This window comes from Bacillus paramycoides, assembly GCF_001884235.1.
Classification (GTDB): Bacteria; Bacillota; Bacilli; order Bacillales; family Bacillaceae_G; genus Bacillus_A; species Bacillus_A paramycoides.
Map to the genome: position 1 here is coordinate 57,672 of NZ_MAOI01000065.1, position 57,671 is coordinate 115,342.

The window sequence follows — 57,671 nt, forward strand, 5'->3', positions numbered from 1 at the left end:
CCAATTATGACAGCTGGTATGAACGCGTTACCGATGAAATTAATTTCTCACGGTACAGCAACACAAAATACGTCAAGACAAGTAGCTGGTTCAATTGGAACAGCGATATTAATCACGCTTATGACGCAACAAACTACTGCTCACGTAGCGGATTACGGCAATATGTTAACAACGTCAAACCCAATTTTAGTTGATAAAGTACACGGTATGGGCCAAAGCTTAGCGGCATTAGCCGGATCAGCTCAAGCAGGAGATGCGATGAGCACGCAACTATTATTCGGACAAATTTCAAAGCTATCTGCAATTAACGGTATTAACGATGCCTTCTTAATTGCAACGATATTAGCAGGCGTTGCTTGGGTATTATCGTTCTTCTTACCATCAGGCAATAAACCAAATAGAAAAGCAGGGAATTAAATTCCCTGCTTTTTTGTCTTTTTAAAGAGTTAGATATAAAAAATGATAACCAATCACGGAGCATAATCCTGTTATAAACAAAATCGTCCCCATAGAAAGAATACTTGATATTTGTCTTCCGCTTATAATAGCTAATAGTCCAGCTAAAGAGAAGAAACACCAATATAAAGTTCCTGAAATTGGGAGACTCCCCTCTAAATCTATTCCGTTACCTATACAAATGATAGGAACAACGATAAATAATACGCTAATCAATCCAGCTATAATGGTAAGTAATTTACGATATTTAATTCCGGCAGCAATTAAGAAAATACCAACGATGATTTCACATAACAATAAAATAGGGGCTAAGATAAGCCAAATAAATAATCCGGTAGATTCCATGTATAATAACTCCTTAACGAATGAAAAATGAATCAGGCATAGACATGAGTTGATAACAAATAGCTGCGAACAGTCCTATTGAGAAAATAATGAATCCCATGTTGCGTATACTATTAATTTTTGAACGTGCTCCATTCATTCCTGCTAATAGACCAGCTAAAGAGAAAAGCATCCAATATAGAACAGTTGGAATGTGAAGAATGTCCTCTTCATTGATACCTTTGCTCAAAAAAATAAAAGGCATTATAACGAATGAGAAACAAATAATCCCCATTAAGATAACAAGTAATTTTTGATGAATAATTCCTGTTACTACTAAAAAAATACCACCAGCAATTCCACATAATAAGAGAAGCGGCATAAAAAATATCCAAATAATACTGAACATATGTAAACTCCTTTATATTAATTAAGTTATATTTTACTACATGAGGTTTATTTTGGATATTATTAATAAATATGTATAATTTGATAGAAATGAGTAGTAACGATACGAATTAATAGATGTAGAGAACGTTAGAGAGGTATCGTGATGATACCTCTCTTTATCCTAAAAATGCTACCATATTATTTATAATATGAAATAGTATGGTTGGAATGATGGAATTTGTTTTCTTGTATAAAATGGCCATCATTAGTCCTGCGAAGAAAGCACTCACCATTATCCCGAGTGAGTATGTATGGGCGACTCCGAAGAATAAACTTGTCAAAATTGCAGCAATCCAGAATGGGAACCGCTCTGAGAAGAAGCGAAGCATAAAACCTCTGAAAATAAGTTCTTCAAAAATGGGTGTAAGTATTGCGGACCCAATAAGTAATAATATTTGATATTGCTCTAAAATATGTAAGTTTAATGCAGTCGTTTGTTCTTCTAATGCATCTGGAAATACGTTTTCTAATACGAATAAATTGAAAAGGATATTTAATGAGAAGAAAATGAGTAAATATGCGTATGTACGCCATCCTTTTAATACTCTAAAGTTAAATGATGATAATAATAACCTTTTGGCAGGCTCGTATTTAAATATGAAGAACAATAGAATAGTCAGTTGTAGTGCAATGCTAGTCGTATCTATAATAGATTCGCATAAGGCGATTTGTGATTTATCTGCAAAAAAACTTTTATAAATTATTAGTGGGAGTATAAGGAATCCAGTTATAAAACCAGTGCCCCAAAATGCAAATAGAGCAGAGGGAATAAACTGTCCCCATGACATGGATTGTTTTTGAGTATCTGAAAACTGTGCATTTGATTGCATATGAAAAACCCTTTCTTTTTTATTTATATATTGATTTTATTTCTTGATAGTAAAAAGGTGGGATGGGGGTGTCTTCAATAAATTTGATTTTTAAGTGAGAAATAATCAGTGGAGGATAAAGAATCCACCACTGATGGAAGTTTTATAATAATGCTAGGGTATTATTCAGCATGTGCAATAAAATAGCTGGAATAATTGAATTTGTCTTTTTGCATAAAATAGCCATAAATAGACCCATGATGAACATACTAAACATAACACCAGTTGAATATGTATGACCTATTCCGAAGAGGAAGCTAGACCCAAGTGCTGCAATCCAAAAAGGGAAGCGCTGTTGTAGGAAGTGAAGAATAATACCGCGGACTATAAGTTCTTCAAAAATAGGTACAAAGATAGCGCTGCCTAGTAGCAATAATAGTTTGTATTGTTTTAACATTTCTAGGTTTAAAGCGGATGACTGTTCTTTTGCCGCATCAGGAAAAAGATTAGTAATTATAAATATATCACTAACAATATATAGTCCATAGAAAAGGATTATATATATATATGTGCTTACTTTTTTTAATGGTGTAAAGTTTAGCGTTGGGACAATTAAATTTCTTAATGGTTTGTATGAATAAATTAAAATTAATAAAATGCACAATACAAATAAATTTCTTCCAGAAGTAGTAAGGGATTTGGTTAAAGCAATTTGTTTTGGATCGGTTAGGCCTTCTGTATAAATAACAGTAGGAAGGCCTATGAAAAGGTCGGCCAGGAATCCTGTTCCCCAAATCGCAAAAACGATTGAAAATAGAAATTGTGAGAGTGACATAGGATGTTTTTGTGAGTAAGTTAGTTGTGTGGCTTGTTGTATAATAGTGAATCACCTATCCTTATATATCGAAATTATATATAAAGATTATAGAATATATGTAAGAAAAAGTCATTACTATAGTAAAAGGTATATTTTTGACTCCACTATTTACAGACAGTAATAATCTTATATTGATGTTCTGTGAAGGGAAATTATCGTAAAATTCTGTGTATTTTTTAAGGTAAAATAATAAAAGAGGTATCACTCTGTAGTGATGCCTCTTTTTCATTGGTAAATGTGTTCTGTTGTTTTATTCAATTTCTTTTGCTCTATTTGTAATTCACGCTCTACCAATCGATCTAATTGCTGAATTGCCTTTAGGGCTTTTTCATAAGAAATAGTTCGGTAATGGTGAGCTCCGCCTGGTTCTTCGTCTGCTTCATCCGCCCACTTAATAATGTTTTGTAGAGGTGTTCTTTCAAGTGTTTGTTCTACTAAGAAAGAATCAGTGTGCAATAGAATTGCAACAGAAATTTCTTTTGCTTGCTTCGGATGTTCTCCTAATCGGATTAATAATTTATGAGCTCTTTCCGCCCCTTTAATTGCATGTATATCATTCTTTTTATACAATTCATAGTCCCATTCTCCGCCTGTATACCATGTATGATGTCCGATATCATGAAGGAAACCAGCTTTTGTTGCAGCGTCGACTGAGGCGTGATGCTTTTTGGCTAAGTGAAACGCATGGTAAGCGACAGCAATCGCGTGGACCATCCCAGAACGATTTACGTATTTTTGTGTAATATGGTGTTTAAAAATTTGTTCAAGCGTAATACGGTGCATAAAACATTCACTCCTTTTATCTAATGGTGTATATGAAGAAAAATCGATCGGTTTAAATGTATTTTGAACATTGTACTCCATCGATCAGCGTTAGTAAAGTAGAAATGTTTAGGAGAAGAAAAATTTTATAGACATAAAAGGTCACCTTAGTTTTTTCTAAGGTGACCTTTTAGTGTTTATTTTTTTAATCCTTGCTCCAGCGTTTCTAACATTTCGTGTTTTTCATTTTCATCAGCATTTTTCCAAATGACTTCGAATAAAACGCCAAGACCTGGAAGCATTTTTTCTTCACCGCTTTGAATTGCATCGACAATCGTTTCTTGTAATTGGTCTTGTGAATTTCCAGATATATTCGCTAATACAGCGCCGCGTAAATTAAAATTCATTATTTTCACCTCTTCTTCAGAATTGAAACTGACGTTAGTTTTTGTTCTTTTTTATGTAAATATGTATGAAAAATAGGCTATAATGATAAGACAAGAAGAGAGGGAAATACATATTATGAAAAACATTGATTCAGTACAAAACCCGTGTGTGAAGCAGTGGAAAAAGCTGCAGACGAAAAAAGAGCGCGATAAAAAAGGTTTATTTTTTGTAGAAGGATTCCATTTAGTAGAGGAAGCTTTAAAGGCAGGAGTTGTAACAGAACTTATCGTTTCAGATCAGACAGACCTTCCGAAAGATTGGACAGTTAATGATGTTGAAATGTATATCGTGCCTGAAGCAATTGTAAAAGTACTTCGTGAAACAGAAACAACGCAAGGTGTATTTGCTGTTTGTGAAAAACAGGAGAAAGAAGTAGCTCTTACTGATGGGAAATTCCTTTTATTAGACGGTCTTCAAGACCCAGGTAATCTAGGGACGATTATTCGTACAGCTGATGCAGCTGGTATTCATGCCGTTGTGCTTGGAGAAGGTTGCGTTGATGTTTATAATAGTAAAGTACTCCGCTCTACACAAGGTTCTATTTTTCACTTACCGATTGTAAAAGGGAACTTAGAAGAATGGGTAGACAAATTAAAAGAACATAATGTTCCTGTATATGGAACAGCTCTTGAAAATGGAGTTCCATATGGTGAAGTAACACCGGCTGGAAGTTTTGCATTAATTGTAGGAAATGAAGGAAGTGGCGTACGCCAAGAAATTCTTGCGAAAACTGATCAAAACTTGTATATTCCGATTTACGGCGGGGCAGAATCATTAAATGTTGCGGTTGCAGCAGGGATTTTAACGTATTATTTACAAAGCCCAGTTGCGAACAAATAAAAAACTTCTTATAATAAGTTGAAGTACATGTTCGTAATGAACATATAATAAAAGTTAAATAATGAAAAACGTTGATAGAGAAGAGTAGCTTACAAAATCGCCATATAGGGAGAGAGTGCCGTAGACTGAAAGCATTCTTATGGTAGACGAAAGTGAATTCACCTCTGGAGTTGACGCCAGGACCATTTATATGTAAAGGCGTTCCGGCCAAAGCTGGCCGTTATAACTAATGAAGTGGGCAGACTTGTTCTGTCAATTTAGGGTGGTACCGCGAATTTACCTCGTCCCTTTTTGGGAGCGAGGTTTTTTTATTTTTAAAATTAGGAGGGTTCCAAATGGAAGCACGTTTAAAAGAGCTAAAGCAAAAAGCGTTAGAGCTTATTGAAGAAGCGAAAGAGCTAAAGGGCTTAAACGACGTACGCGTAGCGTATTTAGGGAAAAAAGGTCCAATTACAGAAGTATTACGCGGCATGGGAAAATTATCAGCAGAAGAGCGTCCACGTATGGGAGCATTAGTAAATGAAGTACGTGAAGCGATTCAAACGCGTCTAGAAGACAAAATTAGCAACTTAGAAAAAGCAGTAATCGAAGCAAAATTAGCTACTGAAACAATTGATGTTACACTGCCAGGTCGTCCTGTTGAAACAGGTTGTCATCATCCGTTAACAGCTGTTGTTGAGCAAATTGAAGATGTATTCATCGGTATGGGTTATGAAGTAGCTGAAGGGACAGAAGTAGAAAAAGACTACTACAACTTTGAAGCATTAAACTTACCGAAAGATCACCCAGCGCGTGATATGCAAGATACATTCTACATTACAGAAGAAACGTTACTACGTACACATACATCTTCTGTGCAAGCACGTACGATGGAAAATAATAAAGAAAAAGGCCCAATCAAAATTATTTGTCCTGGTAAAGTGTATCGCCGCGATGATGATGATGCGACGCATTCACACCAGTTCATGCAAATTGAAGGTCTTGTAATTGATAAAAACATTCGTATGAGTGACTTAAAAGGTACACTACAAGTATTCGTGAAAAAGATGTTCGGTGAAGATCGCGAAATCCGTCTTCGTCCAAGTTTCTTCCCATTCACAGAGCCATCTGTAGAGATGGATATTTCTTGTATGATGTGTCACGGCAAAGGTTGCGGCACTTGTAAAGGAACTGGCTGGATCGAAATTTTAGGCGCAGGTATGGTTCACCCGAACGTACTTGAAATGGCTGGTTATGATTCAAAAGAATATCAAGGCTTCGCATTCGGTATGGGCGCAGAGCGTATCGCAATGCTGAAATACGGCGTAGATGACATTCGTCATTTCTATACAAATGATGTACGTTTCTTACAACAATTCAAACGAGCGTAAGGGAAGGAGAGGATAAATATGTTCGTATCATATCGTTGGTTACAAGAGTATGTAGATATTAAAGATGTAACAGCACAAGAACTAGCAGACAAAATCACGAAAAGTGGTATTGAAGTAGAAGGCGTTGAAGTATTAAATAAAGGTGTAAAAGGTGTTGTGGTTGGTCACGTATTAGAATGTGAAAAACACCCAGAAGCTGATAAATTAAGCAAATGCTTAATCGATATCGGTGAAGAAGAACCAGTACAAATTATTTGTGGTGCTGCTAACATTGCAAAAGGTTTAAAAGTACCAGTTGCAAAAGTTGGTGCTGTACTTCCAGGTAACTTCAAAATTAAAAAAGCGAAATTACGCGGGGAAGCTTCTCACGGTATGGTTTGTGCTCTTCAAGAGCTTGGCATTGATGGGAAACTAGTTGCGAAAGAATACGCAGATGGTATCTTCATCTTCCCAAGTGACGCTGAGGTTGGTGCAGATGCACTTGAGATTTTAAACTTACATGATGAAGTACTTGAGCTTGGTTTAACACCAAACCGTGCAGATTGCTTAAACATGCTAGGTGTTGCATATGAAGTAGCTGCTATTTACGGCCGTGAAGTAAAACTTCCAGCTATCAACTTACAAGAATCAGCTGAAAAAACATCTGATTATATTTCTGTAAGTGTAGAAGCGAAAGAAGAGAATCCATTATACATTGCGAAAATGGTTAAGAACGTAAAGATTGGTCCATCACCAATGTGGATGCAAACTCGCCTTATGGCAGCTGGCATTCGCCCGATTAGTAATGTAGTTGATATTACAAACTACATTTTAATGGAATATGGTCAACCGTTACATGCATTCGATTACGATAAATTAGGTTCAAAAGAAATCGTTGTTCGTCTAGCTAAAGAAAGCGAAAAGATTCAAACGTTAGATGATCAAGAGCGTACATTACAAAGCCACCACCTTGTTATTACAAACGGTGAAAAAGCTTTAGCTGTTGCTGGTGTAATGGGCGGAGCGGATTCTGAAGTTGATAGCGATACAGTGAACGTTTTAATTGAGTCTGCATACTTTGCAGGTCAAACAGTGCGCCGTACATCAAAAGACTTAGGTCTTCGTAGCGAATCAAGTGCACGTTTTGAAAAAGGAATCGACCCAACACGTACATTTGAAGCAATTCAACACGCCGCTGCTTTAATGGCAAAATATGCTGGCGGAGAAGCGCTTGAAGGTGTAGTAGAAGTTGATAACTTACAAGTAGAAGAGCGTACAGTATCTGTTACAGCTGAGAAAGTAAATCGTGTATTAGGTACAGACATTTCTACAAGTGAAATGGGTACAATGTTCACAAACTTGAAATTCCCATTCACAGAAGTAGAAGGAACATTCCATGTGAATGTACCAGCGCGCCGTCCTGACATTACAATTTCAGAAGACTTAGTAGAAGAAGTAGGTCGTTTGTACGGTTATGATCACATTCCAGTTACATTACCAGCTGGAACAATGACACGTGGTAAATTAACAGCAGCTCAAACGAAACGTCGTAAAGTACGCCGCTTCCTAGAAGGCGCTGGTTTATATGAAGCAATCACATATTCATTAACAAGTGCTGAAAAAGCGAAACAATATATGGTTGAGCCGAACGAAAAAGCACCTGTAAATCTTGCGCTTCCAATGAGTGAAGAGCGTAGCCAACTTCGTTTAAGCTTAGTGCCACAATTGTTAGAAGCAGTTTCATACAATGTTGCACGTAAAAACGACAGCGTTGCTTTATACGAGGTAGGTTCTATCTTCTTACCAACAGTAGCAGGAGAACTTCCGAAAGAAGAACAACATCTTGCAGGTGTTATGACAGGCCTTGCTCTTCACCATGCATGGCAAGGTGAGAAGAAAGTTGTAGACTTCTTCGTTGTTAAAGGTGTGTTAGAAGGATTATTCGACGTACTTGGCGTTGCAAACCAAATCACTTATGCACCAGCAAAACGTGAAGGTATGCATCCAGGCCGTACAGCTGACATCTTATTAGATGGCGAAGTAATTGGATTCATCGGTCAATTGCACCCAGAAACAGAAAAACAACTAGATGTGAAAAATACATTTGTATTCGAACTATCTCTTGTAAAAGTATTCGGTGCAGACGTTGAAGAAACTTACTACTCAGCAATTCCACGTTTCCCATCTATGACACGTGATATGGCTGTTGTGGTAACAACGGAAACAAAAGCTGGTGAAATGAAGCAAGTAATTGCTGAAGCTGGCGGAGAACTTCTGAAAGAAGTAACACTATTCGACTTATACGAAGGTGAGAAAATGGAAGAAGGCAAGAAATCACTTGCATTCTCTATGAACTACTTCGATGCAGAACGTACATTAACAGACGAAGAAGTAACAGAAGCACATAGCCGTGTATTAACAGCGGTAGAAGAAAAATTTGGTGCGGAGTTACGTAAGTAATAAAAAATTGCCGGATTAATTCCGGCAATTTTTTTAGTAGAGCGGTTGTCGATTACTGTCGGTAAGTCGATATTCTATGTTGAATCGCTGATATATTTCGAGTTACGGTCGATATATGATAAAAATCGCTGATATATTTTCCGACATCTTGCATCTTTCCCTCGAATGTAGTACATTAATTTTAGTTTAACAAAATGAAAGACGATGATAAGGAAAAGTAGTATATACTATAATCCAAAGCGAGTCAGGGGCGGTGAGAGCCTGATGAGGCGGTATATGTGAAGAACACCTTGGAGTTGCTAACCGAAATTGAAGCTTGTATTCAAGAGTAGACTTAGACGGGAATCCGGCCTGTTACAAACCGGGAAGTATGTATTACATACGAGTTAAAGTTGGTCTTTATGACAAATTGGGTGGTACCGCGAAGTTTAACCTTTCGTCCCTTTATGGATGAAAGGTTTTTTTGTATTTAAATATATCAGCAAAGGAGAATTTCACTATGGAAAACACATTAGTAAAAAGTCTGTATAGAGATACAGAGAAATACGCAGATCAAACAGTACAAGTATCAGGTTGGATTCGTAACTTACGTGATTCAAAAGCATTTGGTTTCATCGAATTAAACGATGGTAGCTTCTTCAAAAGTGTTCAAATCGTTTTCGATACAGAATTAGATAACTTCAAAGAAATTGCGAAGCTTCCACTAAGCTCTTCAGTTAAAGTAGAGGGGAAAGTAATTGCAACACCTGGAGCAAAGCAACCATTTGAAATTAAAGCAGAAAAAATTGAGGTTGAGGGCTTATCAGATTCTGATTACCCACTTCAAAAGAAGCGTCACACGTTTGAATACTTACGTACAATCGCTCACTTACGTCCAAGAACAAATGCATTCTCTGCAACATTCCGCGTGCGTTCTATCGCAGCGTTTGCGATTCACCAATTCTTCCAAGAGCGTGGATTCGTACATGTTCACACACCAATTATCACTGGTAGTGATACAGAAGGCGCAGGCGAAATGTTCCGCGTAACAACGCAAGATTTAAACAACGTACCAAAAGGTGAAGACGGACAAGTTGATGAATCAAAAGACTTCTTCGGTAAAGAAACAAACTTAACGGTAAGTGGACAGCTGAATGCTGAAGCTTATGCATTAGCGTTCCGTGATGTGTACACATTCGGACCTACATTCCGTGCAGAAAACTCTAACACAACTCGTCACGCAGCTGAGTTCTGGATGGTTGAGCCTGAGATTGCATTCGCTGAATTAGGTGATGTAATGAACCTTACAGAAGATATGCTGAAATATGCAATGAAATACGTACTAGAGCATGCACCAGAAGAAATGGACTTCTTCAATAGCTTCGTTGATAAAACAGTTCTAGAGCGCATGAACAACGTAATCAACTCTGACTTCGGTCGCATCACATATACAGAAGCAATTAAAGTACTTCAAGAGTCAGGCGCTGACTTCAAATACCCAGTAGAATGGGGTATCGACTTACAAACAGAGCACGAAAGATACTTATCAGAAGAAATCTTCAAACGTCCTGTATTCGTAACTGACTATCCGAAAGACATTAAAGCGTTCTACATGCGCCTTAACGAAGATGGAAAAACAGTAGCTGCTACTGACCTTCTAGTTCCTGGCATCGGCGAATTAATCGGCGGTAGCCAACGTGAAGAAAGAATGGACGTTTTAGTAGACAGAATTAAAGAATTAGGTATGAACGAAGAGGACTACTGGTGGTACTTAGAACTTAGAAAATACGGCGGTACAAAACACGCTGGATTCGGTCTAGGTTTCGAACGCTTCCTAATGTACATTACTGGTATGGCTAACATCCGTGACGTAATTCCGTTCCCAAGAACTCCAGGTTCTTCTGAATTCTAAAATATAAAAAAGCGAGAGGGAATCCTCTCGCTTTTTTATTTTGAATAGTTTATTACCTCGCAGCAAATAGTAACGCGAAGGGGTGAATGTAAATGGGTAAAAAAGTGAAAAAAGATCATTCTAGATCAAGCCTAGGTTCTCCAGAAGTGGAAGGACAAGGAACAACGACACATGAAACTGGTTCTCATAAAGTATCTTCATCAAATAAGAAGCAAAAACGAAGCTAATATAAAAGGGAGAGTCGTGGTGACTCTCCCTTTTATATAGGGAAATTAGTAAAAATGAGGTGGTTGAGCGATATGTTAGAGAGGAAAATAGTAAATGCAACTATATTGAATCGAGGCAATATGAAACAAAAAACAGGAGTTTGTAGGCTCCTGTTTTTGTCGATACTATTTTAATAAGCGAAACGCCTTTTCTGTATTAGCAAAATGCAGTTTCACAAACTCAGGTAGTCTTTCTTTTCCAAGCTTCTGAATGAGTTTAGCAGCGACAATATCTACTTGTTTGCCAGCACCTTTCGGAAGTGGCATACCAGCTTTTTTGCTTAGTTCGTCAAATTGTTTTACAAATGAGTAACGGGCCAAAATGGAAGCAGCGGCTACCGCTAAGTGAACGCTCTCACCTTTCGTAGCGAAATAAACATTTTCACGCTGTACCTGTTTTTGTTTCGCTAAATATTTATAGTATGTATCAGGTTGCGTAAATTGGTCGATTAAGATGCCTTCTGGTGTTGTAGGTGCAATTTTTGCTAATAAATTTGTGATGGCTTTATTGTGTAGTAAAGCTTTCAGTTTACCTTGGTTGTTTCCTTTATCAAATAGCTCATTATACTTTTCATTGTGAAGAACGAGAGAGCTATAAGGAACAACGTGAAGGAGTTGTTTTGCAATCTCAGCAATTTGGGCATCGTTTAAGTTTTTAGAGTCTTTTACACCAAGTTCTTTTAAAAGTGGAATCTGTTTTGCGTCCACATATACAGCAACGACCGTCATCGGGCCGAAGTAATCGCCAGTACCTACTTCATCGGATCCTACAATAGACATTGTACCGATGGAAGAGGGCGGGGCATAACGATGTGAGTTAGCCGATTTTTTTACAGCTGATTTTGGTGCTTGAGAGACAGTTTGCCAACGAGTAGCTTCTGCTTCAGCACGGCCACCTTGGAACATCACTTTGCCTGATTTATATGCTGTAATCGTGCAAGATGGAACTTTTGCCATAAAGATACCGCCTTGCGGAATTTTCGGGCTAAGCGCCTGTTTATATTGTTGTTTCATGTCTTCAATTACTGTAGAACTTGTTTGTAATACGATAGAATTTGACAAGATGGTCGCTCCTTTTTTATATTGTTATTTTTATCATATCGGATTGTTCTTTCTGTTTCCATATTATGATGGTTCATGGTATTATAAACTTTAGGATTCTGTACGTGATTGGAGGCCGGTGAGTTGTCACAACAAAAGGGAAAGAAAAGTCGAATTAATGTAGAAATCTATGGTCAGCAATATTCAGTTGTTGGCGATGAAAGTACAAGTCATATCCGCATGGTAGCAGCGATTGTGGATGATAAAATGCGCGAACTCAATGCCAAGAATCCTTCGCTTGATACGAGTAGACTAGCGGTATTGACGGCGGTAAACGTCATACACGATTACATAAAATTAAAAGAAGAACATGAGAAGCTGAAAGAAAGTATGACAAAAAAAGGAATGGAATAACATGATTGATATTATTATCATTTTACTGCTTGTTATGGGATTTTTCCTTGGCTTACGCAGAGGGTTCATTTTGCAACTTATAAAGTTAACAAGCTTTATTATCGCATACCTTGTTGCATACTGGTACTGTAAAGATTTAGCGCCAACACTTGCGAAATTTATTCCGTATCCATTTGATAAAAACGTATCTGTTCCAGAATGGATTGATGCAAATAATATTGAAACAGTATTTTATCAAGCAATTGCGTTTATCGTATTATTTATTATTACAAAAATCGCACTTTCATTACTTGGTAATTTGTTAAATATGTTTGCAGAAATACCGGTTTTAAAGCAAGTGAATGCACTTGCGGGGGCAATCCTCGGATTTTTAGAAGTGTATATTATTTTGTTTGTCTTAATTATTGTTGGAACAATTCTTCCAATTGAACAATTGCAAACACCATTACAAAAATCATCAATTAGCAAAATAATTATAGACGATACACCGATTCTTTCTGAAAAGGTGAAGGAACTATGGCAGACAGGTAGCAGAGTATAACTTCTCTTTTTTCGGAAAGAGGAGTTTTTTTCTATGAAAGAAAGGCGGGGGCAATGATGAAAGTAAATAAAAAACAAGTTATTAAATTATTGGAGACAATCGGCCTATTTATGGAATTGAAGGGCGCAAATCCATTTAAAATATCTGCATTTCGTAAAGCGGCGGCAGCGCTAGAAAGTGATGATCGTAGTCTTTCTGAAATTGAAGATTTCACAAAGATTCCAGGCATCGGAAAAGGAACGGCAGCAGTTATTCAAGAATATATAGAATCGGGAACATCTGAAGTACTACAAGAACTTGAAAAAGAAGTACCGAGCAGTTTATTACCGCTATTAAAACTACCAGGCCTTGGGGGTAAGAAGGTAGCTAAGTTATACAAAGAGCTTGGTGTTGTCGATATGGAAACGTTAAAAGCTGCTTGTGAGGAAAATAAAGTACAAGCTTTAGCAGGTTTTGGTAAAAAAACAGAAGAGAAAATATTGGAAGCAATTGATCAAGTAGGATCTCGTCCCGAGCGTTTACCAATTGCGATGGTATTGCCTATTGCCGGGGAAATAGAGGAGAAATTGTCGAATATTGCTGAGGTGATTCGTTTCTCACGCGCTGGTAGTTTACGCCGTGTTCGTGAGACAGTGAAGGATTTAGACTTCATCATTGCAACGACAGAACCAGCTGTAGTACGTGAACATTTACTACAATTCGATAATATGATTGAAGTAATTGCGAGCGGGGATACGAAAGTATCTGTTCGTCTTCAATATGAATATGATATTTCAATTGATTTCCGCCTTGTAAAGCCAGAAGAGTTTATTACAACTCTTCACCATTTCACAGGATCAAAAGACCATAACGTAAAAATGCGCCAAATCGCAAAAGATAAAGGCGAGAAAATTAGTGAGTATGGTGTGGAAATCTTAGAGACAGGTGAAGTGAAAACATTTGAAACGGAAGAGGAATTTTTTGCTCATTTCGGTCTTCCATTCATCCCGCCAGAAGTGCGTGAAGATGGAAAAGAAATTGAATTAATTAAAGAGTACCCGAACTTAATTCAGTTCTCTGACATACAAGGTGATTTACATATGCATACAACGTGGAGTGATGGTGCTTTTTCAATTGAAGAAATGGTACAAGCATGTCGCGCTCGTGGATATAAGTTTATGGCAATTACTGATCATTCACAATACTTGAAAGTAGCGAATGGCTTAACGAAAGAGCGTCTTCGCGAGCAAGCGAAAGAAATTGAGCGCATGAATGAAAAGTATCCAGACATTACAATTTTACGTGGGATTGAAATGGACATTTTACCAGATGCAACACTTGATTTTGATGATGAAGTATTAGCAGAATTAGATTATGTCATTGGAGCGATTCACTCTAGCTTCTCACAAGACCGTGAAACGATTATGAAACGTCTTCGCACTGCGCTTGAGAATAAGCATGTCACAATGATTGCCCATCCGACAGGGCGTCTTCTTGGGCGCCGCGAGGGCTATGATGTAGATACAGATTTATTAATCGAACTCGCAAAAGAAACAAATACAGTTTTAGAATTAAATGCAAATCCAAACCGTTTAGATTTAAGCGCGAAATTATTAAAACAAGCACAAGATGCTGGTGTAAAAGTAGCGATTAATACCGATGCCCATACACTTGAAATGTTAGAAGATATGGAAACAGGTGTAGCAGCAGCACGTAAAGGTTGGATTCAAAAAGATAACGTGATTAACACATGGGATATTGAACGTTTATTGGACTATATTAAACGTAATAAGTAACACAAGGGGGACCTGCAACATGTTAGAAAGAACGTTGCGTGTATTAGAATACAATAAAGTAAAAGAACAATTACTTGAACATACAGCCTCTTCACTTGGCCGTGATAAAGTGAAGAATTTAGTGCCGAGCACTGATTTTGAAGAAATTGTAGAAATGCAAGATACAACGGATGAAGCAGCGAAAGTCATTCGTTTAAAAGGTATTGCACCATTAGGTGGTATTACGGATATTCGCTCAAATGTGAAGCGTGCAAAGATTGGAAGTATGTTAAGCCCAAATGAACTACTTGATATTGCCAATACGATGTATGGTAGTCGCAATATGAAACGTTTCATTGAAGATATGGTTGATAATGGTGTCGAGCTTCCAATTTTAGAAACTCATGTCGCTCAAATTGTATCTTTATATGATTTAGAAAAGAAAATTACAAATTGCATCGGTGACGGCGGTGAAGTAGTCGATAGCGCAAGTGATAAACTGCGTGGTATTCGTACTCAAATTCGTACTGCGGAAAGCCGTATCCGTGAGAAGTTAGAAAACATGACGCGTTCTTCAAACGCACAAAAAATGTTATCAGATGCGATTGTAACGATCCGTAACGAACGCTACGTAATCCCGGTAAAACAAGAATACCGCGGCGTATATGGCGGTATTGTTCACGATCAATCAGCTTCTGGGCAAACTTTATTTATTGAACCACAAGTCATTGTAGAATTAAATAACGCGCTTCAAGAAGCACGAGTGAAAGAAAAACAAGAAATCGAACGCATCTTATTGATGTTAACAGAAGAAGTAGCAGTAGAAGCGGATATCGTTTTATCTAACGTAGAAGTAGTTGCCAATCTTGACTTCATTTTTGCGAAAGCTTTTTATGCGAAGCGAATTAAAGCAACGAAGCCAATCGTAAATAACGAGCGGTACATGGATTTAAGACAAGCACGTCATCCGCTTATTGATCCGGAAATTATTGTGCCAAATAACATTATGCTCGGTAAAGACTTCACAACAATTGTTATTACAGGGCCGAATACAGGTGGTAAAACAGTTACGCTGAAAACAGTTGGTATTTGTGTATTAATGGCGCAATCTGGTCTTCACATTCCAGTAATGGACGAGTCAGAGATTTGTGTATTTAAAAATATCTTTGCTGATATCGGTGATGAGCAATCGATTGAACAAAGTTTAAGTACGTTCTCCTCACATATGGTGAACATTGTAGATATTTTAGAAAAAGCTGATTTTGAAAGCTTAGTTTTATTCGATGAATTAGGTGCTGGAACAGATCCACAAGAAGGGGCTGCACTAGCAATTTCAATTTTGGATGAAGTATGTAACCGCGGTGCTCGCGTTGTAGCAACGACGCATTACCCGGAATTAAAAGCATACGGATATAACCGTGAGCAAGTTATTAATGCGAGTGTTGAGTTCGATGTGAATACATTAAGCCCAACGTACAAATTATTAATCGGTGTACCAGGACGTAGTAATGCCTTTGAAATTTCGAAGCGCCTTGGACTATCTGATCGAGTTATCGATCAAGCACGTAACCATATTAGTACAGATACAAATAAAATTGAAAATATGATTGCGAAGTTAGAAGAAAGTCAAAAGAACGCAGAGCGTGACTGGAACGAAGCAGAAGCGCTTCGCAAGCAATCTGAAAAACTTCATCGTGAATTACAGCGTCAAATTATTGAATTTAACGATGAGCGCGATGAAAAATTATTAAAAGCGCAAAAAGAAGGGGAAGAAAAAGTCGAAGCTGCAAAGAAAGAAGCAGAAGGCATTATTCAAGAACTTCGTCAATTGCGTAAAGCACAGCTTGTAAACGTGAAAGACCATGAACTTATTGAAGCGAAGAGCCGTCTAGAAGGGGCAGCGCCAGAGCTTGTGAAGAAACAAAAAGTAAACGTGAAAAACACAGCGCCGAAACAACAATTACGAGCAGGCGATGAAGTAAAAGTGTTAACGTTCGGTCAAAAAGGTCAACTACTTGAAAAAGTAAGTGATACAGAGTGGAGCGTACAAATTGGTATTCTGAAGATGAAAGTGAAAGAATCCAATATGGAATACATTAATACACCGAAGCAAACTGAGAAAAAAGCAGTCGCAAGTGTGAAGGGTAGAGATTATCACGTTTCATTAGAGCTTGACCTTCGCGGTGAACGTTATGAAGATGCAATGGTGCGCGTTGAGAAATATTTAGATGATGCACAGCTTGCAAGTTACCCTCGTGTATCAATCATTCACGGTAAAGGAACAGGAGCACTTCGCCAAGGTGTACAAGATTACTTGAAGAAACATCGCGGTGTGAAAAGCTTCCGTTACGGCGATATGGGCGAGGGAGGCCTAGGCGTAACAGTTGTCGAATTAAAATAGCAAACAACCAAACAAAAGGGGAACCATTATATGTTTATGGACAAACTTGCAAAAGTATTGTTAGCTTGTTGCGGAATATTTTTGGTGATTGGGGTTATTTATTTAGTTGTTTTTGCGAAGTGAAGGAGCGTCAATCTTGGCATAATTATATTGCCATGGATTGACGCTTTTAATCTATAAGAAAAGGAATAAAACATGAAAATCAACCAATACATAAGCGAAGCAAAATCCTGCTCAAGACGCGAAACAGACCGCATCATCAAAGCAGGACGCGCCTGCATTAACGGTGAAATTTGTACGCACGGTACACTCGTTAACGAAGGTGATGTTGTAACGATTGATGGGCAGGTTATTGAAAAAGAAAAGAAAGAAAAAGTATATATCGCCTTTCATAAACCAGTTGGAATTACTTGTACAGCAGCGGAGAATATTGAAGGGAACATTATTGATTATATCAATTACCCAGAACGAATCTTTCCTGTTGGGCGGTTAGATAAAGCATCGGAAGGACTCATTTTATTAACGAATGATGGTACGATTGCGAATCAAATTTTGCACGGTGATCATGAGCATGAGAAAGAATATGTTGTTACGGTCGATAAGCCGTTTACAGATTGGTTTATTGATATGATGTCCAGCGGAGTGAAAATCAAAGATGGAATGACGAAACCATGTAAAGTGACGAGAGTTGACCAATCTACATTTCGCATCGTTTTAACACAAGGAATGAATAGACAAATTCGTAGAATGAGTCGTGCTTTCGGGTATACAGTAACAAAGTTGAAGCGAGTTCGCATTATGAATATAGAGCTAAATGAACTTGAAACCGGAAAATGGCGGAACATTACAGCTGAAGAATTAGAAAGATTGATGGGGCAAATATAGGGGGGATGTTTTCCCCCTATATTTTTTTGTCAGAAAAAATAAAACTATTGATTTTTTAAAAAATAGCCCATATAATAAAAAACAACAAGTTTCGACAAGATATTTTATAAAAGTAATGATGAGGACACGAGTTGTTTTTTACGATTCTCAGAGAGGGAAGCCTTAGGCTGTGAGCTTCCTAATACGGAAAGACATACTTACCACCTCTAAACTTCAAGAGTGAACTGCATGATGCATTGTAATTCTTGGCGGATAAAACCGTTATCAATTTACACGAGCTATAAAATGAGCTTATTTCGTTATAAATTCATTTTATTAGAATAAGGGTGGAACCACGATTTCAACACTCGTCCCTTTGTTAGGGACGGGTGTTTTTTGCGTTCTTTTATAGGGAAGTATGCTTGAAAGAGGAAATGTGACGGAATTTAATTCAGAATATTTTGTTAATCTGATAATTATATAGGAGGTTAGTAGAAATGAAATCGTCTTTAAAGTTTTCTGAGATGTTTGCAATAAGTTTAATGTTATTTGCATTGTTTTTCGGTGCAGGTAATATGATCTTCCCACCAGCGTTAGGACAAGGTGCTGGAACGGATGTATGGATTGCGTTGTTTGGTTTTATCGTAACAGGTGTGGGACTTCCTTTATTAGGGGTTATTGTTATAGCTTTAAAAGGAGATATTAATGAACTGGCAGGACGTGTACACCCTGTATTCGCACTTATTTTTATCACTGCAATTTATTTATGTTTAGGTGTATTTGTTAGTGTACCACGTACAGGAACTGTTGCTTATGAAATGAGTGTTGCACCGTTTTTACCAAGTGAGGTAGCTGGTCAATCATATCCACTTGTTATCTTTACATTTATTTTCTTTGCAGTAACTTTCTATTTAGCTTTAAACCCATCGAAATTAGTGGGCCGCATCGGTAAAGTGTTAACACCAATTTTATTAGCTGTCATTGCAATTATTGTAGCGAAAGCAATTATGACACCAATTGGAGAGTTTGGTGCACCGACAGAAGCGTATAGTGCTCCACTCTTTAAAGGCTTTATTGACGGATATTTAACTTTAGATGGACTTGCAGCACTTGTTTTCGGAAATGTTGTAATTAATGCTTTAAAAGCAAAAGGTATTACAAATAAAAATAGCATTGCGAAAGTAACCATTTTTGCAGGATTTATTGCAGCACTTGGCTTACTACTTGTTTATTTAGCGCTTGCTTACCTTGGAGCTTCTAGTGTTTCACTTGGCATGGGAGCAAACGGCGGAATTATTTTAACAAACGTAGTGACTCATTTATTTGGCAATTACGGAACGTTATTACTTGGTATCGCAATTACAGCAGCATGTTTAACAACTTCTGTAGGTATTGTTGCAGCTTGTGGCGAATACTTCTCTTCTTTATTACCAAAGCTTTCTTATCAAAAAGTTGTTTTCATTTTCTGTGTATTAGCATTTATGGTAGCAAATCTTGGTTTAACTCAGTTAAATGCATTAGCATTACCAATTTTAATTGCAATTTATCCAATTGGTATCGTGCTTATCGTATTATCACTCGTTGAAAATTACGTTCGTCTTCCATTAGCAATGTATGTAGGCGGTATTATAGGGGCGTTCGCGATTAGCTTCTTTGATGGATTGCACAATGCAAATCTTCAAATTGCCGCATTAGCACCTATTTTAGATAAGATTCCATTATATAGTGTAGGGATTGGCTGGTTAGTTCCAGGTATGATCGGTATAGGAATTGGTTATATAGTTTCTAAGTTTCAAAAGCAAGAAATTGCTGTAGAAAAATAAAGAAAGTCTCTTTTATATAAGTTTTTTCAGTTATTGTAGATAGTAAGATGTTCACTTCAAAAGTTAGTAAATATATAGCGGTTATGCGAGAGGATAGGCTAGTTGTACTAGCAAAGCAATAATATGGTATAGTGAAACGAGGCTGTTTTTTCAGTCTCGTTTTTTAAATGCTTACTATAGTTAGAAAGCATTCAAATGGAAAGGAAGACATTACATGCGATCTGAAGTAACTATAAAAATAAAACCGAAGTTTATAAAAGAAATTAAAAGTGGATATCCGCTTATTTTAAAAGATGCTATTCAAAATTTAAATGATGTACGTGAAGAAGGGACAATCATCAAAGTAGTAGATGAGAAGAACCAATTCATCGGAAAAGGCTATTATGGAAAACAAAATAAAGGATATGGATGGATTTTAACGAGAAAAGAGAAGGAGCAAATTAATCAACCTTTCTTTGAAAGTAAAATCAAATCTGCTTTACATAAACGAAAAGATTTTTATAAATCAAATGATACAACAGCATTTCGTGTTGTGAATGGTGAGGGCGATGGTCTTGGTGGTTTAATCATCGATTATTATGACGGTTATTACGTAATAAGTTGGTATAGTGAAGGGATTTATACTTTCCGTGATGAAATCGTAGAAGCACTTCAAAAAGTAGCAAATTTCAAAGGGATTTATGAGAAAAAACGTTTTGATACGAAAGGGAAATACATTGAAGATGATGATTTTGTAGCAGGAGAGCGCGGTGAGTTTCCACTTATCGTAAAAGAAAACGGTGTAAACTTTGCTGTATATTTAAATGACGGGGCGATGGTTGGTGTATTTTTAGATCAGCGTAACGTTCGAAAACAAATTCGTGATAAATATGCAAAAGGAAGAACAGTTTTAAATATGTTCTCCTATACTGGAGCTTTTTCTGTATTTGCAGCACTTGGCGGCGCAAGTAAAACAACGAGTGTTGACCTTGCAAATCGTAGTTTAAGTAAAACGATTGAGCAGTTCAGTGTAAATGAAATTGATTACGAAGCGCAAGATATTATTGTAGAAGATGTATTTCTATATTTCAAATATGCAGCTAAGAAAAAGATGAAATTTGATATGGTTGTACTTGATCCTCCAAGCTTTGCACGTTCGAAAAAATATACATTCAGTGCAGCGAAAGATTATAAAAATTTATTAAAAGAAACAATTGCCATTACAGAAAATAACGGTATTATCGTAGCTTCTACAAATTGTAGCGCATTCGATATGAAAAAATTTAAAGGCTTTATCGATATAGCATTTAAAGAAATGAACGGCAAATATAAAATATTAGAAGAACATTCTTTACCCGAAGATTTCCGTACAATTGATCAATTTAAAGAGGGAGACTATTTAAAAGTAGTTTTCGTCGAAAAAATTAAAGGGTAATGAAAATAAGAAAAGGAGCTCAATTTTAAATGAGCTCCTTTTCTTTATTGAACAATATTTTGTACTCTACCAACCTGTCCGTCCTGCAATCTTACTTTAATGCCGTGCGGATGGGAAGGGGAATTCGTTAAAATATCTTTTACAATTCCTCTTGTTAACTTACCAGTTCGTTGATCTTGTTTTAACACAATATCAACTTCAAGACCTGGCGCGATGTTAGATCGTTTTTGCCCGTTCATTTACACACCTGTACGTCTACGTTGGTTGTTTGTTTTCTTCGTTTGTTGGTTTTGTAATTTTTTCGTTGCTTGGCTTTGATTTGTATTATTTGAACCATTTCCATTTCCTTGCTTTTTCTTTGCAAGTTGTTCGCGCATTAAATCAGCTAAGCTTACTTTTTTGTTTTCTGACATGATAAGTCTCCTTTATATAAAGTTAATTATGAACAATAGTAGTGAATTTCATCATATCATTGTTAAGGAAGGAAGGGAAGTTGGTTTGAAAATTCATATAATTCTTTCCAGCATTCATTCGTTACGATACAATTGAAATGTTAATGTTTGTAAAAAGGGGATGAGAATATGTCACATCATATTTTATTAGTTGAAGATGATGTCTCAATTCAAGAGATGGTTGAAACATATTTAGTAAAAGAAGGTTTTCAAGTTACAATCGCATCTGATGGAGAAGAAGGAGTTACCGCATTTTTAAAAGGTTCATTTGATTTGATCATTCTCGATATTATGATGCCGAAGTTAGATGGCTTAGAGGTTGTGCGAATCATTCGAGAGAAAAGTGCCGTTCCGATTTTAATGATGTCAGCGAAGGATACAGATGTTGATAAGGCAGTTGGTTTAGGTCTTGGAGCGGATGATTACATTTGTAAACCGTTTTCTATGATTGAACTAGCAGCGCGTGTAAAAGCTGCTATTCGAAGATCTACAAAGTATTCAGCTGTGGAATCAAAAGATGAGACCATTCAGATTGGTGATTTAATAATTGACCCAATTAATTTTACTGTGGAGAAAAAGGGAAGACAGCTTAAACTTACTTTAAAAGAATTTGAGATTTTAAAACTGTTTGTAAAGAACCAAAATCGTGTATTTACGAAAGCGCAAATCTATTCACTAATTTGGAATGAAGAATATTATGGTGATGACAACGTTATTAATGTCCATATGAGAAGATTGCGCGAGAAAATTGAAACGGATCCATCTAACCCAGCGTATGTAAAAACATTGTGGGGCATCGGTTATAAGCTGGAAGGGATGTAGTATGGTTACTTTTTTAACGGCCGTTATTTTTATATTGCTAATAATAATTTATGTACAATATAAAATTCGGAAAAATAATAGTAGAAATTTACGTTATACATATGAAAAATTAGAGGATATTGTAAAAGAGAAAACTGGTGAGAAGCTATTAGTTATGACAGATGATAAGGAACTGCAAAAACTATTAGTTACTATTAATCATTTGTTAGATGCGAAACAGAAAACGAATGCAGATCATGCGAAAGTAGAAATTTCGATGAGAAAAATGCTTTCGAACATCTCACATGATTTAAAAACGCCGCTTACCGTCATTCTTGGATATACAGAAATGTTAAATATAGATAAAACGATGAATGAGGAAGAACGGCAATTATTATTACAAAAGGTACATGTGAAAACATTAGAAGTAATGGAACTGATTCATAAGTTTTTCGATTTAGCAAAATTGGAATCTGGTGATAAAGCAATTGAAATAACGAAGATAAACATGAATGAAATATGCAGGGAAAAGATTTTATCGTTTTATGATTTAGTAACCTCGAAAGGATTCGAGGTTCATATTGATATACCAGAGAGAAATATATATGCATTTGGAAATGCAGAAGTGATTGGAAGGGTGTTAAACAATTTAATATCAAATGCGATTGCCTATGGATATGATGGGAAGGCGCTCGGTATGGTATTAAGAGAGGATGAAACGAGTGTGTATATAGACGTATGGGATAAAGGGAAAGGAATTGATGAATCTCATATTGATAAAGTATTTGAGCGTATGTACACACTTGAAGATTCAAGAAATAGATTGTACCAAGGGAGCGGTTTAGGGTTAACGATTACGAAAAGGCTTGTGGAAGCGATGGACGGAGAAATACATCTTTCTAGTAAGCCGTATGAAAAAACAATTTTTACAGTTGTATTAAAAAAGATGCTGTTTTAGCTTGTAGAGAAGTAGATTCTACAAGCTTTTTTTCAGCGTAAGGAATTTGTAAGGAACGGGTAAGAAAAAAGAGATTTCCGTTGTCTATTATAGAAGTATAAGGTAGTGCGAAAGGAGACAGTGACATGACATATATATTAAAAACGAATCAGTTAACGAAAGTGTTTAAAGGGAAAGAAGTTATTTCTAGCGTTAACATGCATGTGAAAAAGGGAGAGATATACGGTTTCTTAGGACCGAATGGTGCAGGTAAAACAACGATTATGAAAATGATCACAAATTTAATAAAACCGACGAGCGGTGATATTGAAATTTTTGGTGAGAAGTTAACGGATACATCTTATGAATTGTTAAAGCGTATGGGAACGATTATTGAATATCCGATTTTTTATGATAAATTAACGGCGAAGGAGAATCTGGATTTACATTGTGAATACATGGGTTATTACGATAAGAACGCAATTGATCATGCTTTGAATCTTGTTAAGTTGCATGGCATCGATAATAAAAAAGTAAAAGATTTTTCATTAGGGATGAAACAAAGACTGGGTATTGCAAGAGCAATCATGACAAAACCAGAGCTTCTTATTTTAGATGAACCGATTAACGGCTTAGATCCAATTGGTATTAAAGAATTACGAGATTTATTTAAAATGCTTTGTAAGGAATATGGCATTACTTTATTAGTTTCTAGTCATATTTTAGGTGAAATGGAACAAATGGCGGATACAATTGGTGTTATTCAAAATGGAAAACTAATAAAAGAAGTTTCAATGAAGAGTATTAACGGAAAACAAACAGAGTACATTGAAATTACTATTCCTGATGTGAAACGTGCAGCTTATATTTTAGAAGATAAACTCGGTATAAAAAATTACAAAATAATGAGTGGAAATATGATTCGTGTTTATGAAGTGGCGGTGACGCAGCAAGCAATTTCAAAAGCACTTATTATGAACGATGTGGAAATTGAAAGTATTAATAAGAAACATAGTTCCTTAGAAGAATATTTCTTAAATGTAATGGATGGAGAGGGTATTCATGCTTAATGGGTTGTTGTTGAATCTAGTAAGTGGATTGATCGTAATGTTCATAAGTGGGATTTTATATTATAGAAAACCAGAGCGGAAATGGGCGTTAATTTTACTAGTGATAGGGATATTAAGCGTAAGTACAGCTGGAATTAGAATGTTAGTAGCGTAGAGATAATTATATAAGGAATGGAGGCGTGGCTTATATGTTTAAATTAATGAAACTTGAATGGAAGAAACATCAATTATCTAGTTATTTTAAAGGGGTAGCCATTTGTATTATAGCAATTTTTGCTGCGGTAAGTCTTATGGGGTTGGGAGCGAAAAGTGAAGCAGATGCGGCGCTCACTGATTTCACAAAATATATGACTTTAGCAAACCTATTTATTAGGATGACATTTCTTATTTTTAGTGCGGTCATTTTATCACGTTTAGTAATTGATGAGTATAAGAATAAAACAATGCAACTACTATTTATGTACCCACTACAAAGGAAACTGCTAATGAGAGCGAAATTAACAATTGTTTTTTGTTTTTGTTTTGTGAGCATGATTATCGCTACTTTCAGTATTAGCTTGCTCATATTTTTTATGAACCCAATGATGGGGCTAATTGAAACACCTATTACGATGGGCGAGATAATAGCTACCGTTCCAGCTACTTTTATAAGTGCATTTATGATATCTGGAATAAGTTTAATTCCTTTATTTTTTGGGATGAGAAAGAAATCGACACCGACAACGATTACTTCTGCAGTAATAATTGGGATGCTAATGAACAGTAACGTTGGTCCTGGGAACGGTCAAGTAAGTATGTATGATTTTATATTTATCCCAATTGTACTCTGTTTATTAGGAATTTTTATTAGTTATCTATCGTATCGTAACATCGATAAGATCGATGTAGCGTGAAGGAAGCTTAAAACAACGACGAACTGGGGTATGAACAGTGAAAAAAATAATAGTAATTGCAATATTATTAATTACAATTGCTAGTGTGACTTTTGGTTTTAAGACGTTTCAGGGGAAAGATTTTAAGAAAGAAAAATCTTTTGAGATAAATCATATAAAAGAAATAGAAGTGGACAATGAAAACTGGGATATTGAATTTAAAAGTACAGATGCTAACAAAATAGTAATTTCGGCTCAAGGTAAACGAGTAGATAAAGAGATAGATCCCGTCGAAATGGAACATGAAGGGAATAAAGTTATAGTTAAGCAAAAAGAAAAGGTGACCAGATTCTTTAATGGTTTTACGTTTCGGAAGAAAAATAGCATATCTATAGCTATTCCGAAGAAAGAAATAGATAAAATTGTATTAAATAATAAATCGGGTGATGTGAAAATAAGCGATATAGAAGTGAAAAATATCGTGACAGAAAGTGAGTCTGGAGATGAAATGGTTGTAGGACTATCAGCCGAGAAAGGTGAATTCATATCGCAAAGTGGAGAGTTAGCTGTAAAAGATAGTTCAGCGCAAGAATTAAATATAAAGTCTACGACTGGTGATAACTATATAACAAATGTAAGTAACTCAAATATGAACATCACTTCAACATCTGGGGAAGTATTACTGAAAGATATGACAGAAGGAAAATCATTATCTGTAGAGACAAAATCAGGAGATATTGGCGTACGGTATAAAGGGGTTCCGGCTTCTTTGAAACTTACGGCTAAAAGTAATTCGTCTGACGTAATGGTGAATGTAAAAGGACTTAAGAAAGATAAAAATACAGAAAAGGTAAAAGCAGGAACCATAGGTGATGCAAAAAACGAAGTGAAGATTTTAAGTAAAACAGGAGCGATTTATATCGATTAAATTTTAAATGAAAGGAGGACTATTATGCTACGTCTTATGAAGCTAGAATTGAAAAAGTTTAAGCTTGGCTGGTATGTGAGGGGAGCGATTATTGCAAATATCGCTATACTGGCATTAATGATCTCTACGAGCGTCGTTGCTCAAGTAGAAGGTGATCCGGAAATAAGGGATCCACAGATGATTTTGTTAATGGCTAGTACATTAGTAAGAGCAACATTTATTATTTTTGGTAGTGTGTTAATCGCAAGGTTAATAATTAGTGAATATAAAAATAAAACAATCCTACTTATGTTTTCTTATCCTATTAATCGGAGGGAAATGATGAGTAGTAAGTTAGCCATTACAGCGATAGTAACATTTATAACAGTCATCTTATCGAACATTTTAGTAGTAGGAGTTTTCTTTGGGATAGATAGCTATTTTTCAATTCTTCCTAATTCATTTACAGTAGATCAATTGAAGCAAGAAGGGATAAACCTTGTTCCTTTAGCCATTGCCACTGCGGGAATAAGTTTAATCCCATTATATTTCGGAATGCGTAAACGTTCAGTGCCAGCTACAATTGTTTCATCTCTTATCGTTGTATCAATTGCAATGAATGGAAACCCAGTGTTTTCTACAGCAACTTTTCTTCCACTTCAACTAGCACTTGCAGCAATTGGAGTTGTAATTGCATATTACGGAATTAAAAATATAGAGAAGGAGGATGTAACTGTATGACAAGAATAAGAAAAAGAGTTGGCGTTACACCAACTCTTTTTTTATATATGTATGCTTCGTTACTACTCTGTAAATTTGGAGTGTTTGCTTAAATACGCTTGCACTCCTGGGGAAATATTAAAGTTATTAGGGCTTTTATATTCGATAGCAAACTCTCCGTCTTTACTTGTTTCAAAGGAGATTGCATAGCTATTCATTTTAGCATCGTAAGAAGTATTTTTGACTTCCGCATCTAGATCGAAGTATTTTGTAATATATTCTTTTGATTCCGTAATTGCTGTTTGTTTTCCCCAAGGGGTACCACAATATGTGAAATAAAGAGACATACTGATAACTCCAATAATAGAAGTTAGTAAAAGAGTTCCCATAGCTATTTTTTTATTTTTTGTATTCAATTTGGTTACCCCTCCTCATAATATGTATTCATTTTAACGTGTTTTTTCCATAAAACAACCATTTAGCAAAAAATAGTTTCACATGAAACAAGTTACAGAAAAAGACAAGGTGCGCAAACACCGTGTCTTTTTCTGTCATTACATTTTAGGAGCTTCCATTCCAGCAGCAGCCCATTCTTCTTTGGAAGGACCGTATACGCCAGGAACTTTTAATCCAGCCTGACGCATTAAAACAGTCATCTGCCCGCGGTGGTGATTTTGATGATTAATGAGTGTCATTAAAAATATAGAATTCGGCATAGGGCGACCAAAGAAGTCATTAATAGTAGATAAGTCTTTATCTGCCCATTCACTTTGAAGTGCTTCAACAAAAGCTGCATTCACTTTGCGATACCCATCAGCAATTGTTTTTGCTGAAGTCGGAACAGGATAATCTTTCGTTTCGCCTTCAAACTTTAATCCTGTCCCTGATAGCATAATTGGAATTGCCGTAACGATATGCCAAGCAACTCTACCTAACGTCCAGTGTTCAGGCGCAATTTCCTGTGATAAAGATTCATCCGTTAATGCATCGTACATTTTCTGAGTAGACTCAGCTTCGTATTTCCATGATTGTAAAAAGTTTTCAATTGTTTGGTACATGTTATCCCCCCTATTTTCGTTCATAAATTAAATTCGTGAGAGATAATATAATCCCTGTTTAATAAAGAACACTTAATTAAGTATTGCTACAATATAGAAATAACTAGGAAATATTTGTGGAAGTGTCAGGAAACTGACGAGTTCATTCGTATACTTAGTGAGTAGAGAATGGAATAAAGGGTGGTGATAAGGATGAAAGAAATAGAGATAGTAGAGGGATTACGAAAAAGAGACATGTTAGCATTGCTTGCAACGACTTCCTTTAGTGCAACAATAATTACAACTCTTGCAGCTGGAAGTGCCATTAGTTTGCAATTATTTGGTTTGGTAGCTGTTGCAACATTATCAACAGCTACTCCAGAAGCGGTATTAACAATTATAAGATTAAGCTAAATACTAATAACTCTCTTATTCTATTAAAATTAGGAGAGTTTATACATATAAGAAGAAGTTAATGAAGTAAAGCATAGCTATACAAAAGTCAGAATATTATGATTGTAACGTTGTTATGACTATAATATAATGAAAACAACCATCATGAATGAACATTCATTTATTTTCTCAAATATTGGAAGGGGGAATGAGAGTGGAAAAACCTTGGTTGAAAAATTATCCAGAGGAAATTCCAAGTACGATTTCTTATGATATTCAGCCGCTTCATGGATATGTAGAACAGATGGCTTCTCGTTATCCAGAAAAGAAAGCGCTTCACTTTTTAGGGAAGGATATTACATTTTCAGATTTCCATGATAAGGTGAAGAGATTTGCAAATTATCTTCAAACGCTAGGTGTGGAAAAAGGGGATCGAGTTGCCATTATGTTGCCGAACTGTCCGCAATCTGTAATTGGTTATTATGGTACATTACTTGCGGGAGGAATTGTCGTACAAACAAATCCACTCTATACAGAAAGAGAGCTGGAGTATCAGCTTCGTGACTCGGGAGCAAAAGTAATTCTTTGCCTGGATTTAGTATTTCCGAAAGTGACGAATGTTCAAAATACGACAAAGCTTGAACATATTATCGTAACCCGTATTGCAGATTTTTTACCTTTCCCTAAAAATTTATTGTATCCATTTGTGCAGAAGAAACAGTCGAATTTAGTTGTGAAAGTATCAGAAAGTGAAACGATTCATCTTTGGGATTCAGTAGAAAGAGAAGTAAATACGGATGTTGAAGTACCGTGTGATCCTGCAAATGATCTAGCCCTTTTGCAGTATACAGGGGGAACGACAGGATTTCCAAAGGGGGTTATGTTGACGCATAAAAACCTCGTTTCGAACACTTTAATGGGAGCGCATTGGTTATACAATTGTAAAGAAGGAGAAGAAGTAATCCTTGGTGTCCTTCCGTTTTTTCATGTGTACGGGATGACAGCTGTAATGAATTTAAGTATTATGCAAGGATATAAAATGGTGCTTATTCCGAAGTTTGATATGAAAATGGTTTTTGAAGCAATTAAAAAACATAAAGTCACACTATTTCCAGGAGCACCAACCATTTATATTGCTTTATTAAATAGTCCCCTTTTAAAAGAATACGATATTTCTTCTATTCAGGCTTGTATTAGTGGATCTGCGCCGCTTCCGGTAGAAGTGCAGGAAGAGTTTGAGAGAGTTACAGGTGGTAAATTAGTAGAAGGTTATGGATTAACGGAGTCATCACCAGTTACACATGGGAATTTTTTGTGGGAAAAACGCGTGCCGGGAAGTATTGGGGTGCCGTGGCCAGACACAGAGGCAATCATTATGTCACTTGAAACGGGAGAGGCATTACCTCCGGGTGAAATTGGTGAAATTGTTGTAAAAGGCCCACAAATTATGAAAGGGTATTGGAATAAGCCAGAGGAAACAGCGGCTGTATTGCAAGATGGCTGGCTCCATACAGGTGATGTAGGATACATGGATGAGGATGGCTTTTTCTATGTGAAAGATCGTAAGAAGGATATGATTGTTGCTAGCGGTTTTAATGTATATCCTCGTGAAGTAGAAGAGGTTTTATATGAACACGAAAAGGTGCAAGAAGTGGTAACAATCGGTGTTCCTGATCCGTATCGAGGGGAAACGGTAAAAGCGTTTGTTGTTTTGAAGAAAGGCGTCGAATGTTCTGAAGAAGAATTAGATCAGTTTGCACGTAAATATTTAGCAGCTTACAAAGTCCCGAAAGTATATGAGTTTAGAAGTGAGTTGCCGAAGACGACAGTTGGAAAAATTTTACGACGTGTCCTAATAGATGAAGAGAAGAGAAAGAATGAGGATGAACAAACGGGCTAAGGCCCTTTCTTTTTGAAAAAATAGGATTGACACTTTTCTAAATAGTCAGTATTATAAGAATATGAATGACTATTCATTCAGTCATCTTCTTGAAGGGGACAGTAAAGTGAAGAAAAATAGACCGAAATACAATCAAATTATTGATGCAGCAGTCATTGTGATTGCGGAGAATGGATACCATCAAGCGCAAGTTTCTAAAATTGCAAAGCAAGCTGGGGTAGCTGATGGCACGATTTATTTATATTTTAAAAATAAAGAAGATATATTAATATCCTTATTCCAAGAGAAGATGGGAGAATTTGTTGAAACAATTCGTCAAAAAATAGCAGGAATTGAAAGCGCTGTAGCGAAGTTATTTATGTTGGTAGAAACGCACTTCTTGCTGTTGTCGCAAAATGATCCTCTTGCTATCGTTACACAATTAGAGCTAAGACAGTCCAATCAAGACTTGCGCCTCAAGATAAATGAAGTATTAAAAGGCTACTTACAAGTTATGGATGAGATTTTAGAGACAGGTATAAAGCAAGGTGAATTTCAGGCGGATTTAAATGTTCGCGTGGCAAGACAAATGATCTTTGGAACAGTAGATGAAGTTGTGACCAATTGGGTAATGAGCGATCATAAGTATGATCTGGTCGCACTTTCAAAAACGGTACATGGGCTACTTATTGCAGCTTGTGGTTATCGTCAATAATGGGAGGGATCATGTTGAAATTCCTATCTGTAAGAGTTGAAGACCATATCGCCGTGGCGACGTTAAACCATGCGCCAGCTAATGCGATGTCTTCACAAGTTATGCATGACGTTACTAAATTAATCGATCAAGTGGAAAAGGATGATAACATTCGTGTTGTTGTTCTACATGGCGAAGGGCGCTTCTTCTCAGCGGGAGCAGATATTAAAGAATTTACATCTGTTACTGAAGCGAAGCAAGCGACAGAATTAGCACAGCTTGGGCAAGTTACGTTTGAGCGTGTTGAAAAATGTTCAAAACCAGTTATTGCGGCAATTCATGGAGCGGCACTTGGCGGTGGCCTTGAATTTGCTATGTCTTGCCACATGCGCTTTGTAACTGAAAGTGCAAAGCTTGGTTTACCTGAGTTAACACTTGGATTAATTCCTGGTTTTGCAGGTACACAGCGCTTACCGCGTTATGTTGGTAAAGCGAAAGCTTGTGAAATGATGTTAACAAGTACACCAATTACTGGTGCAGAGGCATTGAAATGGGGACTTGTTAACGGGGTACTTTCTGAAGAATCACTTTTAGAAGATACGCTTAAAATTGCAAAGCAGATTGCTGGAAAAAGCCCGGCAACAATTCGTGCTGTGCTAGAGTTATTACAAACAACAAAATCGTCTCATTATTATGAAGGTGTACAACGTGAATCACAGATTTTTGGTGAAGTATTTACGGGTGAAGATGGAAAAGAAGGCGTAGCAGCATTTTTAGAAAAACGTAAGCCTTCATTTAGTGGTAGGTAGTCCAAATATTTTTTTAATATAAATTAACAGAATTTTAAAATTGATAGAATCTTTCTGAAAAATAAGGGGGTAAATGGAATGAACATCTACGTACTCATGAAACGAACATTTGATACAGAAGAAAAAATCGTAATTAAAAACGGTGCAATTTACGATGGCGAAGCGGAATTCATCATCAACCCTTACGATGAATATGCGATTGAAGAAGCAATTCAAGTAAGAGATGCACAAGGTGGAGAAGTTACTGTTGTAACAGTTGGTGGCCAGGATAGTGAAAAAGAACTTCGCACAGCATTAGCGATGGGTTGCGATAAAGCGGTATTAATTAACATTGAAGATGATGTTGAGAATGGTGACCAGTTCACAACGGCAAAAGTGCTTGCTGAATATTTGAAAGATAAAGAAGTAGATTTAATTTTAGGTGGAAACGTTGCGATTGACGGTGCATCTGGACAAGTTGGTCCACGTGTAGCTGAAGCGTTAAATATTCCATATGTAACGACAATTACAAAGCTTGAAATTGATGGTACAAATGTGAAAATCGAGCGTGATGTTGAAGGGGATACAGAAGTAATTGAAACATCATTACCGGTTTTAGTAACAGCGCAACAAGGTTTAAATGAACCGCGTTATCCATCGCTTCCAGGTATTATGAAAGCGAAGAAGAAGCCACTAGAAGAATTAGAATTAGATGATTTAGATTTAGAAGAAGATGATGTGGAAGCAAAAACAAAAACAATTGAAATCTATTTGCCTCCTAAGAAAGATGCAGGAAAAGTGTTACAAGGCGAGCTGCAAGATCAAGTAAAAGAACTTGTATCGTTGCTCCATACAGAAGCGAAAGTAATCTAATAAAATACGAAATTATATATGCAGGAGGGAAAATCTATGGCTCGTAAAGTATTAGTAATGGGTGAAGTTCGTGACGGATCGCTACGTAACGTTTCGTTTGAAGCGGTAGCAGCAGCAAAAACAATTGCAGAAGGCGGTGAAGTGGTAGGTCTTCTAGTTGGAGACAGCGTTACCTCTTTTGCAAATGAATTGATTCATTACGGTGCAGATCGCGTTGTGACAGTTGAAAATGATAAATTAAAATCATATACATCTGATGGCTATGCACAAGCGTTTTTAGCTGTATATGCTGAAGAAAAACCAGAAGGAATTGTATTTGGACATACAGCACTTGGTAAAGATTTATCACCAAAATTAGCTGCGAAGCTTGAAGCTGGTCTAGTTTCTGACGTAACTGCTTTAGAGGTTGAAGGTGGAAATGTTATCTTCACTCGTCCAATTTACTCTGGTAAAGCGTTTGAGAAGAAGATTGTAACAGAGGGTATCTTATTTGCGACAGTGCGTCCAAATAACATTGCAACTCTTGAAAAAGATGAGTCTCGCAGCGGTGACGTGTCTTCTATTACAGTAGATGTGAAAGATTTACGTACAATTATTCAAGATGTTGTCCGTAAAACAGCAGAAGGTGTAGACCTTTCTGAAGCAAAAGTTATTATCGCTGGTGGACGTGGTGTGAAGAGTGAAGAAGGATTTAAACCATTAAAAGAGTTAGCTGACGTATTAGGTGGCGCTGTTGGAGCATCTCGTGGTGCTTGTGACGCTGAGTATTGTGATTACTCATTACAAATTGGTCAAACTGGTAAAGTTGTTACGCCAGACCTATACATTGCATGCGGTATTTCTGGTGCGATTCAGCATTTAGCTGGTATGTCTAACTCAAAAATAATTGTTGCGATTAATAAAGATCCAGAAGCTAGTATCTTCAAAGTAGCTGACTACGGTATTGTCGGTGATCTATTTGAAGTAGTACCTCTTTTAACAGAAGAGTTTAAAAAGTTAAAAGTACATTCATGATTTGAGTACCCTTGAGTTCCAAGTGAAGTACCCCTATATATAGAAAAAGGTGAGAGATCCCCTGTCTCTCATCTTTTTAGTATTTAATCCGTATTTTTATATAGTATAAAGGAACATTTTTTTGTTACAATACATAACGATACATAATATTCGCCACGTATATAAGTTAATGATATACTCTTGGTAGAATATACTTGAAGGAGGAAATAAAATGGCAATTGTAAATGCAAATGACCAAAGCTTCGCAGCTGAAACTAGCGAAGGTGTTGTATTATTAGATTTCTGGGCGCCTTGGTGCGGACCTTGTAAAATGATCGCTCCTGTATTAGAGGAAATCGATGCAGAGTTAGGCGAGAAAGTAAAGGTAGTAAAAGTTGACGTTGATGAAAACCAAGAAACTGCTCGTCAATTCGAAGTAATGAGCATTCCAGCTCTTTTCGTGTTAAAAGATGGTAAAGTGGTTGATCAAGCGTTAGGTTACAAACCGAAAGAAGCGTTAGTAGAATTAGTTTCTAAACACTTCTAATAAAAAAAGCTGCCATGAGGCAGCTTTTTTTATTTTATAATATTTTCTTTTTCTGTCTCTTTCCGTTACAATAAAAGAACGTATGTTGGGTGTTTTAGCATAGTATGTTTTCGTATGAAAATAAAAATGATAAGCATGTAGGAATGGAGGGAGACGAGTGCACGAGCATTTAAAAGAGAAGTTAGCAATTTTGCCCGATCAACCTGGTTGTTATTTAATGAAGGATAAACAGGGAACGGTTATATACGTCGGAAAAGCAAAGGTACTCAAAAATCGTGTACGCTCGTACTTTACTGGTTCGCATGATGGGAAAACACTTAGGCTTGTAGGAGAAATTGTAGATTTTGAATATATTGTAACCTCCTCAAATTTGGAGGCTCTTATTTTAGAGTTAAATTTAATTAAAAAGTATGATCCAAAATATAATATTCAATTAAAAGATGATAAAACATATCCTTTTATTAAAATTACAGCTGAAAAGCAGCCGCGTTTACTCATTACGCGAAATGTAAAAAAGGACAAAGGAAAGTACTTTGGTCCTTATCCGAACGCCCAGTCAGCTCATGAAACGAAAAAGTTATTAGATCGTATGTATCCGCTTCGTAAATGTACCAATATGCCGGATAAAGTTTGTCTCTATTATCATATGGGACAATGTTTAGCACCTTGTGTAAAAGAAGTAACGGAAGAACAAAATAAAGAAATTGTAGATGAAATTATTAAGTTTTTAAATGGTGGACATAAAGAAGTTCGTTCAGAATTAGAAGCAAAAATGTATGAGGCTTCAGAGAAGTTAGAATTTGAACGGGCAAAAGAGTTGCGAGATCAAATTGCTCATATTGATGCAATTATGGAAAAACAAAAGATGATTATGAGTGATTTAGTGGATCGTGACGTGTTTGGATATGCAGTTGATAAAGGGTGGATGTGTGTTCAAGTTTTCTTCGTTCGAAAAGGAAAGCTAATTGAACGTGATGTTTCTATGTTTCCAATCTATGATGAACCAGAAGAGGGATTTTTAACGTTTATCGGTCAATTTTATGAAAACAGTAGTCATTTTAAGCCGAAGGAAATTGTCGTTCCAGGAAGTATAGATTCAGAATTAGTAGAGCGCTTTTTAGAAGTTGAAGCGACACAGCCGAAGCGTGGGAAGAAAAAAGATCTTGTGGAATTAGCAAATAAAAACGCGAGAATTGCACTAGAAGAGAAATTTTACTTAATTGAACGCGATGAAGAGCGGACGATTAAAGCTGTTGACAATTTAGGGAAGCAGCTCGGTATTGAAACGCCATATCGTATTGAAGCGTTTGATAACTCGAATATTCAAGGGACAAATCCTGTTTCAGCAATGATTGCTTTTATCGATGGGAAACCAGCGAAGAAAGAATATCGGAAATATAAAATTAAAACAGTCCAAGGGCCAGATGATTACGAGTCTATGAGGGAAGTTGTGAGGCGCCGTTATACGAGGGCATTAAAGGAAAATTTACCCTTGCCAGATTTAATAATTATCGATGGGGGAAAAGGGCATCTCGCGGCTACAAGTGATGTTCTTGAAAACGAGCTTGGATTATATATTCCAATGGCAGGGCTTGTCAAAGATGAAAAACATAAAACATCACATTTAATTATTGGGGATCCACCTGAGCCCGTTATGCTTGCGAGGAATAGCCAAGAATTTTATTTATTGCAGCGCATTCAAGATGAGGTGCATCGATTTGCAATTACATTCCATCGTCAATTACACGGGAAATCTGTTATTCAATCCGCGTTGGATGAAATTCCGGGAATCGGTGATAAACGGAAAAAGGTATTGTTAAAACATTTTGGTTCATTAAAAAAGATGAAAGAAGCTTCCATATCGGAATTTGTCGAAGCGGGTATGCCGAAAAATGTAGCGGAGACGATTTATACTTATTTAACAGATAAGAAGACGTTGTAGTTTACAATGTCTTCTGTTTTTTGGTATAATTTCTGAAGATTTGAAATAAACACACCTGAATGAATATACAAAAAAGTCAACTAAACGTATATGTCTAGTTTAGTTGACTGTAGGTAAATGCTACACTTCAATGAGATCTTTTATATCCCATTTAACAAGAAATGTAATAGAGTCTGAACGTTTTTTCTGTTCTTCGTAGGACTCGGCAATAACGTTTCTTTGTCTTTGAATTTGCTCGGCGATAAATCCAGCTTCTAATTGATAAGAAGAATGTCTTTTTTGTTTTTGACGCTCAGCAATGAGTGCACTTTTAAGTTGGAACTGCATTTCACGACGTTTATGCTCAACGATGCTTAAAGTGCCCCAACCGGCTTTTTCGAAAAACTGAATAACTTCTTCAATCGTTTCTAGCGGATATTTTCTTGCAAGATTTCTACCGGACCAGTATAAAATTCCATCTAAATCATTACCAATTAAATCAGGTAGTAGTTCTTCACGCAGTAATTCATAAGCGAAGGCGTTCAATGAAACATCTTCTAAAGATGTTATATCGATTGTATTTTTGCTCACAATATTCCCCTCTTTCTATAGGGATTATTATATAACATTTCTCATTTATAAAAACAGATTTTTCTTTGGGAAATCTGAATATATAAGAAGAAAAAAAGAAATGGCAAATTATATGCAAATTATGTATACGTTTTCTTGACGCTTCGACAAAAATAGGAGTAAAATGAACTTGGTATCAAATTATGCTGAAATATTTCGAATAATTTTTTCAGTTTTTCTTATGCCAATAGTGAAAAAACATTATTGTTGTAAACTAATCTGAAAACAGCAGTCAAACATTCAAGGGGGGTAATGGGGACATGAAAGGCCGCGAGTATACGTTTCGTAAGTGGCACTCATTAATGGGGGTCATCCCGGTTGGTGTCTTTTTGACGCAACATTTAGTAGTAAACAACTTTGCAACAAGAGGAGCAGAGGCTTTTAACAAAGCTGCAGGCTTTATGGAGCTCCTTCCATTCCGGTATGCGCTAGAAATTTTCATCATCTTTTTACCTATACTGTACCATGCTATATATGGCTTATATATTGCATTTACAGCTAAGAACAATGCGGTATCTTACGGTTATTTCCGTAACTGGATGTTCGTCTTCCAACGAATTTCAGGTATCGTTACGCTGATATTTATTTCTTGGCACGTCTGGGAAACTCGTATTCAAGCAATGTTAGGTAAAGAGGTAAACTATGATATGATGGCAGATATTTTAAGCAATCCAGCTATGTTTGCATTCTACTTAGTTGGTGTTGTTTCAACTATTTTCCACTTTGCAAATGGACTATGGACATTCTGCATAAGCTGGGGAATTACAGTATCTCCACGTTCACAAAGAATCTCTACTTATGTAACATTAGCTATTTTCTTAGGTCTATCTTATGTAGGTGTGAGTGCATTATTAGCGTTCATCGATCCACAGCTAGCAAACCAGTAAGGAGTGGGAGAGCATGAAAGGGAAACTTATAGTAGTCGGCGGTGGCTTGGCTGGCTTAATGGCAACGATTAAAGCGGCAGAAGCAGGAGTAAATGTTGAACTGTTTTCATTAGTACCAGTAAAACGTTCACATTCTGTATGTGCCCAAGGTGGAATTAACGGTGCCGTAAATACGAAAGGTGAAGGGGATTCTCCATGGATCCACTTTGACGATACAATTTATGGTGGGGATTTCTTAGCGAACCAACCACCAGTTAAAGCGATGTGTGAAGCAGCACCTGGTATTATTCATTTAATGGACCGCATGGGTGTTATGTTCAACCGTACGGAAGAAGGACTTCTTGATTTCCGTCGTTTTGGTGGAACACAACATCACCGTACAGCATTTGCTGGCGCAACAACTGGTCAACAATTACTATACGCATTAGATGAGCAAGTACGTCGCCATGAAGTAGCAGGACTTGTAACGAAATATGAAGGTTGGGATTTCTTACGAGCTGTTGTGGATGACGAAGGTGTGTGCCGAGGAATCGTTGCACAAGACTTACAAACTATGGAGATTAAAAGTTTCCAAGCTGATGCCGTGATTATGGCAACAGGGGGCCCTGGTATCATCTTCGGAAAATCAACGAACTCCATTATTAATACAGGTACAGCAGCATCTGCTGTATATCAGCAAGGTGCATATTATGCGAACGGTGAGTTCATTCAAATCCATCCAACAGCAATTCCTGGAGACGATAAGTTACGTCTTATGAGTGAATCTGCACGTGGTGAAGGTGGACGTGTTTGGACATATAAAGATGGTAAGCCATGGTACTTCTTAGAAGAAAAATATCCAGCTTACGGAAACCTTGTACCTCGTGATATTGCAACGCGTGAAATCTTTGATGTTTGCGTAGAGCAAAAACTAGGTATTAACGGTGAAAACATGGTATATCTAGATCTTTCTCATAAAGATCCAAAAGAACTAGATATTAAACTTGGCGGAATTATTGAAATCTATGAGAAATTTACAGGTGATGATCCTCGTAAACTACCAATGAAAATCTTCCCAGCGGTTCACTATTCAATGGGCGGATTATGGGTTGATTATAAGCAGATGACAAGTATTCCAGGTTTATTTGCAGCAGGTGAGTGTGATTATTCTATGCACGGTGGTAACCGTCTAGGTGCGAACTCACTATTATCAGCAATCTACGGTGGTATGGTAGCAGGACCGAATGCAATTGAGTATATGAAAGGTCTTTCTAAATCATCTGATGCTGTGTCATCTACTGTATATGAGCAAAATGAATTAATCGAAACAGAGAAATTTAACAATATTTTAACGCTTGATGGTAACGAAAATGCATATGTTCTTCATAAAGAGCTTGGAGAATGGATGACAGATAACGTTACAGTAGTTCGTGAAAATAAAAAATTACTAGAAACAGATGCGAAAATTGAAGAGTTAATGGCTCGTTACAAACGCATAAACATTAACGATACAGCAAGATGGAGTAACCAAGGTGCTTCATTTACACGCCAACTTGCAAATATGTTTGAATTAGCGCGTGTTATTACAATTGGGGCATACAACCGTAATGAAAGCCGCGGAGCGCATTATAAACCAGAATTCCCAAATCGTGATGATGCAAACTTCTTAAAAACTACGATGGCAAAATTTGAAGGAGAAGGAAATGCACCAGCATTCCATTACGAAGACGTGGATGTTTCATTAATTAAACCACGTAAACGTGACTATTCTTCAAAACATGATGTAGCTGCTAAGGGTGAAGAGAAGGGGGATAAACAACATGTCTGAGAAAACAATCCGCCTCATCATTACGAGACAAGATGGACCAGATGCACAAGAGTTTGAACAAGAGTTTGAAATTCCGTATCGTCCTAATATGAATATTATTTCGGCGCTTATGGAAATTCGTCGTAATCCTGTTGACTCAAAAGGAAACCACACAACTCCAGTTGCATGGGATATGAACTGTTTAGAGGAAGTATGTGGAGCATGTTCGATGGTGATTAACGGAAAACCACGTCAATCATGTACAGCTCTTATTGACCAATTAGAACAACCAATTCGCTTAAAGCCGATGAAGACATTCCCAGTTGTACGTGATTTACAAGTTGACCGTAGTCGCATGTTTAACGCGTTAAAACGTGTGAAAGCTTGGATTCCAATTGATGGTACGTACGACCTAGGACCAGGTCCAAGAATGCCAGAGAAAAAGCGCCAATGGGCATATGAGCTTTCAAAATGTATGACATGTGGTGTTTGCCTAGAGTCATGTCCGAACGTAAACAGTAAATCTGACTTTATTGGACCAGCACCGCTTTCACAAGCGCGTTTATTCAACTCGCATCCAACTGGTGAAATGCATAAAGCAGATCGTTTACGTGCAATTATGGGTGATGGAGGACTTGCAAACTGTGGTAACTCTCAGAACTGTGTGCAATCATGTCCGAAAGGTATTCCATTAACAACTTCAATTGCAGCATTAAACCGTGATACAACAATTCAATCGTTCAAAGATTTCTTTGGTAGCGACAATAACTATTAATGAATATTGCCTCTTCATTTTGAAGAGGCAATATTTATAGCTTGATTTTTCTGTTTATTCTGTGTATTTATAAAAGAAAAGGAGAGGGAACAATGAAGAGAATTTCTTATATTGAAGACTTTGAGCAGTGGGAAAGTGGTTTTTCATTTTATAATCCTGTTAAAGTTCGTTTTGGTGAAGTAGATATGTTTGGCCATGTGAATAACGTCATTGCTTTTACATATTTTGAAGAAGCGCGTATCGCATTGTTTAAAGAACTTGGATTTATGCAAGAATGGACACATGAATCTTCAGAAACGATGATAGTCGTCGCAGATCTACAATGCAATTTCATAAAACAAATTTATTTTGATGAGCATTTGAAGGTATATGTAAAGGCGGGAACGGTTGGGAATTCTTCTTTAGATTTACACTATATGGTCAAAAATGCAGAGGGAGAAGTTTGTTTAGTTGGGCGTGGAACAATGGTGCAAGCATCGAAAAAAACTGGAAGAGGCGAACCATGGCCTGAAGAATGGAAGAAGAAGTTGCTACAATAATAGAATGAAAGAAAAATAAGAGAGCGATTCGCTCTCTTATTTTTTGTCCTCCATCGCCTCTTCTAATGTTAGATGGTGCTTATATATGTATGTGGCGTATGGATTACCAACGTAGCGCAAGTGCCACGGTTCATATGCATACTCTGTTGTCTTTGTTTTATCCTCTAAATAACGAATGACAAATCCGAACTCATGGGCATGTTCTGCAACCCATTTTCCCTCTGCGGTCTCTCCGAAGATTGGTTCTAATTGGAATTTAGCAGATTTTGAGCTAATATCCATTGCTAGACCAGTTTGATGCTCGCTTGTTCCAGGAATTGCACTTACTGAATCAGCTTCAGCTTTTCCTTGGCGTTTAATATATGTGTTATGTAATGATTGTTGGCGTTTGTAAGAACGGTAACCTGAAACTGCTGTAAGTTCTAAGCCTTCCTTTTTCGCTGCTTGGAACATTTTTTCGAGCGCGTCTGAAGCATCTTTACGAAGTAATGTTTTCTCCTTATCTTTTGGACTAGTAAATGGTACGTTCGGTTTAGTTAAATCTTCTGGAATGTACCCATCTGGTAATTTACGATGTTTATTGACCAATACAAGATCAGAATCTGGATTTGTTACAACGGAAAAATTATCATCTAGTTTCTTTGCATTATGATCAGCTTTTGGAAAAGCAGGAATCTCTTCTTTTTGATGGCTATTATGTTTTTGACTTTCGACAGCTTTCGCCTCATTCTGTAGTGGTGATTTAGAACCGAAGTAAGCGAAAGATGTGATACCGATTACAATAGTAGCGGCAGAAATAATTACTATTTTTTTCATGATGCCCTGTAATCACAGTCCTTTCTTAATAAAATTTGTATCATTATTGATTATAAATCTAGTTTGTCGAAAAAGAAATATAAGAGTCGTAACGTAATAGAAATGCAAAGAAAATGTCAGAAAATGTGTGAAATTGTAGAATTTTTTCACATAATTCATTTCTTATCTTTCATGAAATTCATTTTTTATGTAATATATATGTATAAGAAGATGTAGCGATTATCGAGAATAAAGGACTTCTTGTATAGACTAGGAGTGAATGAGAATGGATTTTGCAACAATTATTGGGCTCATTTTAGGATTTGTAGCGGTAGTAGTAGGGATGTTCGTCAAGGGCGCTGACGTAACAGCCTTATTGAATCCTGCCGCAGCATTAATTATTTTTATCGGTACATTTGCCGCAGTTTGTATTGCATTTCCGATGAATCAACTTAAGAGGGTTCCAAAATTATTTAAAGTTCTTTTTGGTTCAAATAAAAAAGATTTAAGTTATGAACAGTTGCTAGAATTATTTGTTCATTGGACATCTGAGAGTAGAAAATATGGTATTTTGTCTTTAGAGCAACAATTAGATAAAATTGAAGATGAGTTTCTTTTGCGTGGTATGAAATTTGTTATTGATGGCGTATCTGCGGAAGATTTAGAACAAATTTTAGAAGCTGAATTAGAAGCAATTGAAGAGAGGCATGCAAAAGGTGCTGCTATTTTTTCGCAAGCTGGTACATATGCACCTACATTAGGGGTTTTAGGTGCTGTTATTGGTCTTGTAGCTGCACTTGGAAATTTAACTGATATTGAGAAGCTAGGGCATGCTATTTCAGGTGCATTTATTGCAACGATTTTCGGTATTTTTTCAGGTTATGTGTTATGGCATCCATTTGCAAATAAATTAAAGCAAAAGTCTGCCGCTGAATTAGAGAAGAAGCGTTTAATTATTGATTGTTTATTAATGTTACAAGAAGGTACATATCCGTTTATTATGAAAAACCGCATTTTAGGTGCGCTTTCTGCGACTGAGCGTAAGAAGCTAGAAAAAGGAGCGGAAAAAAATGCGGAGTAAGAAAAATAGAAGAGGTAAAAAGAAAAAACACGATGAGCATATTGATGAAACTTGGCTAATTCCGTATTCTGATATGCTAACGTTGTTGTTTGCGCTGTTTATTGTTTTATTTGCAATGAGTAGTATAGATGCTGCGAAATTTAAACAGATGGCAGTAGCTTTTCGCAGTGAACTAGCAGGTGGAACAGGAAATAAAGAGTTTTTAAGTGATCAAAAACCGAAGAAAGAAAAGGAATTATCGGCAAGCAGTTTGGAATCTGAGAATATGAAAAAAAATGCTGAAGCTGAAGTGAAGCAGCAAGAAATGAATGAATTAAAAGCAGTACAACAAAGTATTGACAAGTATATTGCTGAGAATCAATTATCTTCTTCTTTTAAAACTGATTTAACAGAAAAAGGGTTAATGGTAACGATATTAGAAAATGTCCTATTTGATTCAGGAAAAGCGGATGTGAAGTTGGAATCGTTAGGGATTGCAAAAGAGATGTCGAATCTACTTGTTTCGGCATCACCTCGTGAAATCACAGTATCTGGTCATACAGATACTGTTCCTATCGCAAATGCTCAGTTTGCATCAAACTGGGAGTTAAGTACACAGCGTGCAGTAAATTTTATGCAGGTATTACTTCAAAATAAAGAATTGCAACCAGAAAAATTTAGTGCAATTGGTTACGGAGAATACCGTCCAATTGCACCAAATGATACACCAGAAGGAAAAGCAAAAAATAGACGTGTAGAAGTATTTATTTTACCTTTAACAAGAAATATGCAATAAAAGAGGATGGCGAAAGCCATCCTCTTTGTTATTTTGCATCAAATGATTTTAAGTTGTCACGACGAATTTTATCTTTTTCTGCATCTGATTTTTTGAAATCATAGTCATATAAAGCGCCTTCCCAATCACCATACATTGGATTAGGGAAAATGATGAATTTCTCACCAAATTGTGCTTTTGATTCTTCTACTGTTTGATTGCGATCTTTTACAGATTTTCCATCAAAACCAGTGAAATCAGATAAGTTATCACCGAAGAATAGGACAATATCATGTGTTTGAGAAACAAGTTCACGGCGTTTTTCTTTTCCTTTTTCTTTCGGGTCTTGTAGTAATATGTGTTCTTTCGTTGCTTGAGGAGCACCTACGCGCTCGAGATTTTTAATTGTTGCATCTAGTTGATTCGTTTTACGATTTGAGATGTAGTAAATATCTACACCTTTAGACTCTGTATATTTTAAGAAATCAATCGCGCCTGGAAGGGCTTCAGCTTCAGCCTTATTAATCCAATCGCCCCATTTATAAGGATAGCCTTTTCCTGTTTTTACGCTCATTGCTTGATGAGGACTGTTATCTAAAACAGTTTCATCTAAATCAAGTACGATAGCAGGTTTTTTGTTTGTACCTTTTGCAAGAGCTGCATCAAGCTTCAATTGACCAATATTGTATCCTTGGTAGTACAGCGCTTTCGTTTCGCCAGCTGTTTGATACCATAAATCAGCCATCAATTGCTGGTCTGTTAATTTTACTTTCTCTTCTTTTGCCACTGTTTTCTCAGCTGTTCCTGAACATGCTACAAGCGATGTGGAAAGAACGGCTACAGATAATAAAGTGGTAATACCCCTCTTCATCTTCATATGTATCCTCCTTGATGTTAGAAAATCAATTAATATTATATATTAAAATATAATATTTTTTGTATTTTTTTTTATGAACATTTGCATATTGTCTTTTGTATATATAGTAGTTTGTCCTATAGTAGATAAGATGCATAAAAAAGATGCGATAAAAACTAAGTAGCTGAAGAAAAGGAATGTATATAAGAAGATGGAATAAGGTTACTATATGTTGTTTTTTAAACAATCATATTATGAAAGCGAGAATGCTATTGAAGGGGAGGATATATACATTGAGTTTACAAATTCAAAACTTAACGAAACTATTTGGAGAATCAAAAGCAGTTAATGGTTTGCAAATCTCGTTACCAAAAGGTGAAGTGTTAGGGTTACTTGGCCGAAATGGTGCAGGGAAAACAACGACGATTAAAATGTTACTAGGTTTATTAACGCCAAATGAAGGTTCTATTACGTGGGATGGAAAAGAATTTGGTAAAAGCGGGGTAACGATTGGATATTTACCAGAAGAAAGAGGATTATATACAAAAAGTAGAGTAATAGATCAACTACGCTATTTTGGTAGATTAGAAGGAATGACGAAGAAAGAAGTGGATCTTGCAATTGATCACTGGTTAGAGCGATTAGCAATCCCAGAATATAAATTCAAAACAGCGGGAGAACTTTCGAAAGGAAACCAGCAAAAAATTCAATTAATTGCTGCTCTTCTTCATGATCCAGAGCTTCTTATTTTAGATGAACCATTTAGTGGACTTGATCCAGTTAATGCTGGGATGCTAGCTAGTATTATTGAAGAACAAGTACAGAGGGGAAAGACAATTATTTTATCAAGTCATCGTATGGAGCAAGTAGAAGCTTTTTGCCAGCATGTATGTATTTTGAAAAAAGGTGAAGCGGTCGTAGAAGGTCAATTAAGTGATATAAAGAAAGAATATGGTTTTCGTAATTTAACGGTTGAAGATACAGTAGAGAATGAAAAAGGGCTCGAAGTTATAGATGTTCCGTATGAAAAACAACAAGGCCTTCTTTATGTGAAAATACAAGACGATGCAGAAGCTCTAAAGATTTTGCAACAGTTGCAAGAACAAGGTGTTAGCTTACGACAATTTAAAATGTTAGAGCCGACATTAAACGAAATCTTTGTAGAGAGGGCGAAATAAAGATGCGTAAATTTTCTCATGTATTTTCATTTTATTTTAGGGAAGCGTTTTTATCTAAAAAATCATTAATTACAAGTGCGATTTTATTTTTAGTTGTGTTTGGTATTTTTGCATTTAATCATTTTACTTCCGGTGGAGATAAAAATAAGGATAAAGATAAAATTGCAGTTGTAACAGAGAGTTCCACCTACAAAATACAAAAAGAAGAGTTAGATAAGTTATTACCATCAGCAAAAATAACGGTTGGTTCAAAGGCTGATTTTGATAAACTGCATAAGCAAGTAGAAGAAGGCGATTTAGATGGTCTATTCCATGTGACGGAGAAGAATGGAGCCCCATCGGTTACATATATGTATAATGGATTCCCAAGCCAAGCAACTTCTGCAATTATGGCGGGGTATTTAAAACAACAATATACAATGGTGACGATTGCAAAAAATAATGTTTCGCCGGAAATTGCACAGCAATTACAAGCAGAAATTCAAGTAAAGCAAGAAGCGATAAAAGACCGTACGTCTTCTTTCGGAATTGCGTATTTCTTTACATTTGCTTTGTATATGTTTATTGTTGCTTTCGGGAATACAATCGCAATGAATATTGCATCTGAAAAGGCGTCACGCGTAATGGAAGTGATGCTTCCGAAAGTAAAACCTCTTACGATGATGTATGCGAAAATCTTAGCGGTTGTTTCAACGGCATTACTACAACTTGTAATACTGGCGTGTGGTTATCTTATACCTTATTTGTTAGGTTGGGTCGACTTAGAAAGTGCCTCATTATTTGGGATTCCAATTGACTTTACAAAATTAGATGCAAAAGTTATAAGTATGTTTCTTGTCTATTTCATTACGGGATATTTACTTTATGCGATGATGTACGCTGCGGCTGGAGCTGTTGTGTCTAAGACAGAGGATTTACAAGCTGTATCTTTCCCGGTAATGATTTTGATTATGGCTGCATTCTTCATTAGTATTAAATCATTAAGTGATCCGAATAGTACTATTGTCGTTGTAAGTTCGTATGTTCCGTTTTTCACGCCGATGGTTACCTTCTCGCGTATTGTAGCTGGTGAAGCAGGTATGTTAGAAATTACGATAACATTAGTAGTTTTATTGGCGACAATTGGTATATTAAATGCTATTACAAGTCGTATTTATGTAAACGGTGTAATGAATTACTCCGACAAAGTGAAATTTAAAGATTTAGCGAAATTTATAAAGCGTCAATAAGGAGAGAAAAGCATGATTTTCTAGTGGAATCATGCTTTTTCTTTATGTATAAATTAAAAATAGTATATAATAATAAGAGTTGTCTTTTAATAGAATGAATAAAAAGGAGGGTGTGCAGATGGGAATTAGTAGTCGTTTTACAGTAGGTGTTCATATGTTAACGTTACTTGCAATAGATCGAAACTCTCGCTGTACCTCTGAATGGATTGCTGGTAGTGTGAATACAAATCCAGTTGTGATTCGTCGCATTACAGGAATGTTGAAGAGAGCAGGACTTGTTGATGTACAAGCTGGTAAAGGTGGTACGACACTTGCTCGTGATTTAGATGAAATTACATTACTTGATGTATATAAAGCTGTGGAAGTTGTAGAAGAAGGACACCTATTTTCTTTCCATGAAAATCCCAACATTGAATGTCCAGTAGGAGCTAATATTCAATCGGTATTAGAAATTATTTTAATGCAAGCGCAAGAAGCGATGGAAAACGTACTTGCAAATGTAACGGTAGACCAATTAGTTACAAATTTGAAGTCTAAAATTAAAGAATAAAAAAGCGAGCATCCTCATAATGAGGGCTCGCCTTTTTTTATTCGGAAATATTGAAAATTCTATTTTTCAGTATTTAAAATAAACTTTCCTACAACAGCTGCTACGATACCACCAAGAATTGGTGCAACGATGAATACCCATAGTTGAGAAATTGCTTCTCCGCCAGCGAATAAAGCTGGTGCGATACTACGAGCTGGGTTAACAGATGTTCCAGTTAACGGGATACCTAATAAGTGAATTAATACTAACGTGAAACCAATTACTAGTCCAGCTAAAGAAGAACTTCCTTTTTTACCTGTTACAGCAACGATAACTAAAACAAATACGAAAGTTAAAATGAATTCAACTAAAAATGCTCCAGATAAACCAAGAGTTCCAAAACTATTTTGTCCTAAATTATCTAAAGATAATTTAGCAGATCGTAAAATTGTTACTAACGTTGCAGTTCCTAATAAACCACCTAAAATTTGAGCTAATAAATAATAGCTAAGTTCCATAGCGTTCATTCTTTTGTTGATGAACATAGCGATTGATACTGCTGGGTTAATATGACATCCAGAAATTGTTCCAATGCTATATGCCATAGCCACGATAGATAATCCGAAAGCCATAGCGATACCTAATGTTCCAATTCCTTCAATTCCGCCGCCAATGACAGCTACTCCAGTTCCGAATAGTACAAGTACAAATGTACCAATAAACTCAGCAATTGCTTTTTTTAACATAATTTACCTCCTATTAATGCACATGAAACGTATTATAACATAGGTTTTAGTATAAATAGTTAATGAAATTCTATTCTGATAAATCTGAATAGGGGGACAGTAAAAAAGCATGATTCTATAAAGAAGAATCATGCTTTTTTTATGCTAATTTTTTCTGTTTAACGACTGGAACAGAACGGTTTAAAACACTATTTACGACCATGCCTAGCATGATAATAATCATCCCAATCAGTGACAGACCACCAGGAAATGAACCATTTAAGAAAATAATCTCACCGAGCACGGTAAAGACCATCGTTCCAGCTTGTGTTGCTTCAACAGCTCCAAGTAAACCAAGATTGTCTTTTGCTAAGTCAGTAGCAAAGAAAAATGTCATCGTCGCAATAACTCCGGAACATAATGCTAACAAAAACCCTTGCAGCATTTGACTTGATGATGGAATACCAGTAGTGGAAAATCCGTATATACCAAGTAAAATTGTAATAGGGAGACTTCCAATCGCCATTCCTAATACACGTTGGAATGTATCAAGACGCCCGCCAACAAGTTCCATCATTTTTCGGTTACCGAAGGGATATAAGAAAGCTGCTAAAACGACGGGTAAAAAACCAGAAATGAACTGAGTCATTGTAATATGACCTGCTGCAGTAGTTTGCATACAAATTACACCAAGTAAAATAAATAATGCTACATATAAACTGCGCAGTGGAATTTTTCCGCGTACAAGTTTTGTACCAGACTTTGTTTCTATTTTAATGAAAAATAATGGTGATAAAAGTAAACCTGCTAATATCGTAACTTGCCAAGTTCCAGCAACGAGCCAAGCTGGAGAAAAAACAGCTGCGAAACTTAATAAAGAATAGAAGCCGATGCCAGCGACGGAGCCCCACCCAATCCATGCAAATGGATGTTTCTTTAACTCTGCCCATAAAGCTCCTAAGTTTTTGCGAAATAAAACGATAAGGAATAAAATAGGGAGAGCAAATAGAAAACGGAAGGAAGCAGTCCAAGCCCAGCTTGTTCCAGATACATTCATTGCTCTGTTAATAATAAAGGTTGCAGAAAAAAAGGCCGATGATAAAAGACCTAGTAATATTGCGCGCATGAAATATAACACTCCTTTTGGAAATAAACAATTATGTATAGTATAATATACTTTAATTATTAAAAAGTAAACTATTTTATACTTCAAGGTGGTTTTTAAAGATGAAAGAAAATGAGGATATGCAAACGAAAGAAGTCATTCAGCAAGTAGGTCAGCTATTAAGACAAATTCGAAATGAACAAAAATTAAGTTTAGAAGATTTAGCCCAAAAGACAGGTGTTAGTAAATTAACGCTAGGAAAGATTGAAAGAGGTGAAACGAATCCAACATTAGCTGTCATTTGGAAAATTACGAAAGGGTTATCAATCCCTTTATCGAGATTGATGGTTGTTGGAGAGCCTGTAGCTGTTGCACGCTGCGGAGAAGGGTTTGCAGTAGATGTGGGACAGGCGTGGCACTTAGAAACAATGTTCCGTTACACGAAAGAAACGGGGATGGAAATGCACCGGGCTTGTTTAAGAGCGCATAGTATATATGAGCCTGAAGCTCATCATGAAGGAGCAATTGAGCTTGTAACGGTAATGAAAGGGAAAGTTTATATTCAAGTTGAGAATGATGTGTATGAGCTAAATGAGTTTGATTCCATTCAATTTGAAGCGAATAAGAAACATAGTTATAAAAATGAAGAGGATGAAGTGGCGGTATTGCATTTAACGATGAAATATTCTTCATAAAAAAATCACCTATAGAATTCTATAGGTGATTTTTTTATATGCACTGCTAAAGTATAGTGAATGATGTTATTAGTACGAACGTGGCATGAGTAATAAACAAATGAGATAAACTAAAAACCCTGTTCCAAAACATAGAACGGCAATAAGCCAGATGATGCGAATGAGAGTAGCGCTAATATCAAAATATTCGCCTAAACCTCCGCATACACCAAATAACATTTTGTCAGTTTCAGATTTACATAATTTCTTCGACATATAATGATCCTCCCCTTTTTATATCATCATTGTGAAAATTTTATGTGTGCGTATGTACTTTTATTCTATATGGGAATTTACGGGAATACCATTTGATTATATTATTTTTTTCGAAGAGGTTCATAGCTTGTTAATTGTCTTAATTTTCAGTTGATATTAAAATGAAAATGAGGGTGTGACGTATTTTCTAATATAAGGTGGGGAAATGGTAATGACATTGTATTGGTTGACTAATGTAAAGCTTGAAACAGGTTATACATATGAAGAAGCGAAAATTTCACAAACGGAAACAGAGATATACAGTCTTCTTATTGAAGATGGCATAATTAAAAAAATTATATCGGGAATCGTTCAAGAGGAAGGAACTTTAATTTTTGATGCTAATCGTTTATTAGTTTTACCAGCTTTCGAAGAGATGCATATTCATATCGATAAAACGTATTATGGTGGGCCTTGGAAAGCTTGCATGCAAGCGGAAAATATTTTTACACGTTTTAATGAAGAAGAAACGATTTTGCCAAAGCAATTAGCAACTGCTCAACATAGGGCGGAAAATATGTTAGAGTTACTGCTCCGAAATGGCGCAACGAATATTAGAACGCATTGTAATGTTGATCCAATTATTGGACTTCGTAATTTGGAAGCAACATTAGCGGCTTTAGAAACATATAAAGATCGGTTGTCTGGTAGAATAGTTGCATTTCCGCAACATGGATTATTGCGCAGTAATTCTGTACAACTTGTGAAAGATGCAATGCGTATGGGCGCGCAATTAGTTGGCGGAGTGGACCCAGCTACTGTAGATAATGACATCGAAAAATCATTACATACAATTATGGATATTGCAGTAGAGTTTAATGCGGATGTGGACATTCATCTGCATGATGCAAATAACCTTGGAACGTTTACGATGAAGAGATTGGCAAGCCTAACAGAGGAAGCAGGATGGCAAGGGCGTGTAACGATTAGCCATGCACTTGGACTTGGAGGCGTCACTGATAAAGAAGCTGAAGAAGTGGCAGAAAGATTAGCGGCATTAAAGATCGATATTACTTCAACTGTTCCAATTGGTAAACAAGTAATCCCAATTCCATTATTAGATCGAAAAGGAGTTAAAGTTTCATTAGGAAATGATAGTATTACAGATCATTGGTCTCCGTTTGGAACGGGAGATATGCTTCAAAAAGCGAATCGATTGGCGGAACGGTTTGGTTGGAGTGATGAAAGATCTTTAGGAAAAGCTCTTCGTTTTATTACAGGAGGGAAAGAAACGTTAAATAATGAAGGGGAGCGAGTGTGGCCTAATGCAGGGGATGAAGCAAGTTTTGTTTTAACGAATGCAACATGTGTCGCTGAAGCAGTAGCTCGTCAAACGGAGAAATGTGTAGTTATGTATAAGGGGAATGTCGTTATGGGGAATTTAGATCAAGTGAAATTAGATAATCTTGTATAGAAGAATCGTTTAGACGTTTTGAGAAGGGGTCTTATTTGCATGTGTGCTACTAGTTGTTATGTCGCTGTTTCCAAGTATTATCCGCTACCTAGCATCTCTGCCATCCGCGGTCGCATCTGCAGTTTTAATGGCTTCGTTCGTACAGTTAATTGGAATTGGGTTTCATAACATAAAAAAATTCAACTTAGCGAAAGGAATGTAACGATTTTTTGCGGCGTTATGTTTTTACCGTTTGGAGCACTCCAGTCATTGTCATCTGTTATGCAATATATATTCGGTAACGGTTTGTTTGTAGGGACCGTTGTAAGTATATTGTTAGAATAAATATGGCGTACGGAGAAGTGAATGTATAAAACGAGTGCATAAACAGTATAAAAGTCTAAAATAACATAAGAAATAAAGCCCATTTTCATTCACCACCTGCACATTTCGTTCATACAATATCTTGACTAAATAAACACCCAACTTACACCTACACAGCTCTGGCTTAAGCAAGGAGGGTTATACCAGTTGAAGGAAAAAGCGTATCAATCTAAACCTTTACTCACAAAGAGAGAGAGAGAAGTATTCGAATTACTGGTTCAAGATAAAACGACGAAGGAAATTGCAGGTGAACTTTTTATAAGTGAAAAAACAGTACGCAACCACATCTCAAATGCAATGCAAAAGCTAGGGGTTAAAGGACGTTCACAAGCAGTTGTTGAGCTTCTTCGTATGGGAGAACTCGAACTATAATAGAAGAAGCCGACTTTTATAAAAAGAGTCGGCTATTTTTCTGTTTGTTTCATGCTCTATATGTAGGTAGGGTACCGTATGGGTATGATCGCGTAAATCAAAAACTAGTCATTCATGAAGAGGAAGCTAAGGTTGTTCGAGATATTTATAATTGGTACAACATTGGATGGGGATTCAAGCGAATCACAAATGAATTGAATCGATTAGGAATAAAGCCTAAAAATAAAAGTGTCTGGCAAATGACATCCGTGCAAAGAATTGTTCGAAGTACGATTTATAAGGGAACTTTTATTTTAAATCAATATACATCGGTTAAAGTTGGCGGTAAAAAAAGCAAATTCGAAATCCAAAAGAAAAGTGGTTTGTTTTTCCTAATCATCATCCAGCAATTATAGATGAGAAAACTTGGAGCCAAGTAAATGAGAAAAATATAACGGATAATAAAACAAAAATTACAGCATGGAATGAATTTTGTAATTTAGCAAAATGCGCAGTCTGCGATTCAAATATGGTTATTGTACAATCTCATCTTCGAAAGAAGAGTGGTGAACGGACAGAATGGAAATATTTAAAGTGTTCACAGTACAGAAGAGCTGGGAAGCATGGTTGTGTAAATCATGTTCCCATTCAATATCGTGATTTTCGTCAGTTCATTATTGATTTGCTAGTAAAAAAAGGAGAGTCTGTTACTTTAAAACTTCAGAGAAATGTCGAAGAGGGGCAAGAGAAAAAGATAAAAAAGTTACAACAGCTTCTGAACGTGAACGAACAAAAGAAAAAAGCACTACTGGATTTGTATTTGGAAGAACTCATTAATAAAGAAGAATTTGAAAAAAACGGAACGATCTTGAAACAGAAATAACGAAGGCGAATCATGAATTGCTTATTTTACAAAATGGTAATGCTGTGCAAATGGATATTAAAACAATAAAACAAGCTTTTGAGCAGTTGCAACACCAAGAGCAAGATTTAATCCATGTATTTCAGACATTAATTCAAAAAATTAGTATTCATCAAGATGGGACGGTGGATATTACATATACTTTTGAAAGTCCATTGTAAGAAGAGGATGTACATATCCCTTCTTATTTTTGTTGGGGGTAGAATTAACTGTACAAGTAGTTATATATTCTTTTGCTTTGCATAGCTGTAATTGACGTGGAAAGAAAATGGATATTATAAATGCTTATTTTGAAGGAGATAAAATTACATATACGTTGCCAATGAGGAGATTCTGTATCAATTTACGGTAAATTCTTACAAGTGAAAAAAGTTTATTGACATCTAAAATGTAAAGACCTATACTTTTGTTAGCGATTTCAATGATAATGATTTTCAATATTGATTATATTTCATTTAATGGAAATTGTTGATATATAGAAATGAGGGGTTAGCATGAGGTGGAAAGTACATACTTTTTTACTAATTATGTTATTAGGTTTCATAAGTTTTCCATTCCGTGGGTTTGCTGCAACAGCGGCAGATGATTTGGGAAAAGCAAATAAATCCGTTATACAAGCACTTCAGCTTGTACAAGAAGGGGATATAAATGGAGCTTCCAAACAATATGAAGCCTTTAGGTCCACGTGGCTTTCCATTGAAGAGGGAATTAAAAAACAATCTTCACAAGTGTATCGCGATGTTGAAGATGCGATGGGGCAGGTGCAATTTGCATTTGCTCAGCAACCAGCAAATAAAGAAAAAGTAGAGACAGCACTTCAAAAATTAAAGGACGTAGATGATAAATTTATTGCCGGTAAGTTCTCTGCTACATCTACTCAAAAAGACGAGGGAAATACAAAAAAAGCGGATGTGGCTAGCTTGATTGCTCTTTTAGATGATTCGCTTTCCAAAATCGACAAACATGACATTGAAGGAGCGAAAAAGGATATTGAGACATTCCGCTCTTCATGGCTGGATGTAGAAGGCGTAGTGCTGACGCAGTCCTCCAAAATATATGGAGATGCTGAGCGTGATATGGTTACTTCGTATGCTATGCTTTCTTCCGATTCTCCTGATATAGCAGGGGCTAAACAAACAATCGAAGACATGCGGAATTACTTAGCGCCGCTTGTTGAGAAAACGAGCTACAGCATGTTGGATGCAACTACTATTCTATTGCGAGAAGGATTAGAAGGGCTATTGGTTGTTGTAGCGTTGCTCGGATTCTTGAAAAAGGCTGGACATGAAGAAAAAAGCAAATGGATTTGGCTTGGTGTTGGAACAGGGCTTGGCGTTAGTATCATTCTCGGTGTTATTGTAAATATGCTTTTCTCCGCAGGGGCATTTGGAAGTAATAACTTTCTCATTGCTGGATGGACGGGAGTATTTGCTGCAGTAATGCTGATGTACATGAGTTATTGGCTTCATAGTAAATCTAGTATCGCGGAGTGGCAGCGGTATATTCGTAGCCAAAGTACAAAAGCATTGGATACAGGAAGTCTCTGGTCATTAGCGATTCTGTCATTCCTTGCGGTATTTCGTGAAGGAACAGAAACTGTATTGTTTTTCATTGGTATGGCATCTTCCATTAAAATATCAAGTCTGCTAATCGGCATTGCGCTTGGAGCTTTTATACTCATCATCCTATCGTATTTAATTTTAAAGGTAGGCTTGAAAATTCCGATGCGTCCATTTTTCTTAGTTTCAAGTATTCTCATGTTTTACTTGTGCTTTAAATTCACAGGAATGGGTATTCATGGCTTGCAACTTGCTGGATTATTGCCAGCTACGCACCTTTCAATTCCAACTATAGACTTTTTTGCGATTTATCCATCATGGGAAAGTACGATTCCACAATTCATTCTTCTTGTGGTTGCAGTAATACTTGCAGTATGGAATAAGAAAAAAGATACAAAATTAGAACCACAACAACAAAAAAAACAGGCATAATAGGAGGAAATAGTATGAAATCTCGTAAACTAATTTTACCGGTTATAGTAGCAACTTCTCTAGCACTAGGGGCTTGCGGAACGCAAGGAGAAAAGAAAGCTGAAAGCACGAAAACTACGGAGCAGGCATCTGCGAAACAAGCAGTCTCTATTGCTGATGGAGCAACTAGTATGAAACAAACCGTGAGTGATTTGAAAGCTCAATTACAGGCAAAAGATGCTGCTAAAGTAAAAGACGATGCAGAACAATTAGAGAAAACATGGCAAACGTTTGAAGATACAGTAAAAGAAAAAAATGCTGATCTATATGAAAAATTAGAAACACCGCTTCATACAATCGAAGCAGGTGCAAAAGCTGAACCGCTTGATGTACAAACTCTAAATAAAGCAGCGGAAGATTTAGATACTGTGTTAACTGAAGTAGGAAAACTAAAATAATAAAACAAAAAGCATCTTATCGAATAAGATGCTTTTTGTTTTATTAAATAGTAAATGCATATAGCTACGGAATAAAGTTATTTTACCGGTTGTTCCACTTGTTTATTTTATTTTTCTTATGCTGAAAGACAGATTATATAAACTAATATGCCTCCAATACTAAGATGATTCCATAAAGCCAAGCAATCGTCTTATAATTGCTTGGCTTTATTATTCAAAACTCTTATGCACTTATTTTTCTTCATACCATGGATTTAAGTGAATGAGTACCTCATATACTTCCGAATCCTGTTCCATAATTGCTGTTTTTATCTCTCTACAAATATCGTGTCCTTGCTGGATACTTAAATATGCAGGGACACTAATCCTAACATCAACCAAAATATAGTGACCGAGTTCGCGAGCTCGAATTCTATCAATTCTTTTCACATATGGATGTGCTTGAATTATTTTCTTATATTCACCACGCTTTTCAGTAGGAAGACCGCCTTCCATCAATATATATACAGCTTCGTTCCCCATACCAAATGCAAGCTTTAAGACAAAAAAGGAAACAATGATTCCAGCTAATGGGTCACCATAAGCTGCATATGGGATTGGATATATATTGTTTAGTAAAGAGACCCCAATTCCAATCACAGCCGCAATAGAAGCATAAACATCAGCGAGATGGTCATAAGCGGTTGCGATAAGCCCTTTACTATTTACTTGTCGACCAATTCGGATTGTATATACATATAAAATTTGTTTCCAGACTAAAGAAACAATGGCTGCTATAAAAGCAATCATGTGGGGTTCGGTCGCTGGGTGAAATAATGCTTTTATTGATTCATAAGACATAAATAAAGCTGCTAAAATTAAAATAATAGATACAATTCCTGAGGAAATGACTTCAGCTTTTCCGTGACCATACGGATGGTCTTCATCGGCAGGTTGATTTGAAATTTTCATTGATCCTAAGGATGCTACAGACGCTACAACATCAGCAGCGTTATGAATACCATCAGCTAGTAATACCTGGCTTTTGGAAAGGATCCCAACTGTTATTTTAATGAGAGTTAAAAGTATATTACTTATAACACTAATCCAGGCTGCTAATAAAGAGGATTTACGACTTTCATTCATATTTTTGTTCTCCTTGCTTTTTGATTATAAAATGCAACTAATTTATTTGATTTTGTATTTTTTAAATTCCTTCTTCCTTTGTCAGGATATTCTTTAGAAAAACATACTACATTTCAGAGCCGTTAAAGTCCTTTCATACCTTATCAAATAATAAGTGGGTGGGTCTATACAAACATTTTTGCCTAGAAATAGATATTTAGGATGAGACTTACATTGTTTCTTTTATACTCACTTTTTTACTTAATGCAAAAAGTGGTATCGAATTGTTATGCTTTGTTCTTATGTAATTTAATGGGCGATTTCATTTTGTTATATATCATTTTCTTGTGAAGTCTAAGGAGATGCTATAGAGACAGAGCTGTATCAACCCGATTTAAGGTGTGTAATGGAAGGTGATTGAAGGTAATGGGGAACTTGTTTTATTTTGCGCAAAAGCAATGCAAAAGCTAGGGGTTAAAGGACGTTCGCAAGCGGTTGTTGAGCTTCTTCGTATGGGAGAACTTGAATTATAATGAGTGAGCCCACTTTTTATAAAAGGTCGGCTATTTTTCTGTCTTGCAAATTGCGGAGAAAAGGAGCAAAATAAAAAGTCTTGGTTTATACAGGTACATATTTGGAAATCTATTAACAAGGATAATTTGACATTATAGAATCTATAGCATGTAAGATATAATAATATGAGAAATGTAACGGATAATAAAACGAAAATTACAGCCTAGAATGAATTTCGTAATTTAGCAAAATGCGCAGTCTGTGGTTCGAATATGGTTATTGTACAATCCCACCTTCGAAAGAAGAGTGGTGAGCGGACAGAATGGAAATATTTAAAGTGTTCACAGTATAGGAGAGCTGGGAAGCATGGTTGTGTAAATCATGTACCCATTCAATATCATGATTTTCGTCAGTTCATTATGGATTTGCTAGTGAAAAAAGGAGCGTCTGTCACTTTAAAATTTCAAAGAAATGTCGAAGAGGGACAAGAGAAAAAAATAAAAAAGTTACAACAGCTTATGAACATGAACGAACAAAAGAAAAAAGCATTACTGGATCTATATTTGGAAGGACCCATCAATAAAGAAGAATTTGAAAAAAACGAGACGATCTTGAAACAGAAATAACGAAAGCGAATCATGAATTGCTTAT

The 57,671-nt window shown here is 36.3% G+C and carries 59 protein-coding genes, 5 pseudogenes and 3 other annotated features (2 of these 67 cut by a window edge); of the genes and pseudogenes, 46 read left to right on the top strand and 18 right to left on the bottom strand.

The window, feature by feature from the left end; genetic code table 11:
- Positions 1–417: the 3' end of a DHA2 family efflux MFS transporter permease subunit gene (locus BAU28_RS10035; RefSeq protein ID WP_002173696.1), read on the top strand. It extends 1,383 nt beyond the left edge of the window; only the last 417 of its 1,800 coding nucleotides appear in the window; its start codon lies beyond the left edge, outside the window; it ends in the stop codon at positions 415–417.
- Positions 418–438: 21 nt separating this feature from the next.
- Here BAU28_RS10035 and BAU28_RS10040 read toward each other — a convergent pair whose 3' ends face one another.
- The 6 genes from BAU28_RS10040 to sspI all read right to left on the bottom strand — a co-directional run bounded on the left by BAU28_RS10040 (position 439) and on the right by sspI (position 4,085).
- The gene (locus BAU28_RS10040; RefSeq protein ID WP_002173695.1) at positions 439–801 is read right to left on the bottom strand and encodes a hypothetical protein; all 363 of its coding nucleotides are present in this window, start codon (positions 799–801) and stop codon (positions 439–441) included.
- A 13-nt stretch (positions 802–814) separates the two neighbouring features.
- Positions 815–1,189 carry an ammonia permease gene (locus BAU28_RS10045; RefSeq protein WP_071718484.1) on the bottom strand — a complete coding sequence of 125 codons (375 nt, stop codon included), beginning with the start codon at positions 1,187–1,189 and terminating at the stop codon, positions 815–817.
- A 157-nt stretch (positions 1,190–1,346) separates the two neighbouring features.
- The gene (locus BAU28_RS10050; RefSeq protein ID WP_002173693.1) at positions 1,347–2,060 is read right to left on the bottom strand and encodes a CPBP family intramembrane glutamic endopeptidase; all 714 of its coding nucleotides are present in this window, start codon (positions 2,058–2,060) and stop codon (positions 1,347–1,349) included.
- A 142-nt stretch (positions 2,061–2,202) separates the two neighbouring features.
- Positions 2,203–2,874: a CPBP family intramembrane glutamic endopeptidase gene (locus BAU28_RS10055; protein ID WP_083594663.1), complete on the bottom strand. Its 672-nt coding sequence runs from the start codon at positions 2,872–2,874 to the stop codon at positions 2,203–2,205.
- A 267-nt stretch (positions 2,875–3,141) separates the two neighbouring features.
- Positions 3,142–3,699, bottom strand: coding sequence for an HD domain-containing protein (locus tag BAU28_RS10060; protein ID WP_002173692.1), 558 nt, complete (start codon positions 3,697–3,699; stop codon positions 3,142–3,144).
- 176 nt (positions 3,700–3,875) lie between these two features.
- Entirely contained in the window at positions 3,876–4,085 is a 210-nt protein-coding gene (gene sspI, locus BAU28_RS10065) for a small acid-soluble spore protein SspI (protein WP_002173691.1), read from the bottom strand.
- Positions 4,086–4,167: 82 nt separating this feature from the next.
- On the opposite strand from sspI, the gene BAU28_RS10070 reads away from it, so the two are divergent.
- The 5 genes from BAU28_RS10070 (at position 4,168) to BAU28_RS10090 (ending at position 10,892) form a co-directional block, all read left to right on the top strand.
- A complete protein-coding gene (locus BAU28_RS10070; RefSeq protein WP_071718486.1) occupies positions 4,168–4,965 on the top strand; it encodes a TrmH family RNA methyltransferase in 798 nt (265 codons plus the stop codon).
- 62 nt (positions 4,966–5,027) lie between these two features.
- Positions 5,028–5,257 (top strand) — a binding site (T-box leader).
- Between the two features lie 43 nt (positions 5,258–5,300).
- Entirely contained in the window at positions 5,301–6,335 is a 1,035-nt protein-coding gene (pheS, locus tag BAU28_RS10075; protein ID WP_000388222.1) for a phenylalanine--tRNA ligase subunit alpha, read from the top strand.
- An 18-nt stretch (positions 6,336–6,353) separates the two neighbouring features.
- A complete protein-coding gene (pheT, locus tag BAU28_RS10080; protein ID WP_071718487.1) occupies positions 6,354–8,774 on the top strand; it encodes a phenylalanine--tRNA ligase subunit beta in 2,421 nt (806 codons plus the stop codon).
- Between the two features lie 195 nt (positions 8,775–8,969).
- Positions 8,970–9,221: a binding site (T-box leader), on the top strand.
- 52 nt (positions 9,222–9,273) lie between these two features.
- On the top strand, positions 9,274–10,665 hold the full coding sequence (gene asnS / locus BAU28_RS10085; protein ID WP_025147544.1) for an asparagine--tRNA ligase: 1,392 nt from the start codon (positions 9,274–9,276) through the stop codon (positions 10,663–10,665).
- A 92-nt stretch (positions 10,666–10,757) separates the two neighbouring features.
- On the top strand, positions 10,758–10,892 hold the full coding sequence (locus BAU28_RS10090; RefSeq protein WP_002173687.1) for a YuzL family protein: 135 nt from the start codon (positions 10,758–10,760) through the stop codon (positions 10,890–10,892).
- 165 nt (positions 10,893–11,057) lie between these two features.
- Here the strand turns inward: BAU28_RS10090 and rnhC are convergent, their stop codons facing one another.
- Positions 11,058–11,993, bottom strand: a complete 936-nt coding sequence (gene rnhC / locus BAU28_RS10095) for a ribonuclease HIII (protein WP_071718488.1) — start codon at positions 11,991–11,993, stop codon at positions 11,058–11,060.
- A 123-nt stretch (positions 11,994–12,116) separates the two neighbouring features.
- Between rnhC and zapA the strand changes: the two genes are divergently transcribed.
- The 7 genes from zapA to BAU28_RS10130 all read left to right on the top strand — a co-directional run bounded on the left by zapA (position 12,117) and on the right by BAU28_RS10130 (position 21,183).
- Positions 12,117–12,386 (top strand): cell division protein ZapA, encoded by a 270-nt coding sequence (zapA, locus tag BAU28_RS10100; RefSeq protein ID WP_000082701.1) that lies wholly within the window; start codon positions 12,117–12,119, stop codon positions 12,384–12,386.
- Between the two features lies 1 nt (position 12,387).
- The gene (locus tag BAU28_RS10105; RefSeq protein ID WP_002173684.1) at positions 12,388–12,927 is read left to right on the top strand and encodes a CvpA family protein; all 540 of its coding nucleotides are present in this window, start codon (positions 12,388–12,390) and stop codon (positions 12,925–12,927) included.
- 56 nt (positions 12,928–12,983) lie between these two features.
- Complete coding sequence (polX, locus tag BAU28_RS10110) at positions 12,984–14,702, top strand: DNA polymerase/3'-5' exonuclease PolX (RefSeq protein WP_071718489.1); 1,719 nt, start codon at positions 12,984–12,986, stop codon at positions 14,700–14,702.
- A gap of 19 nt (positions 14,703–14,721) precedes the next feature.
- Positions 14,722–17,082 (top strand): endonuclease MutS2, encoded by a 2,361-nt coding sequence (locus tag BAU28_RS10115; RefSeq protein ID WP_071718490.1) that lies wholly within the window; start codon positions 14,722–14,724, stop codon positions 17,080–17,082.
- A 195-nt stretch (positions 17,083–17,277) separates the two neighbouring features.
- Positions 17,278–17,967 carry a 23S rRNA pseudouridine(2604) synthase RluF gene (locus BAU28_RS10120; protein WP_071718491.1) on the top strand — a complete coding sequence of 230 codons (690 nt, stop codon included), beginning with the start codon at positions 17,278–17,280 and terminating at the stop codon, positions 17,965–17,967.
- 106 nt (positions 17,968–18,073) lie between these two features.
- Positions 18,074–18,325 (top strand) — a binding site (T-box leader).
- Positions 18,326–18,443: 118 nt separating this feature from the next.
- Positions 18,444–19,769 (top strand): branched-chain amino acid transport system II carrier protein BrnQ6, encoded by a 1,326-nt coding sequence (gene brnQ6 / locus BAU28_RS10125; RefSeq protein ID WP_025147539.1) that lies wholly within the window; start codon positions 18,444–18,446, stop codon positions 19,767–19,769.
- Between the two features lie 214 nt (positions 19,770–19,983).
- A complete protein-coding gene (locus BAU28_RS10130) occupies positions 19,984–21,183 on the top strand; it encodes a class I SAM-dependent rRNA methyltransferase (RefSeq protein WP_071718492.1) in 1,200 nt (399 codons plus the stop codon).
- A gap of 44 nt (positions 21,184–21,227) precedes the next feature.
- On the opposite strand, the gene BAU28_RS10135 is transcribed toward BAU28_RS10130, so the two are convergent.
- Both BAU28_RS10135 and BAU28_RS30375 read right to left on the bottom strand, forming a co-directional pair.
- Positions 21,228–21,422 (bottom strand): YwbE family protein, encoded by a 195-nt coding sequence (locus tag BAU28_RS10135; RefSeq protein WP_001014310.1) that lies wholly within the window; start codon positions 21,420–21,422, stop codon positions 21,228–21,230.
- Positions 21,423–21,596 carry a hypothetical protein gene (locus BAU28_RS30375; RefSeq protein WP_001293584.1) on the bottom strand — a complete coding sequence of 58 codons (174 nt, stop codon included), beginning with the start codon at positions 21,594–21,596 and terminating at the stop codon, positions 21,423–21,425.
- 168 nt (positions 21,597–21,764) lie between these two features.
- Here BAU28_RS30375 and BAU28_RS10145 point away from each other — a divergent pair, with 168 nt between their 5' ends.
- The 7 genes from BAU28_RS10145 to BAU28_RS10170 all read left to right on the top strand — a co-directional run bounded on the left by BAU28_RS10145 (position 21,765) and on the right by BAU28_RS10170 (position 26,963).
- Positions 21,765–22,457, top strand: coding sequence for a response regulator transcription factor (locus BAU28_RS10145; protein WP_025147537.1), 693 nt, complete (start codon positions 21,765–21,767; stop codon positions 22,455–22,457).
- Position 22,458: 1 nt separating this feature from the next.
- Positions 22,459–23,394: a HAMP domain-containing histidine kinase gene (locus BAU28_RS10150; protein WP_071718493.1), complete on the top strand. Its 936-nt coding sequence runs from the start codon at positions 22,459–22,461 to the stop codon at positions 23,392–23,394.
- A gap of 125 nt (positions 23,395–23,519) precedes the next feature.
- Positions 23,520–24,443, top strand: coding sequence for an ABC transporter ATP-binding protein (locus BAU28_RS10155; protein WP_071718494.1), 924 nt, complete (start codon positions 23,520–23,522; stop codon positions 24,441–24,443).
- A complete protein-coding gene (locus BAU28_RS30380) occupies positions 24,436–24,597 on the top strand; it encodes a hypothetical protein (protein ID WP_165615159.1) in 162 nt (53 codons plus the stop codon). Before BAU28_RS10155 ends, BAU28_RS30380 begins: the two co-directional genes overlap by 8 nt.
- A gap of 34 nt (positions 24,598–24,631) precedes the next feature.
- The gene (locus BAU28_RS10160; protein WP_071718495.1) at positions 24,632–25,336 is read left to right on the top strand and encodes an ABC transporter permease; all 705 of its coding nucleotides are present in this window, start codon (positions 24,632–24,634) and stop codon (positions 25,334–25,336) included.
- 37 nt (positions 25,337–25,373) lie between these two features.
- Positions 25,374–26,243, top strand: a complete 870-nt coding sequence (locus BAU28_RS10165) for a DUF4097 family beta strand repeat-containing protein (protein WP_071718496.1) — start codon at positions 25,374–25,376, stop codon at positions 26,241–26,243.
- A gap of 24 nt (positions 26,244–26,267) precedes the next feature.
- A complete protein-coding gene (locus BAU28_RS10170; RefSeq protein ID WP_071718497.1) occupies positions 26,268–26,963 on the top strand; it encodes an ABC transporter permease in 696 nt (231 codons plus the stop codon).
- A 62-nt stretch (positions 26,964–27,025) separates the two neighbouring features.
- On the opposite strand, the gene BAU28_RS10175 is transcribed toward BAU28_RS10170, so the two are convergent.
- Positions 27,026–27,358, bottom strand: coding sequence for a YfjL-like protein (locus tag BAU28_RS10175; protein WP_071718498.1), 333 nt, complete (start codon positions 27,356–27,358; stop codon positions 27,026–27,028).
- A gap of 138 nt (positions 27,359–27,496) precedes the next feature.
- Complete coding sequence (locus tag BAU28_RS10180; protein ID WP_071718499.1) at positions 27,497–28,000, bottom strand: DinB family protein; 504 nt, start codon at positions 27,998–28,000, stop codon at positions 27,497–27,499.
- A gap of 246 nt (positions 28,001–28,246) precedes the next feature.
- On the opposite strand from BAU28_RS10180, the pseudogene BAU28_RS10185 reads away from it, so the two are divergent.
- The 8 genes and pseudogenes from BAU28_RS10185 to uvrC all read left to right on the top strand — a co-directional run.
- A pseudogene (locus BAU28_RS10185) lies at positions 28,247–28,393 on the top strand (BclA C-terminal domain-containing protein); the annotation flags it as partial.
- Between the two features lie 193 nt (positions 28,394–28,586).
- Positions 28,587–30,272 (top strand): long-chain-fatty-acid--CoA ligase, encoded by a 1,686-nt coding sequence (locus BAU28_RS10190; RefSeq protein WP_071718501.1) that lies wholly within the window; start codon positions 28,587–28,589, stop codon positions 30,270–30,272.
- A 106-nt stretch (positions 30,273–30,378) separates the two neighbouring features.
- Positions 30,379–30,966: a TetR/AcrR family transcriptional regulator gene (locus tag BAU28_RS10195; protein ID WP_012261773.1), complete on the top strand. Its 588-nt coding sequence runs from the start codon at positions 30,379–30,381 to the stop codon at positions 30,964–30,966.
- A gap of 11 nt (positions 30,967–30,977) precedes the next feature.
- Positions 30,978–31,754, top strand: coding sequence for an enoyl-CoA hydratase (locus BAU28_RS10200; RefSeq protein WP_071718502.1), 777 nt, complete (start codon positions 30,978–30,980; stop codon positions 31,752–31,754).
- A 78-nt stretch (positions 31,755–31,832) separates the two neighbouring features.
- Positions 31,833–32,606 (top strand): electron transfer flavoprotein subunit beta, encoded by a 774-nt coding sequence (gene etfB / locus BAU28_RS10205; RefSeq protein WP_071718503.1) that lies wholly within the window; start codon positions 31,833–31,835, stop codon positions 32,604–32,606.
- A gap of 36 nt (positions 32,607–32,642) precedes the next feature.
- Positions 32,643–33,620, top strand: a complete 978-nt coding sequence (gene etfA / locus BAU28_RS10210) for an electron transfer flavoprotein subunit alpha (RefSeq protein WP_071718504.1) — start codon at positions 32,643–32,645, stop codon at positions 33,618–33,620.
- A 211-nt stretch (positions 33,621–33,831) separates the two neighbouring features.
- Complete coding sequence (gene trxA, locus BAU28_RS10215) at positions 33,832–34,146, top strand: thioredoxin (RefSeq protein ID WP_001018943.1); 315 nt, start codon at positions 33,832–33,834, stop codon at positions 34,144–34,146.
- Positions 34,147–34,303: 157 nt separating this feature from the next.
- Positions 34,304–36,088: an excinuclease ABC subunit C gene (uvrC, locus tag BAU28_RS10220; RefSeq protein ID WP_071718505.1), complete on the top strand. Its 1,785-nt coding sequence runs from the start codon at positions 34,304–34,306 to the stop codon at positions 36,086–36,088.
- Between the two features lie 120 nt (positions 36,089–36,208).
- Here the strand turns inward: uvrC and BAU28_RS10225 are convergent, their stop codons facing one another.
- A complete protein-coding gene (locus BAU28_RS10225) occupies positions 36,209–36,658 on the bottom strand; it encodes a YslB family protein (protein WP_002173663.1) in 450 nt (149 codons plus the stop codon).
- 299 nt (positions 36,659–36,957) lie between these two features.
- Between BAU28_RS10225 and sdhC the strand changes: the two genes are divergently transcribed.
- From sdhC to BAU28_RS10245, 4 genes are all read left to right on the top strand, one after another.
- Positions 36,958–37,584, top strand: coding sequence for a succinate dehydrogenase cytochrome B558 (gene sdhC, locus BAU28_RS10230; protein WP_000678360.1), 627 nt, complete (start codon positions 36,958–36,960; stop codon positions 37,582–37,584).
- A 13-nt stretch (positions 37,585–37,597) separates the two neighbouring features.
- Positions 37,598–39,391 (top strand): succinate dehydrogenase flavoprotein subunit, encoded by a 1,794-nt coding sequence (gene sdhA / locus BAU28_RS10235; protein WP_000676747.1) that lies wholly within the window; start codon positions 37,598–37,600, stop codon positions 39,389–39,391.
- Positions 39,384–40,145, top strand: coding sequence for a succinate dehydrogenase iron-sulfur subunit (gene sdhB / locus BAU28_RS10240; protein WP_071718506.1), 762 nt, complete (start codon positions 39,384–39,386; stop codon positions 40,143–40,145). Before sdhA ends, sdhB begins: the two co-directional genes overlap by 8 nt.
- A 92-nt stretch (positions 40,146–40,237) precedes the next feature.
- On the top strand, positions 40,238–40,684 hold the full coding sequence (locus tag BAU28_RS10245) for an acyl-CoA thioesterase (RefSeq protein ID WP_071718507.1): 447 nt from the start codon (positions 40,238–40,240) through the stop codon (positions 40,682–40,684).
- A gap of 36 nt (positions 40,685–40,720) precedes the next feature.
- On the opposite strand, the gene BAU28_RS10250 is transcribed toward BAU28_RS10245, so the two are convergent.
- Positions 40,721–41,500 carry a M15 family metallopeptidase gene (locus BAU28_RS10250; protein ID WP_071718508.1) on the bottom strand — a complete coding sequence of 260 codons (780 nt, stop codon included), beginning with the start codon at positions 41,498–41,500 and terminating at the stop codon, positions 40,721–40,723.
- A 265-nt stretch (positions 41,501–41,765) separates the two neighbouring features.
- Here BAU28_RS10250 and motA point away from each other — a divergent pair, with 265 nt between their 5' ends.
- Together motA and motB are read left to right on the top strand one after the other, a co-directional pair.
- Positions 41,766–42,560 carry a flagellar motor stator protein MotA gene (gene motA, locus BAU28_RS10255; RefSeq protein ID WP_025147521.1) on the top strand — a complete coding sequence of 265 codons (795 nt, stop codon included), beginning with the start codon at positions 41,766–41,768 and terminating at the stop codon, positions 42,558–42,560.
- A complete protein-coding gene (motB, locus tag BAU28_RS10260; RefSeq protein ID WP_071718509.1) occupies positions 42,550–43,335 on the top strand; it encodes a flagellar motor protein MotB in 786 nt (261 codons plus the stop codon). The genes motA and motB overlap by 11 nt, the downstream gene beginning before the upstream one ends.
- Positions 43,336–43,363: 28 nt before the next feature.
- On the opposite strand, the gene BAU28_RS10265 is transcribed toward motB, so the two are convergent.
- Complete coding sequence (locus tag BAU28_RS10265; RefSeq protein ID WP_071718510.1) at positions 43,364–44,191, bottom strand: 5'-nucleotidase, lipoprotein e(P4) family; 828 nt, start codon at positions 44,189–44,191, stop codon at positions 43,364–43,366.
- A gap of 272 nt (positions 44,192–44,463) precedes the next feature.
- Here BAU28_RS10265 and BAU28_RS10270 point away from each other — a divergent pair, with 272 nt between their 5' ends.
- The 3 genes from BAU28_RS10270 (at position 44,464) to BAU28_RS10280 (ending at position 47,127) form a co-directional block, all read left to right on the top strand.
- Positions 44,464–45,348: an ABC transporter ATP-binding protein gene (locus BAU28_RS10270; RefSeq protein ID WP_071718511.1), complete on the top strand. Its 885-nt coding sequence runs from the start codon at positions 44,464–44,466 to the stop codon at positions 45,346–45,348.
- 2 nt (positions 45,349–45,350) lie between these two features.
- Entirely contained in the window at positions 45,351–46,577 is a 1,227-nt protein-coding gene (locus BAU28_RS10275) for an ABC transporter permease (RefSeq protein WP_071718512.1), read from the top strand.
- Between the two features lie 118 nt (positions 46,578–46,695).
- A complete protein-coding gene (locus BAU28_RS10280; RefSeq protein ID WP_002173653.1) occupies positions 46,696–47,127 on the top strand; it encodes an Rrf2 family transcriptional regulator in 432 nt (143 codons plus the stop codon).
- A gap of 59 nt (positions 47,128–47,186) precedes the next feature.
- Here the strand turns inward: BAU28_RS10280 and BAU28_RS10285 are convergent, their stop codons facing one another.
- Both BAU28_RS10285 and BAU28_RS10290 read right to left on the bottom strand, forming a co-directional pair.
- A complete protein-coding gene (locus BAU28_RS10285; RefSeq protein WP_071718513.1) occupies positions 47,187–47,852 on the bottom strand; it encodes an MIP/aquaporin family protein in 666 nt (221 codons plus the stop codon).
- 139 nt (positions 47,853–47,991) lie between these two features.
- Positions 47,992–48,957: a DMT family transporter gene (locus tag BAU28_RS10290; protein ID WP_071718514.1), complete on the bottom strand. Its 966-nt coding sequence runs from the start codon at positions 48,955–48,957 to the stop codon at positions 47,992–47,994.
- A 101-nt stretch (positions 48,958–49,058) separates the two neighbouring features.
- On the opposite strand from BAU28_RS10290, the gene BAU28_RS10295 reads away from it, so the two are divergent.
- Positions 49,059–49,631, top strand: coding sequence for a helix-turn-helix domain-containing protein (locus BAU28_RS10295; protein ID WP_071718515.1), 573 nt, complete (start codon positions 49,059–49,061; stop codon positions 49,629–49,631).
- A gap of 69 nt (positions 49,632–49,700) precedes the next feature.
- On the opposite strand, the gene BAU28_RS10300 is transcribed toward BAU28_RS10295, so the two are convergent.
- On the bottom strand, positions 49,701–49,886 hold the full coding sequence (locus BAU28_RS10300; protein ID WP_002173650.1) for a PspC domain-containing protein: 186 nt from the start codon (positions 49,884–49,886) through the stop codon (positions 49,701–49,703).
- A gap of 211 nt (positions 49,887–50,097) precedes the next feature.
- Between BAU28_RS10300 and BAU28_RS10305 the strand changes: the two genes are divergently transcribed.
- The 6 genes and pseudogenes from BAU28_RS10305 to BAU28_RS10330 all read left to right on the top strand — a co-directional run bounded on the left by BAU28_RS10305 (position 50,098) and on the right by BAU28_RS10330 (position 55,403).
- On the top strand, positions 50,098–51,339 hold the full coding sequence (locus BAU28_RS10305) for an amidohydrolase family protein (protein WP_071718516.1): 1,242 nt from the start codon (positions 50,098–50,100) through the stop codon (positions 51,337–51,339).
- 31 nt (positions 51,340–51,370) lie between these two features.
- A pseudogene (locus BAU28_RS10310) lies at positions 51,371–51,663 on the top strand (purine/pyrimidine permease); the annotation flags it as partial.
- A gap of 186 nt (positions 51,664–51,849) precedes the next feature.
- Entirely contained in the window at positions 51,850–52,074 is a 225-nt protein-coding gene (gene gerE / locus BAU28_RS10315) for a spore germination transcription factor GerE (protein WP_000659484.1), read from the top strand.
- Positions 52,075–52,133: 59 nt separating this feature from the next.
- Positions 52,134–53,136: pseudogene (locus tag BAU28_RS10320) on the top strand (recombinase family protein); the annotation flags it as partial.
- A 333-nt stretch (positions 53,137–53,469) separates the two neighbouring features.
- Positions 53,470–54,966, top strand: coding sequence for an FTR1 family iron permease (locus tag BAU28_RS10325; RefSeq protein ID WP_071718517.1), 1,497 nt, complete (start codon positions 53,470–53,472; stop codon positions 54,964–54,966).
- A 14-nt stretch (positions 54,967–54,980) separates the two neighbouring features.
- A complete protein-coding gene (locus BAU28_RS10330) occupies positions 54,981–55,403 on the top strand; it encodes a hypothetical protein (protein ID WP_071718518.1) in 423 nt (140 codons plus the stop codon).
- 231 nt (positions 55,404–55,634) lie between these two features.
- Here the strand turns inward: BAU28_RS10330 and BAU28_RS10335 are convergent, their stop codons facing one another.
- Positions 55,635–56,528: a cation diffusion facilitator family transporter gene (locus tag BAU28_RS10335; protein WP_071718519.1), complete on the bottom strand. Its 894-nt coding sequence runs from the start codon at positions 56,526–56,528 to the stop codon at positions 55,635–55,637.
- Positions 56,529–56,956: 428 nt separating this feature from the next.
- Between BAU28_RS10335 and BAU28_RS10340 the strand changes: the two are divergent.
- Both BAU28_RS10340 and BAU28_RS10345 read left to right on the top strand, forming a co-directional pair.
- A pseudogene (locus BAU28_RS10340) lies at positions 56,957–57,040 on the top strand (hypothetical protein); the annotation flags it as partial.
- 177 nt (positions 57,041–57,217) lie between these two features.
- A pseudogene (locus BAU28_RS10345) lies at positions 57,218–57,671 on the top strand (recombinase zinc beta ribbon domain-containing protein); its annotated part runs 175 nt beyond the window's last position; the annotation flags it as partial.

Bases quoted from the DNA above. Each gene is read 5' to 3' on its own strand.
- BAU28_RS10170 (WP_071718497.1), top strand. From the start codon at position 26,268: ATGCTACGTCTTATGAAGCTAGAATTGAAAAAGTTTAAGCTTGGCTGG.
- BAU28_RS10155 (WP_071718494.1), top strand. From the start codon at position 23,520: ATGACATATATATTAAAAACGAATCAGTTAACGAAAGTGTTTAAAGGG.
- BAU28_RS10335 (WP_071718519.1), bottom strand. From the start codon at position 56,528: ATGAATGAAAGTCGTAAATCCTCTTTATTAGCAGCCTGGATTAGTGTT.
- BAU28_RS10130 (WP_071718492.1), top strand. From the start codon at position 19,984: ATGCGATCTGAAGTAACTATAAAAATAAAACCGAAGTTTATAAAAGAA.
- BAU28_RS10145 (WP_025147537.1), top strand. From the start codon at position 21,765: ATGTCACATCATATTTTATTAGTTGAAGATGATGTCTCAATTCAAGAG.
- BAU28_RS10285 (WP_071718513.1), bottom strand. From the start codon at position 47,852: ATGTTAAAAAAAGCAATTGCTGAGTTTATTGGTACATTTGTACTTGTA.
- sdhB (WP_071718506.1), top strand. From the start codon at position 39,384: ATGTCTGAGAAAACAATCCGCCTCATCATTACGAGACAAGATGGACCA.
- BAU28_RS10160 (WP_071718495.1), top strand. From the start codon at position 24,632: ATGTTTAAATTAATGAAACTTGAATGGAAGAAACATCAATTATCTAGT.
- BAU28_RS10250 (WP_071718508.1), bottom strand. From the start codon at position 41,500: ATGAAAAAAATAGTAATTATTTCTGCCGCTACTATTGTAATCGGTATC.
- BAU28_RS10045 (WP_071718484.1), bottom strand. From the start codon at position 1,189: ATGTTCAGTATTATTTGGATATTTTTTATGCCGCTTCTCTTATTATGT.
- etfB (WP_071718503.1), top strand. From the start codon at position 31,833: ATGAACATCTACGTACTCATGAAACGAACATTTGATACAGAAGAAAAA.
- BAU28_RS10180 (WP_071718499.1), bottom strand. From the start codon at position 28,000: ATGTACCAAACAATTGAAAACTTTTTACAATCATGGAAATACGAAGCT.
- BAU28_RS10295 (WP_071718515.1), top strand. From the start codon at position 49,059: ATGAAAGAAAATGAGGATATGCAAACGAAAGAAGTCATTCAGCAAGTA.
- BAU28_RS10050 (WP_002173693.1), bottom strand. From the start codon at position 2,060: ATGCAATCAAATGCACAGTTTTCAGATACTCAAAAACAATCCATGTCA.
- BAU28_RS10245 (WP_071718507.1), top strand. From the start codon at position 40,238: ATGAAGAGAATTTCTTATATTGAAGACTTTGAGCAGTGGGAAAGTGGT.
- motB (WP_071718509.1), top strand. From the start codon at position 42,550: ATGCGGAGTAAGAAAAATAGAAGAGGTAAAAAGAAAAAACACGATGAG.
- BAU28_RS30375 (WP_001293584.1), bottom strand. From the start codon at position 21,596: ATGTCAGAAAACAAAAAAGTAAGCTTAGCTGATTTAATGCGCGAACAA.
- sdhC (WP_000678360.1), top strand. From the start codon at position 36,958: ATGAAAGGCCGCGAGTATACGTTTCGTAAGTGGCACTCATTAATGGGG.
- BAU28_RS10275 (WP_071718512.1), top strand. From the start codon at position 45,351: ATGCGTAAATTTTCTCATGTATTTTCATTTTATTTTAGGGAAGCGTTT.
- BAU28_RS10300 (WP_002173650.1), bottom strand. From the start codon at position 49,886: ATGTCGAAGAAATTATGTAAATCTGAAACTGACAAAATGTTATTTGGT.
- BAU28_RS10150 (WP_071718493.1), top strand. From the start codon at position 22,459: ATGGTTACTTTTTTAACGGCCGTTATTTTTATATTGCTAATAATAATT.
- sspI (WP_002173691.1), bottom strand. From the start codon at position 4,085: ATGAATTTTAATTTACGCGGCGCTGTATTAGCGAATATATCTGGAAAT.
- pheT (WP_071718487.1), top strand. From the start codon at position 6,354: ATGTTCGTATCATATCGTTGGTTACAAGAGTATGTAGATATTAAAGAT.
- brnQ6 (WP_025147539.1), top strand. From the start codon at position 18,444: ATGAAATCGTCTTTAAAGTTTTCTGAGATGTTTGCAATAAGTTTAATG.
- etfA (WP_071718504.1), top strand. From the start codon at position 32,643: ATGGCTCGTAAAGTATTAGTAATGGGTGAAGTTCGTGACGGATCGCTA.
- BAU28_RS10200 (WP_071718502.1), top strand. From the start codon at position 30,978: ATGTTGAAATTCCTATCTGTAAGAGTTGAAGACCATATCGCCGTGGCG.
- BAU28_RS10325 (WP_071718517.1), top strand. From the start codon at position 53,470: ATGAGGTGGAAAGTACATACTTTTTTACTAATTATGTTATTAGGTTTC.
- BAU28_RS10330 (WP_071718518.1), top strand. From the start codon at position 54,981: ATGAAATCTCGTAAACTAATTTTACCGGTTATAGTAGCAACTTCTCTA.
- BAU28_RS10305 (WP_071718516.1), top strand. From the start codon at position 50,098: ATGACATTGTATTGGTTGACTAATGTAAAGCTTGAAACAGGTTATACA.
- motA (WP_025147521.1), top strand. From the start codon at position 41,766: ATGGATTTTGCAACAATTATTGGGCTCATTTTAGGATTTGTAGCGGTA.
- BAU28_RS10120 (WP_071718491.1), top strand. From the start codon at position 17,278: ATGAAAATCAACCAATACATAAGCGAAGCAAAATCCTGCTCAAGACGC.
- asnS (WP_025147544.1), top strand. From the start codon at position 9,274: ATGGAAAACACATTAGTAAAAAGTCTGTATAGAGATACAGAGAAATAC.
- BAU28_RS10060 (WP_002173692.1), bottom strand. From the start codon at position 3,699: ATGCACCGTATTACGCTTGAACAAATTTTTAAACACCATATTACACAA.
- BAU28_RS10090 (WP_002173687.1), top strand. From the start codon at position 10,758: ATGGGTAAAAAAGTGAAAAAAGATCATTCTAGATCAAGCCTAGGTTCT.
- BAU28_RS10280 (WP_002173653.1), top strand. From the start codon at position 46,696: ATGGGAATTAGTAGTCGTTTTACAGTAGGTGTTCATATGTTAACGTTA.
- trxA (WP_001018943.1), top strand. From the start codon at position 33,832: ATGGCAATTGTAAATGCAAATGACCAAAGCTTCGCAGCTGAAACTAGC.
- BAU28_RS10290 (WP_071718514.1), bottom strand. From the start codon at position 48,957: ATGCGCGCAATATTACTAGGTCTTTTATCATCGGCCTTTTTTTCTGCA.
- polX (WP_071718489.1), top strand. From the start codon at position 12,984: ATGAAAGTAAATAAAAAACAAGTTATTAAATTATTGGAGACAATCGGC.
- sdhA (WP_000676747.1), top strand. From the start codon at position 37,598: ATGAAAGGGAAACTTATAGTAGTCGGCGGTGGCTTGGCTGGCTTAATG.
- BAU28_RS10105 (WP_002173684.1), top strand. From the start codon at position 12,388: ATGATTGATATTATTATCATTTTACTGCTTGTTATGGGATTTTTCCTT.
- BAU28_RS10115 (WP_071718490.1), top strand. From the start codon at position 14,722: ATGTTAGAAAGAACGTTGCGTGTATTAGAATACAATAAAGTAAAAGAA.
- BAU28_RS10265 (WP_071718510.1), bottom strand. From the start codon at position 44,191: ATGAAGATGAAGAGGGGTATTACCACTTTATTATCTGTAGCCGTTCTT.
- BAU28_RS10040 (WP_002173695.1), bottom strand. From the start codon at position 801: ATGGAATCTACCGGATTATTTATTTGGCTTATCTTAGCCCCTATTTTA.
- BAU28_RS10070 (WP_071718486.1), top strand. From the start codon at position 4,168: ATGATAAGACAAGAAGAGAGGGAAATACATATTATGAAAAACATTGAT.
- BAU28_RS30380 (WP_165615159.1), top strand. From the start codon at position 24,436: ATGCTTAATGGGTTGTTGTTGAATCTAGTAAGTGGATTGATCGTAATG.
- BAU28_RS10055 (WP_083594663.1), bottom strand. From the start codon at position 2,874: ATGTCACTCTCACAATTTCTATTTTCAATCGTTTTTGCGATTTGGGGA.
- BAU28_RS10135 (WP_001014310.1), bottom strand. From the start codon at position 21,422: ATGAACGGGCAAAAACGATCTAACATCGCGCCAGGTCTTGAAGTTGAT.
- pheS (WP_000388222.1), top strand. From the start codon at position 5,301: ATGGAAGCACGTTTAAAAGAGCTAAAGCAAAAAGCGTTAGAGCTTATT.